This window comes from Paenibacillus sp. sgz302190 (assembly GCF_059820445.1).
In genome coordinates this window covers 1-57,671 of sequence record NZ_JBZYAO010000009.1, presented here as the reverse complement: position 1 = coordinate 57,671, position 57,671 = coordinate 1, and the positions used below count along the sequence as shown (strand labels likewise).

At 54.1% G+C, this 57,671-nt stretch carries 43 protein-coding genes (1 of these 43 running past the window's edge); 34 read left to right on the top strand and 9 right to left on the bottom strand.

The features are described 5' to 3' along the window. The 9 genes from AC6RNO_RS12705 to AC6RNO_RS12665 form a co-directional block, all read left to right on the top strand. On the top strand, positions 1-3,238 hold the 3' portion of the coding sequence (locus tag AC6RNO_RS12705; protein WP_497105647.1) for an amino acid adenylation domain-containing protein. It extends 527 nt beyond the left edge of the window; 3,238 of the gene's 3,765 nt are visible here — the last part of the coding sequence; the start codon falls outside the window, past its left edge; its stop codon occupies positions 3,236-3,238. Continuing rightward, the gene (locus AC6RNO_RS12700; protein WP_474681171.1) at positions 3,235-4,281 is read left to right on the top strand and encodes a MupA/Atu3671 family FMN-dependent luciferase-like monooxygenase; all 1,047 of its coding nucleotides are present in this window, start codon (positions 3,235-3,237) and stop codon (positions 4,279-4,281) included. Before AC6RNO_RS12705 ends, AC6RNO_RS12700 begins: the two co-directional genes overlap by 4 nt. Before the next feature lie 114 nt (positions 4,282-4,395). Beyond that, positions 4,396-5,661, top strand: coding sequence for an ACP S-malonyltransferase (gene fabD, locus AC6RNO_RS12695; RefSeq protein WP_497105646.1), 1,266 nt, complete (start codon positions 4,396-4,398; stop codon positions 5,659-5,661). A gap of 26 nt (positions 5,662-5,687) precedes the next feature. Continuing rightward, a complete protein-coding gene (locus AC6RNO_RS12690) occupies positions 5,688-12,749 on the top strand; it encodes an SDR family NAD(P)-dependent oxidoreductase (protein ID WP_497105645.1) in 7,062 nt (2,353 codons plus the stop codon). 13 nt (positions 12,750-12,762) lie between these two features. Then, on the top strand, positions 12,763-13,023 hold the full coding sequence (locus AC6RNO_RS12685; RefSeq protein ID WP_497105644.1) for a phosphopantetheine-binding protein: 261 nt from the start codon (positions 12,763-12,765) through the stop codon (positions 13,021-13,023). Between the two features lie 53 nt (positions 13,024-13,076). Beyond that, positions 13,077-14,219: a radical SAM protein gene (locus AC6RNO_RS12680; protein ID WP_488436390.1), complete on the top strand. Its 1,143-nt coding sequence runs from the start codon at positions 13,077-13,079 to the stop codon at positions 14,217-14,219. Between the two features lie 56 nt (positions 14,220-14,275). Beyond that, positions 14,276-15,520, top strand: a complete 1,245-nt coding sequence (locus AC6RNO_RS12675) for an LL-diaminopimelate aminotransferase (protein WP_488436391.1) — start codon at positions 14,276-14,278, stop codon at positions 15,518-15,520. Positions 15,521-15,728: 208 nt separating this feature from the next. Then, positions 15,729-16,580, top strand: coding sequence for a TIM barrel protein (locus AC6RNO_RS12670; RefSeq protein ID WP_497105643.1), 852 nt, complete (start codon positions 15,729-15,731; stop codon positions 16,578-16,580). Between the two features lie 78 nt (positions 16,581-16,658). Beyond that, a complete protein-coding gene (locus AC6RNO_RS12665) occupies positions 16,659-17,159 on the top strand; it encodes a hypothetical protein (RefSeq protein WP_497105642.1) in 501 nt (166 codons plus the stop codon). A 47-nt stretch (positions 17,160-17,206) separates the two neighbouring features. Here AC6RNO_RS12665 and AC6RNO_RS12660 read toward each other — a convergent pair whose 3' ends face one another. From AC6RNO_RS12660 to AC6RNO_RS12645, 4 genes are all read right to left on the bottom strand, one after another. Continuing rightward, the gene (locus tag AC6RNO_RS12660) at positions 17,207-17,800 is read right to left on the bottom strand and encodes an NAD(P)H-dependent oxidoreductase (protein WP_474681163.1); all 594 of its coding nucleotides are present in this window, start codon (positions 17,798-17,800) and stop codon (positions 17,207-17,209) included. Then, on the bottom strand, positions 17,797-18,216 hold the full coding sequence (locus AC6RNO_RS12655) for an SRPBCC family protein (RefSeq protein ID WP_488436395.1): 420 nt from the start codon (positions 18,214-18,216) through the stop codon (positions 17,797-17,799). The genes AC6RNO_RS12660 and AC6RNO_RS12655 overlap by 4 nt, the downstream gene beginning before the upstream one ends. Positions 18,217-18,283: 67 nt before the next feature. Next, positions 18,284-18,937 (bottom strand): TetR/AcrR family transcriptional regulator, encoded by a 654-nt coding sequence (locus AC6RNO_RS12650; protein WP_488436396.1) that lies wholly within the window; start codon positions 18,935-18,937, stop codon positions 18,284-18,286. Between the two features lie 144 nt (positions 18,938-19,081). Continuing rightward, positions 19,082-19,831, bottom strand: a complete 750-nt coding sequence (locus tag AC6RNO_RS12645; RefSeq protein WP_474681160.1) for a DeoR/GlpR family DNA-binding transcription regulator — start codon at positions 19,829-19,831, stop codon at positions 19,082-19,084. 353 nt (positions 19,832-20,184) lie between these two features. On the opposite strand from AC6RNO_RS12645, the gene AC6RNO_RS12640 reads away from it, so the two are divergent. The 6 genes from AC6RNO_RS12640 (at position 20,185) to AC6RNO_RS12615 (ending at position 26,032) form a co-directional block, all read left to right on the top strand. Further along, on the top strand, positions 20,185-21,048 hold the full coding sequence (locus AC6RNO_RS12640) for a ketose-bisphosphate aldolase (RefSeq protein WP_488436397.1): 864 nt from the start codon (positions 20,185-20,187) through the stop codon (positions 21,046-21,048). Positions 21,049-21,066: 18 nt separating this feature from the next. Beyond that, entirely contained in the window at positions 21,067-21,603 is a 537-nt protein-coding gene (locus tag AC6RNO_RS12635; RefSeq protein WP_474681158.1) for a D-lyxose/D-mannose family sugar isomerase, read from the top strand. A gap of 94 nt (positions 21,604-21,697) precedes the next feature. After that, on the top strand, positions 21,698-23,053 hold the full coding sequence (locus AC6RNO_RS12630; protein WP_497105641.1) for an extracellular solute-binding protein: 1,356 nt from the start codon (positions 21,698-21,700) through the stop codon (positions 23,051-23,053). 54 nt (positions 23,054-23,107) lie between these two features. Then, positions 23,108-24,016, top strand: coding sequence for a carbohydrate ABC transporter permease (locus AC6RNO_RS12625; RefSeq protein ID WP_474681156.1), 909 nt, complete (start codon positions 23,108-23,110; stop codon positions 24,014-24,016). Between the two features lies 1 nt (position 24,017). Then, positions 24,018-24,842 carry an ABC transporter permease subunit gene (locus tag AC6RNO_RS12620; RefSeq protein WP_497105640.1) on the top strand — a complete coding sequence of 275 codons (825 nt, stop codon included), beginning with the start codon at positions 24,018-24,020 and terminating at the stop codon, positions 24,840-24,842. Continuing rightward, a complete protein-coding gene (locus tag AC6RNO_RS12615) occupies positions 24,839-26,032 on the top strand; it encodes an ADP-dependent glucokinase/phosphofructokinase (RefSeq protein WP_497105639.1) in 1,194 nt (397 codons plus the stop codon). Before AC6RNO_RS12620 ends, AC6RNO_RS12615 begins: the two co-directional genes overlap by 4 nt. 64 nt (positions 26,033-26,096) lie before the next feature. On the opposite strand, the gene AC6RNO_RS12610 is transcribed toward AC6RNO_RS12615, so the two are convergent. Then, complete coding sequence (locus AC6RNO_RS12610; protein WP_497105638.1) at positions 26,097-26,996, bottom strand: helix-turn-helix domain-containing protein; 900 nt, start codon at positions 26,994-26,996, stop codon at positions 26,097-26,099. Positions 26,997-27,160: 164 nt separating this feature from the next. Here AC6RNO_RS12610 and AC6RNO_RS12605 point away from each other — a divergent pair, with 164 nt between their 5' ends. The 17 genes from AC6RNO_RS12605 (at position 27,161) to AC6RNO_RS12525 (ending at position 47,777) form a co-directional block, all read left to right on the top strand. Beyond that, positions 27,161-29,110 (top strand): beta-L-arabinofuranosidase domain-containing protein, encoded by a 1,950-nt coding sequence (locus tag AC6RNO_RS12605; protein ID WP_497105637.1) that lies wholly within the window; start codon positions 27,161-27,163, stop codon positions 29,108-29,110. A 93-nt stretch (positions 29,111-29,203) separates the two neighbouring features. After that, on the top strand, positions 29,204-31,057 hold the full coding sequence (locus AC6RNO_RS12600; protein WP_497105636.1) for a histidine kinase: 1,854 nt from the start codon (positions 29,204-29,206) through the stop codon (positions 31,055-31,057). Continuing rightward, positions 31,054-32,643 (top strand): response regulator, encoded by a 1,590-nt coding sequence (locus AC6RNO_RS12595; protein ID WP_497105635.1) that lies wholly within the window; start codon positions 31,054-31,056, stop codon positions 32,641-32,643. The genes AC6RNO_RS12600 and AC6RNO_RS12595 overlap by 4 nt, the downstream gene beginning before the upstream one ends. A 135-nt stretch (positions 32,644-32,778) precedes the next feature. After that, positions 32,779-34,158 carry an ABC transporter substrate-binding protein gene (locus AC6RNO_RS12590; protein WP_474681149.1) on the top strand — a complete coding sequence of 460 codons (1,380 nt, stop codon included), beginning with the start codon at positions 32,779-32,781 and terminating at the stop codon, positions 34,156-34,158. Between the two features lie 52 nt (positions 34,159-34,210). Further along, positions 34,211-35,086 (top strand): carbohydrate ABC transporter permease, encoded by an 876-nt coding sequence (locus AC6RNO_RS12585; protein WP_474681336.1) that lies wholly within the window; start codon positions 34,211-34,213, stop codon positions 35,084-35,086. Further along, positions 35,083-35,961: a carbohydrate ABC transporter permease gene (locus AC6RNO_RS12580; protein ID WP_474681148.1), complete on the top strand. Its 879-nt coding sequence runs from the start codon at positions 35,083-35,085 to the stop codon at positions 35,959-35,961. The genes AC6RNO_RS12585 and AC6RNO_RS12580 overlap by 4 nt, the downstream gene beginning before the upstream one ends. Before the next feature lie 47 nt (positions 35,962-36,008). Further along, entirely contained in the window at positions 36,009-37,079 is a 1,071-nt protein-coding gene (locus tag AC6RNO_RS12575; protein ID WP_497105634.1) for a M24 family metallopeptidase, read from the top strand. A gap of 44 nt (positions 37,080-37,123) precedes the next feature. Next, on the top strand, positions 37,124-38,317 hold the full coding sequence (locus AC6RNO_RS12570) for an NAD(P)/FAD-dependent oxidoreductase (protein ID WP_474681146.1): 1,194 nt from the start codon (positions 37,124-37,126) through the stop codon (positions 38,315-38,317). Further along, positions 38,314-39,315: a proline racemase family protein gene (locus tag AC6RNO_RS12565; RefSeq protein ID WP_497105633.1), complete on the top strand. Its 1,002-nt coding sequence runs from the start codon at positions 38,314-38,316 to the stop codon at positions 39,313-39,315. The genes AC6RNO_RS12570 and AC6RNO_RS12565 overlap by 4 nt, the downstream gene beginning before the upstream one ends. A 30-nt stretch (positions 39,316-39,345) precedes the next feature. Further along, positions 39,346-40,377 carry a proline racemase family protein gene (locus AC6RNO_RS12560; protein ID WP_497105632.1) on the top strand — a complete coding sequence of 344 codons (1,032 nt, stop codon included), beginning with the start codon at positions 39,346-39,348 and terminating at the stop codon, positions 40,375-40,377. A gap of 50 nt (positions 40,378-40,427) precedes the next feature. Further along, positions 40,428-41,303: a dihydrodipicolinate synthase family protein gene (locus AC6RNO_RS12555; protein ID WP_497105631.1), complete on the top strand. Its 876-nt coding sequence runs from the start codon at positions 40,428-40,430 to the stop codon at positions 41,301-41,303. Positions 41,304-41,328: 25 nt separating this feature from the next. Continuing rightward, the gene (locus tag AC6RNO_RS12550) at positions 41,329-42,765 is read left to right on the top strand and encodes an aldehyde dehydrogenase family protein (protein WP_488436405.1); all 1,437 of its coding nucleotides are present in this window, start codon (positions 41,329-41,331) and stop codon (positions 42,763-42,765) included. 27 nt (positions 42,766-42,792) lie between these two features. Continuing rightward, positions 42,793-43,062 carry a (2Fe-2S)-binding protein gene (locus AC6RNO_RS12545; protein WP_474681141.1) on the top strand — a complete coding sequence of 90 codons (270 nt, stop codon included), beginning with the start codon at positions 42,793-42,795 and terminating at the stop codon, positions 43,060-43,062. Between the two features lies 1 nt (position 43,063). Next, complete coding sequence (locus AC6RNO_RS12540) at positions 43,064-43,399, top strand: 2Fe-2S iron-sulfur cluster-binding protein (RefSeq protein WP_497105630.1); 336 nt, start codon at positions 43,064-43,066, stop codon at positions 43,397-43,399. Beyond that, positions 43,396-44,640 (top strand): NAD(P)/FAD-dependent oxidoreductase, encoded by a 1,245-nt coding sequence (locus AC6RNO_RS12535; protein ID WP_474681139.1) that lies wholly within the window; start codon positions 43,396-43,398, stop codon positions 44,638-44,640. Before AC6RNO_RS12540 ends, AC6RNO_RS12535 begins: the two co-directional genes overlap by 4 nt. Before the next feature lie 30 nt (positions 44,641-44,670). Further along, positions 44,671-46,647: a glycoside hydrolase family 127 protein gene (locus AC6RNO_RS12530; protein ID WP_488436415.1), complete on the top strand. Its 1,977-nt coding sequence runs from the start codon at positions 44,671-44,673 to the stop codon at positions 46,645-46,647. A 38-nt stretch (positions 46,648-46,685) separates the two neighbouring features. Then, positions 46,686-47,777 carry a M24 family metallopeptidase gene (locus tag AC6RNO_RS12525; protein ID WP_497105629.1) on the top strand — a complete coding sequence of 364 codons (1,092 nt, stop codon included), beginning with the start codon at positions 46,686-46,688 and terminating at the stop codon, positions 47,775-47,777. Positions 47,778-49,126: 1,349 nt separating this feature from the next. Here the strand turns inward: AC6RNO_RS12525 and AC6RNO_RS12520 are convergent. Together AC6RNO_RS12520 and AC6RNO_RS12515 are read right to left on the bottom strand one after the other, a co-directional pair. Further along, positions 49,127-51,745: a LamG-like jellyroll fold domain-containing protein gene (locus tag AC6RNO_RS12520; protein ID WP_497105628.1), complete on the bottom strand. Its 2,619-nt coding sequence runs from the start codon at positions 51,743-51,745 to the stop codon at positions 49,127-49,129. A gap of 25 nt (positions 51,746-51,770) precedes the next feature. Next, entirely contained in the window at positions 51,771-52,115 is a 345-nt protein-coding gene (locus AC6RNO_RS12515; RefSeq protein ID WP_497105627.1) for a hypothetical protein, read from the bottom strand. A gap of 276 nt (positions 52,116-52,391) precedes the next feature. Here AC6RNO_RS12515 and AC6RNO_RS12510 point away from each other — a divergent pair, with 276 nt between their 5' ends. Then, positions 52,392-53,732: an NtaA/DmoA family FMN-dependent monooxygenase gene (locus AC6RNO_RS12510; RefSeq protein WP_497105626.1), complete on the top strand. Its 1,341-nt coding sequence runs from the start codon at positions 52,392-52,394 to the stop codon at positions 53,730-53,732. Positions 53,733-53,830: 98 nt separating this feature from the next. Here AC6RNO_RS12510 and AC6RNO_RS12505 read toward each other — a convergent pair whose 3' ends face one another. After that, on the bottom strand, positions 53,831-54,751 hold the full coding sequence (locus tag AC6RNO_RS12505; protein WP_497105625.1) for a DUF4180 domain-containing protein: 921 nt from the start codon (positions 54,749-54,751) through the stop codon (positions 53,831-53,833). A 480-nt stretch (positions 54,752-55,231) separates the two neighbouring features. On the opposite strand from AC6RNO_RS12505, the gene AC6RNO_RS12500 reads away from it, so the two are divergent. Then, a complete protein-coding gene (locus AC6RNO_RS12500; protein ID WP_474681132.1) occupies positions 55,232-57,010 on the top strand; it encodes a methyl-accepting chemotaxis protein in 1,779 nt (592 codons plus the stop codon). Between the two features lie 460 nt (positions 57,011-57,470). Here AC6RNO_RS12500 and AC6RNO_RS12495 read toward each other — a convergent pair. Continuing rightward, a partial coding sequence (locus AC6RNO_RS12495) for a hypothetical protein (RefSeq protein ID WP_497105624.1) occupies positions 57,471-57,671 on the bottom strand: 201 nt, incomplete at its 5' end.

Here is a 57,671-nt window from a genome sequence, read left to right as displayed (position 1 = left end):
AGAGCCTGTAAAACCCCGGAAAACGAAATTCAAGGAGTTTATCAAATGGCATCAGGGCCAGGACAAGCGCGAGCAGCAAGTGTTTTGGAGCGAGTGCCTGAAGGATGCTGCGGACCGCACTTCCTTGCCGCACGTTCTGGAGGACCGTTCGGAAACGGAGTCCGGCAAGGCCGCGAGCCATACGGCGGCGTTCACGGCTTCGGAAGTAAGCGCCATGACCGAATTTGCGGCGAGCCGCCAAATTACGCCGGCTGCGTTGCTGTACAGCGCTTGGGCTGTCCTACTGCACAAATACAACCGGTCCGGCGATATCGTTTTCGGAACGACCGTGTCGGGCCGGGTGCCGGATGTCGATCGGGTGGACGAGATGGTGGGGCTTTTTATCAATACGATCCCTTTGAGGGTTCATTTCCCCGATGGCGGACGTGCGGAGGAACTGATCCGATCCGTCGACGGCATGCTGAAAAAGAGAGAACGGTTCGAAAACACCCCTTTGCCGGATATCGGGCGGTACAGCGGGATGACGGGGAAGGACGATTATTTCGATTCGATCGTCGTGATCGAAAACTATCCGCTGGACAGCAGCGCGAAGCAAGGCCGTTACCTTAAGGTTGACGGCTACAGCATGCATGAAACGACGCATTACGCTTTGACGCTTGGCATCCAAACTTTCGGCGAGTGGGAGATCGAGTTCGCCTATCATACGAAGGGCTTTTCCAAGGATGCGATGGAACGGATCGCCGGGCATTTCAAGGAAGTGATGCGGCAAATGATCCGCCGCCCGGACGTGCAGGTCAGCGACATCGGGATCGTCACGGAGCGGGAGCGGCATCAACTGCTCAGCGATTTTAACCGCCCAATCCGGAAGCATGGCCCTGAGCTTATTCATCAAATGTTTGAACAGCAAGCCCGCCAAACGCCGGACCATATTGCGGTTATTTGCGAGGGGAACAAATACAGCTACAGGGAAATTAACGAAATGGCCAACAGGCTGGCCAGGCGGCTTAGGGAAGCGGGCATGGCGCCCGACGGTCTCGTCGCCCTGCTGATGGAACGGTCGGCTTATTTCATCGTCGCCATGCTCGGCGTGCTGAAGGCGGGAGGCGCGTATATTCCGATCGATCATACGTTTGCGGCCGAAAGAATTGCTTATATTTTGCGCGACAGCGCTGCGGGTATTGTTTTGACGCGCAAGGGGGCGGCGGATGGGCTCGCTTTTGCAGGAACGGTCATCCATGCGGACGACGATCTTTTGCGCACCGGCGATAGCGCCGATTTGGAGAATGTCAACGTTTCGGAGCATCTCGCTTACGTCATCTACACGTCCGGCTCGACCGGCAATCCGAAGGGCGTCATGGCGGAGCATCGGAATTTGCTGAGTTACGTGCAAGCGTTTCAGGACGAATTTGGCCTGACGGCGGGGGATGTCGTCCTCCAGCAAGCTTCATGCTCCTTCGATCATTTTGTGGAGGAAGCGTATCCCGCATTGTTAAGCGGGGGAACGATCGTCATCGCCAACCGGATGGACGTTATCGATATCGATCGGCTGACAGCGCTTATCGAGGAGCACACCATTAGCGTCGTGACGGTTCAGCCGCTGCTTTTGAACGAATTGAACAAGCGGGAGCGGCTGGCGAGCGTTCATACTTTCATCAGCGGAGGGGACGTATTTAAATTTGAGCATTTTTCCAATCTCGTGAAGTATGCGAATGTATACAATTCTTACGGGCCTACGGAATCTACGGTTTGCGCAACCTATTACAAATGCGGTACCCAAATGGTGAAAAACATTCCCATCGGCTCGCCGATTACGGGTTATAACGTATACGTTTTGGATGAAGGAAACCGGTTAATGCCCATCGGCATACCGGGGGAAATTTGCATTGCCGGCAGCGGCGTAAGCAGAGGGTATTTGAACAACCCGGATTTGACGGAGCGGGCCTTCGTCGCGAACCCTTTCGATTCCGGAACCCGCATGTACCGGACAGGCGATATCGGGGTTTGGCAGCCGGACGGCCGTATCCGGTTTGTCGGCAGAAACGACGAACAGGTCAAAATACGGGGCTACCGGATCGATCCGCGGGAAATCGAGCATGCGCTGCTGGGGCATAAAGCCGTCGGCGAGGCGGTCGTTTTGCCGATTGACGACGCGAGCGGAACGAAGTGCATCGCCGCTTACATCAAGCCGGCGGACGAGATCGAAAGCTATGCGTTGAGGGAGTATTTGAGCGGGCGTCTTCCTCATTATATGCTCCCTTCCTATTACTATAAGATCGATGAAGTTCCGCGGACGGGCAATGACAAAATCGACAAAAAAGCGCTCATGCGGTCCAAGGAAAGGTTGAACGCCGGCGTTTTGGAAGAGCAGTTCGCCAGCGAAACCGAACATAAAATTATGGCGGTATGGAAAGAAATTTTGCAGTCGGACAGCGTGGGCCTTCATGACAATTTCTTCGATATCGGGGGGAATTCGATTTTGCTGATGCACATGCACGCCAAGCTGGAAAAAGAGTACGCCTGGGGGACGAACATTGCGGATTTATTTTCGCAGTCCACTATTTCCAAGCTGGCCGGTTGGGTGGATGCGAAGGACAGGGCTCCGCTGTCCGAACGGCCGGCCGTCGCGGGCTATCAGCCGCTGCCTGCCGCTTATTTCGCGCATCAGCCGCACGCAAGCGGGGTCGGGGTCGTCCGGTTTCATCTGCAAAACGGACTGCCGGAATCGCTCCGGCAATTGGCCGCCGAGAGCAATGTCGAATTGGTTGACGTGCTGGTGTCCATGTACGGCTATCTTTTTACCGAAATCAGCGGAAGCAAGACCGCAACGCTGCATTGTTTGTCGGAGGACGGCGGGGACGTGCTGCCGGTGCGGATTGATTTGGCGGAACTGCAAGGCTTTCAGGAGCTGTTCCGGTTCGTAAACGGCGCGAGGAGCGGTTCCGGGAGCCTGGAAGCGTACCGGTTTAACGGAAGGGACGGATTCGCTTTGGACGTGACGAGCAAACCCAAAGATGCGGTGCTGCCGTTCGTTTACAAAGACGCCGGGCCAGGGGAGGTTGACCGGTTGCTGGAAGTGTACGATATTGCGCTCGGCATCGAAGGGGACGGCGACGGGAAGCGGATCTCTTTTGTGGGCAAGTTTAACGGCAAAAGGCTCGATAAAGAAAAGATGAACACCCTTTTCCGTTCCTATGGCCGATTGCTCACACAATTGTCTCAGAGCAGGGTCTATTCATGACGGCGTTCAGCATCTTCTTCTTTTCGTCGGACAGCGAGGAAAATGCCGGGCACAAATACGGCTCTCTTTTGGAAATCGCCCAATTTGCCGATGAGCGCGGGTTTGCAGCCATCTGGACTCCGGAGCGGCATTTCCATCGTTTCGGCGGCCTGTTTCCGAATCCGTCCGTCCTCAGCGCCGCCATCGCCGTCAAAACCGAGCGGATCCGAATCCGGGCCGGGAGCATCTCGCTTCCTTTTCACCACCCGATTCGCGTCGCCGAAGATTGGTCTGTCGTTGACAATTTGTCGAACGGCAGGGTCGACATTTCCGTGACTTACGGGTGGCATCCCAAAGAATACGTGCTGGCGCCCGATCATTTCGAAATCCGCAAAGAGATTATGTTCGAGCGGATCGATATTTTGCAGCGGCTTTGGCGGGGGGAGCCCGTGACGTTCCCTTCCGGCGATACCGAGCATGTCATTGATCAAATTTATCCCGAGCCCAAACAGCGCAAGCTCGACATCTGGGTGACGACGGCAAGAACGAAAGAAACTTGGAGAAAAGCGGGCGAGATCGGGGCCAACATTTTAACCGCACTGTATGCTATCGACATCGCCACGCTTCAGGAGAATATCGCCATTTACCGCAGCGAGCGGAGGAAATTCGGACATGCCTCGGACGGTGTCGTCACGCTTATGCTGCACACATTTATGGGCGAGGATGTCCAGAGGGTCAGGGAGACGGTACGCGAGCCGATGATTCAATATTTGATGCGGCATACCGAGATGTACGATGCGGAAATGATCCGGAAAGCGCTGGGCATAAGCCCCGAGCAAATTACCGATGCGCACCGCCGGTTGCTGGCTTCCATGGCGTTCGAGCGATATTGGAAAGAATGCGCGCTCTTCGGCAGCCCGGAGTCATGCGCCCGCACGGTGGACGCCATGGCTTCCATCGGCGTTAACGAAATTGCCTGTCTCGTTGATTTTGGGCTGCGGCACGCCGATATTCTCGAAAGTTTGGAGCAGGTGGACCGCTTAAGGCGGCGTTACGGTTCGTGAAGCAAGGACAGACTCCCAGGAGTCAGTCCGATGAATCACGTAGAAGGTATGCACAAAAGTAACTCCGTCGGACTGACTCATGGATGACGGATTGGGTGGAAAGGAATGGTATTCATGCGAAAATTGGCTTTCCTGTTTCCCGGGCAAGGCTCGCAATATGCAGGTATGGGCAAAGAGCTTTACGACGGATACGCGTCGGCGAGGCAAGTTTTTCAAGAGGCTGACGATACGTTGAACGAAAGTTTGAGCAAGCTGTGCTTTGAGGGCAGCCTCGAGCAATTGTCGCGGACGGAGTATACGCAGCCTGCTCTGCTGACGGTCAGTGTGGCGGCGTACAAGGTATTTATGGAGGAAATTGGTATATCTCCCGTTTATGCCGCAGGGCATAGTCTGGGCGAATTTTCGGCGCTCGCGTGCGCTGGCGCTATCCGCTTCGCGGATGCCGTGACCCTTGTCCGGGCGAGAGGACGGTTTATGCAGGAAGCGGCGGCGGAAGGGATCGGGGCGATGTGCGCCGTGATGAGAATCGGCAAAGAGACGATTCATGCGGAGTGCGAGCGCGCATCCGGTCACGGCGGGGAGGTTGTCGTTTCGAATTACAACGCGCCGGACCAAATCGTTATTTCCGGGCATGCGGAGGCGGTGCGGACGGCCGCACAAAGATTGGAGTCGCAAGGCGCAAGGCTTTCTTACTTGAACGTCAGCGCGCCTTTTCACAGCCCGCTTATGGCGCCTGCGGCGGCAAAACTGGAAAAAGAGCTGAACCGCTGCGCCTTCGGCCCGTTCCGCTGGCCTGTTTTGTCCAATGTGACAGGGGAGCCTTATTCGGAGCCGGATGAGATCGTGCGGAATTTGGTCGCGCAAATGATATCGCCGGTCAGATGGGACGCGACGATGCGGTATCTCAGCCGCAATGGCGTTGAGAAGGCGATTGAGCTCGGACCGAAAAGAGTGCTGGCCAACCTGGCGAAGACGAATGATCCGCAAATGATAGGCTACCCTTTTGAGAAATTGGAAAATCTGGAAGAAGTCCGCAAAGGGCTGGCGCCGGAATTGCGGGAGCAAGCGCAAAGAAACACCGTCAACAACGTAGTCACAAAATGCCTGACGGCAGCGGTGAGCACGCGCAATACGAATTGGGACGACGATGCATACCGCCGGGGGGTTGTTGAGCCTTACCGGAACATTCAATCGATGCAGGAGCAGCTGGACAAGAACGGAAGTAGCCCCGATTTTGGGCAAATGAATGAAGCGCTGCGAATGCTGAAGCTGATTATGGATACGAAAGGGGTTTCCGAAGCCGAACAAAGGGAACGGTTCCGCGAAATTGTGGAAGATACGGGTACGCGAGAGCAGTTTGCGCACTTCTACAGCGCTTAGCCTACACAATCAGGAGGTGAAGAAGAGTGGAATTCCACGCCATTAAATTGGACGGATTGGCTTTGGAAGAAGACGACGATGTGTACATGGACGAAGTGGCGGAAAGCGATATCGCGATCATTGGAATCGCCGTGAAGTTTCCTTTGGCGGAGACGTTGGAAGATTTCCACGACATTTTGCGGACGGGCGTCGATTGTGTGCGGGAGCTTCCGCCTTCCAGAAAAACGGCGGCAGACCGGTTTTATCGTTATACCGGAACCGATCCGGCCCGGGTTCGCTACGGCGAGGCGGCTTATTTGGAGGAGATCGACAAATTCGATTACCCGTTTTTTAAATTGTCGCCGAAGGAAGCGGGCTTGCTCGATCCGAATCAAAGATTGTTTCTGGAAACCGCCTGGAACTCCATCGAAGATGCCGGTTATGGCGGAAACAAGCTGCAGGGAAGCCGGACAGGCGTTTACCTCGGATACGGGTCCGATTCGGAGTACAAAAAAATGATCGAGCAAGCCGAGCCCGAATCCGCCTCCATGTCGATGGCCGGAAACATCCGCCCGATCATCGCGAGCCGGCTGTCCTACATTTTGGATCTCAAGGGGCCGAGCCTGATCGTGGATACGACCTGCTCCTCCTCGCTCGTCGCGGTTCACTTGGCCTGCCAGGCCATCCGCAACGGGGAGTGCGATGTGGCTGTTGCAGGCGGCATCCAGATTCACCTTCTGCCGGTCAGACCGTTTGAAGTCGGCATCGAATCTTCGACCTCCAGAACGCGGGCGTTCGACGATGCTTCCGACGGCACCGGTACAGGCGAGGGCGTCGTGGCGATCGTGCTGAAGCCTTTGTACAAAGCTCAGGAAGACCGCGATTCGATCTATGCGGTCATCAAATCCAGCGCTGTCAACCAGGACGGCAGCTCGGCCGGAATAACGGCGCCCAATTCGGATGCGCAGGCGGAAGTTATCGCAGAAGCGTGGAAAAGAGCCGGCATCGATCCCGAATCGATAGCTTATATCGAAACGCACGGAACGGGGACGAAGCTCGGCGATCCGATCGAAGTCGAGGGCATACAAAAAGCGTTTCGCATGTTTACGGACAAAAAGCAGTTTTGCGCCATCGGTTCCGTCAAAAGCAATGTCGGCCATCTCGACAATTCGGCGGGAATAGCCGGACTCGTCAAAGCCGTACTATCTTTGAAGCATCGGGAGCTGTTCCCGACGCTGCATGTGAGCCGGCCGAACCGGAAAATCGATTTCGCGGAATCGCCGGTTTACTTGAACGGCAGGCTGGCCAAGTGGGACTCGCAAGCAAGCGTTAGGCGCTGCGGCGTAAGCTCGTTCGGCATTAGCGGGACGAACTGCCATATCGTGCTGGAAGAGGCTCCCGATGCGTTCGGTGGAAGCGATGAGCCCGGGAACAGGCCGCGCCTGTTCGTGCTTTCGGCGAAATCGGAAACGGCTTTGCGGAATTTGGCGCGGAACTATGCCGAATTTTTGGCGGCTCACCCGTCTGCGGATATGGGCGATTTGTGCTGCACGCTCAGCACGGGCAGGGGGCATTATCCTTTCCGCCTCGCTCTTGTCTCCGGCAATGCCGCGGAACTGGCGAGGGCGCTGTCCTCCTTTGAGCGCGACGGGACGACGAGCGGGCGGAGCGCCTATTCGCAACAAGCAAGCCGGGCGGCTGCGGACATTTTGGACCGATATGCGGCGAAGGGCGAGCAGGAGGACGCCCTTTTGCATGAGCTTCGCCTCTTATACGAGAATGGGGCGGATATCGAATGGCACCGGCTCTACAGGCAGGAAAAACGGCGGCGGCTCCATCTTCCGGCGTATCCTTTCGACAAAAAGAGCTGCTGGCTGGATATTCCCGATCTCTCTCCGGAGACGGATGCCCTTGCAGCGGAGCCAGGCGCCGGAGCGGAAAGTCTTATCCATCAAGCGGTTTGGGAAAAAAGCGAAATCGCCCCCGATTTGCAGGGCCGGAAAGCGGCCCGCCATCGTTATTTGCTGTTTAAAGACGGCGATGGGGGCATGGGGGAGCGGCTTGCCGCAAAGCTGAAAGCGGACGGCAGCCGGGTTATCGAGGTGGGGTTCGGCGGCAAGTTTGAAGCCGTGGGTGAGGACGCCTACTCGATTGCGGGCTCGGCGGATGACTACAGGCGGCTGCTGCGGGAAATCGGCGAAGAGAACGTGACCCGAATCGTTCACCTGTCTTCTGTAAGCGATCAAGCGGAGTGTCATACTCCGGACGATCTTGAGGGCAGCTTGAAGCGTGGCGCATACAGTATCGTTCACCTTCTGCAAGCGATGAGCGAGAGCGGCAATACTAACGCGATGGAACTATTTATCGTTTCCGATCACGTTCATGAGGTGAAGGGCAGCCAAGCCCGCGTCAATCCCGAGCATTCGATTTTATTTGGACTGGGCAAAGCGCTCGGCTGGGAGCACAAACATATTCGCGTGCGGTGCATCGATATCGAAGCCGCGTCAGACCTTGACTGCGTGCTGGCGGAGCTGGGTGCGGAAACGAGCGAATACAAGGTCGCTTACCGCAGCGGCGAGCGGTACGTCGAACGAATCGGTCCGATCGACGTGCAGAGCGGGAACGAAAGCCCGATCGAGCTGAAATCCGATGGCGTCTATATCGTAACGGGCGGCTTGGGAGGCATCGGACTGCATGTCGCCAAATGGCTTGCTTCCAGGCATCGCATCCATCTGGCGTTGATCAACCGTTCCGTTTTCCCGGAGCCGCCCACGTGGGATCGCTTGCTAAGCGGCGGTGCGGATCCCAAAATGTGCAGCCGGATTGCCGCTATCCGGGAAATGGAGCAAAACGGCTCCTCCGTGCAGTGTATCAGCGCGGATATCGCCGACGAAAAGCAAGTAAAAGAAACGATCGGCATGTTGAAGATGCGCTACGGCAAAATAAACGGTATCGTGCATGCGGCCGGGATTGGCGATGGCGACTATATAAGCCGTTTGTCGGAAGAGCGATTCGGCGCCATATTGGCCGCCAAGGTGCAGGGAACCTGGCTTTTGGATCGCTGGACGCGCCGGGAGCCGCTTGACTTTTTTGCGCTGTTCTCCTCCGCAATTACGCTCATCGGGGGCGTCGGATCAGGCCCGTACACGGCGGCAAACAGCTATCTCGACGCGTTTGCAGCATACCGGAGCCGCCAAGGCCGGCGGACGTTCGTCATCAATTGGCCCGCCTGGGACAATACCGGTCTTTCCGAAGGCACGTCCGTCGACGAGCAGAAAGAGCTGTTTCACGTTTTGCCTGTCGCGCAGGGCGTTCACGCTTTCGATTTTGCCTTGAACCGCGATTTCCGGCAGCTGTTTGTCGGCAAATGGAACCTTGACTGCCGTCTGTTTGAGCTGGGCGACAGGCTGCCTTTCCGGCTGACCGGGACGCTGCAGCGTCAAATCGGCCTCCGGAAAGCGGAGCAAGCGCCGCTTGCACAAGCGCCGGCTCAGGCGCCTGCGGCTGCGAAGCGCATGCAGCTGAAAGGCAAAGCGGATAGCGAGTACACGGAGATCGAGCAAAAAGTGGCGCAGGCGTGGGTCCAGGTGCTCGGATATGAGGAACTGGACGTTCACGACAACTTTTTTGAAATCGGCGGCGATTCGATTTTGCTGACCAAAGTGCATGCGATCATCGAAGCGCAGTTTCCCGGAAAAACGGCGATTGCCGATTTTTTCACCCATACGACGATCGCTCAAATATCGGCGTTTCTGCAAGGGCCGGAGGAAACGGAAGCAGAAGCGGCGGTTTCATCCGCCGGAGCAAGCGGCGCCGGGCGGGATGTGAACGATATCGCCGTCATCGGGCTTTCGCTCAACATGCCGGATGCCGATCATCTCGCGCAATTTTGGGCAAATATCAGCAATAAGCGGGAGTCGATCAGGAAATATCCGCCGAGCAGACAGAAGGACTGCCAAGGTTTCATTTTGAACTACACCAGCTTGCGCAAACAGGATATCGAGTACAGCTACGGAGGCTTTTTGGACGAAGTCGACGGGTTCGATTACGGCTTTTTCAATTTGTCGCCCAAAGAAGCCATGCTGATGGACCCTAACCAACGGCTGTTTCTGGAAGCTTGCTGGCAATCGATCGAAGATGCGGGTTATGGCGGCGGCAAGCTTGCGGGCAGCCGGACAGGCGTTTATTTGGGCTTTGCGGATTGGCCGGTGTACGGGCAGTACATTACCAAAAAGCATCCATCTCTCGTTCAAATGGCCGGTGCCGGCAATACCCCTTCCCTGATCGCCAGCCGGATTTCTTACCTGCTCGATCTGAAAGGCCCTGCCTTCCTGGTCGATACGGCCTGCTCCTCGTCGCTTGTCGCCGTGCATTTGGCGTGCATGGCTTTGAAAAACGACGAATGCGATATGGCTATTGCCGGCGGCGTCAAAGTATGCCTCATGCCTGTCGACGGCGTTTCCGACATCGGCATCGAATCGTCCAGCAGGCAAACGTGCGCTTTCGACGATCAATCGGACGGCACGGTGTGGGGGGAAGGGACGGTTGCTCTGCTGCTGAAGCCACTAAACCGGGCCGTCGCGGACCGGGACCGCATTTACGCGGTCATTAAAGGCAGCGCGATCAATCAGGACGGCGCATCCATCGGAATTACCGCTCCGAACGCTCCGGCTCAAGAGCAAGTGCTGGTCAAAGCCTGGGAGCAGGCGGGTATCGATCCTGAAACGATAGCCTACATCGAGGCGCACGGGACGGGCACAAAGCTCGGCGACCCGATTGAAATCGAGGGCATCCAGAGGGCGTTCAGGCGGTTTACGGACAAAAAGCAATTTTGCGCGGTCAGCTCGGTCAAAAGCAATGTCGGCCATTTGGACAGCGCCTCCGGCGTGGCTGGTCTTGTTAAAGCGATTGCGGCGCTCGTCTACAAGGAACTGCCGCCTGCGCTGCATGTTTCGAGGCCGAACCGCAAAATTCCTTTTGAGCTCTCGCCCGTCTATGTCAATGACAGAGCGGCGGCATGGGAAGCGGAAGTGGGAATCCCGAGAAGATGCGGGGTCAGCTCGTTCGGTTTCAGCGGCACGAATTGCCACGTCATCCTGGAAGAAGCTCCGGCGGCAGGCTCCCGTACCGGGGGCGGACGGCAAGCCGCACCGGGCGGCCGCCATCTGCTGGCGCTGTCGGGCAAAAGCCGGCCGGCCCTGGAAGCGCTGCTCCGCAGCTACCGGGAATTCGCCGGGTCAGAGTCGGCCGAAGCCGATTTAAGCGATATTTGCTATACGGCAAATACGGGAAGGGGGCATTACGCCCACAGGCTGGCGATTGTCGCCGAGGATCAAGCCGGCTTGCTCGCGAAGCTTCAGCAGCTGTGCGCTGAGGGGCTGGACGGGCCTCTGCCCGAAGGGACGTTTTACGGCGAACACCGCATCATCACCGTTCACAAGGAAAAGCTGCAGCGCGGAGAACTCGCAGCGGGCGAGCGGAGGCGGCTGAGCGCGGAAGCGTCCGCCCTGCTGGATGCGATGCGGCGGAGCGGGCGGCATCAGGCGGATATGAACGAGCTGGGCCGCTTGTACGTATCAGGCGCGGATATTCATTGGGAAAGCTTGTACGGCGATGAAGCGCGGACCAAAGTTCAAGTTCCGCTGTACCCGTTCCAGCGGACGAGGTGCTGGATCGAACCGGAACCGGATGAGCCCGGTATCGAGCAAGAGAACCGGGAACCGCGTTCGGAGGAATCCGCCGTTCCCGTCCGTCTGCAAGGAAGGGAGGATCGCCGCTACACGTCGTTGGAAATAGCGCTGGGCCAAGCATGGGGGAACTTGCTGGGCATTCAGGACATCGACATTTACGACGATTTCTTTGAATTGGGCGGCAACTCCTTGTCGGCGATCCGGCTGGAAGCCGAATGGAGCGATAGCCGGATTTCCGTTTCCGCGGACGATTTGTACCGATTCAGGTGCATCAAGGAATTGGCTGAACATTTGGCCGGCGGCAGCCGGGAGCCGGCGGCGGAAACGAATCCGGCCAAGCCGAACGATAGAGCAGAGCGTCAGTCGAACGACAAAGCCGATCGTCCGCCGAGCGAGCAAGCGGATGACAGCGATGCCGTCATTCTCCCGCGGTTCGAGCCGTTCAACGAAATTTTTTACCAAAATTGCTTTTTCAACTCGATGTTTCCGATTGCGGGCCATTTCGGGCAAAGCATTTTGCCGTTTTTGGTCAACGATCTGATCGTTTACGAATATGCGGGAGAGCAGTTCAGCGCCGGTTACGCGCCGTCGCTTCCGCTGGAGCAGCTGTTCGGACAAGCAGGCCTGCGCGTGGAGACGCGTTATGACAATGCAAACATTGTCGAGGAGATCACGGCAAGCTTGTCCGAGGGAAATCCGGCCGTCGTCTGGGTCGATTCCTTCTATGAATCGATTCGCCGCGACGCCTATCTCAAACAGCATATCGACCATACGCTGCTGGTGTACGGCTATAACCGCAAAGAGCGGATGTTTCACATCATCGAGCACGACAGACGGGAAAACTTGTCCTACAAAAAACGCGTCATTCCCTTTGAGGATGTAAGACGGGCCTGCGCGGGTTTTACCGAGCATTTTGTGAACGAGGGCCTGCATCTGGCCACCCATTTTGTATTCCGCCATGCCCCGGTGCCATCGGACAAAGCATCCGCTGTTCAAACGTTTGCCAAAAATATGGCGGCGGGCAAGGATAAAATCGCCGCCAGCATGAACGTTCTTAACCGGTTCATCGGCACTTACCGCAGCCTGACTGCGTCCGGGGAGGTGTTAAAGGAACATTCCGCTCATTTGGTCGCGTTCATGAATGAGGCGATTACGGTGAAACAGGTGGAAAAGTACCGGTTGACCCAGCTTTTCGGACAAGAAGAAGTGCTGCTCGAAGCGCTGGACGACGTGATCGGCAAATGGGAATACGTCAGAAAAGGAATGGCCAGATTCATGTATCAGCCGGATTTCAATCCGCAGGTTTTTGCGGCGGGCAATGAAAAGCTGGTTCTGCTCGCCGCGGCCGAAAACAAATTCAACGCCCTTCTTTCGTCGCAATTGGAAGCTTGCCTGGAGAAAAGTTCATCACCTAACTAAAGGAGGAATTAAGGTGAAAGACGATATCAAAGATAGAGTCATGCTCATGCTGAAAGATATTTTGGAGGATAGCGAAGGCCGGTTGGAACAAATGGGGCCAGAGGACGATTTGTCCGAATTCGGCGTCAATTCGATGACCTTCATCCGGCTCGTGTTGGCGCTGGAGATGGAGTTCGGGGTTTCGTGGGACGATGATGATTTGCAGTTCCAAAACTTTTTGACCGTGAACAATATAATCAAGTACGTATCGAGCTCTATGCCTTCCAGCGCCTGACCGAACCGATCTCAGCCGGATGTTTACTAATCGATAGAAAGAAGGGACATTTGATGTGGACGAATGCCGGGGCTTTGAGCGGTGACAAGCTCGTCAAGCATGTGGAAAACTTGGTTCCTCATTTGAAGCAATTGACTATTTTTCCTTCGGAAATATGCAATTACCGGTGTTCCTTTTGCCATATATGGGGAGAGACCGGGTGGGCGCTCAAAGAACCGCAAAGAATCATCAAAGAACAGCTCGATATCGATGTGCTCAAACGGTTTATCGATGAAACGGCGGCCGTGAACAGCAAAATCGGCGTCATTTTGACGGGCGGCGAAATTATGCTTTACAAGCATTTCGAAGAGCTGGTGCGCCATCTGCGCAGCAAAAAGATGAACGTGTACGTGAACACCAACGGTTCCCTGATCAAGAAAAGCATTCCCTTCCTGATCGAGAACGTCGTCGTCGTCAATATTTCGATCGACGGCCCTGAGCCGTATCACGACGCTATCCGGGGCAAAAACAGCTTTCAAACGATTTGCGACAATATCGAGGCGCTGCTGCTGGAAAAGAAACGCCGGAGAAAAATGTTTCCGTTCATCAGCATCAACATGGTGCTGTCCCCGTCCAATTACAAAAGCGCCAAACATTTTATACCTTCCCTCCGGGAACGGTTCAAGGACGCTGCGATCATTCTGCACGACACCAAAAGCCCGTGGTCCAAAAGCCGGGACATCTCGGTCAACTTCGCCCCCCTGCTCTACACGACGCATGAAAGAGGACAGGCATACGCCGCTCAAATGAAAGAGCATCTGGACTGCGACGTATCCCCCGCCTGGCAAGGATTCGTCGATGAGTCGATCGATATCGATACCGAATATTTGAAAAGCGATCTTCAAGAAATATGGCGCGCCGAAGGCGTCGACTATTCGGACTACGTCGATATTCACGATTATTACACGGATATCGACAACGTCTTCGGCCGGTCCAAGTGCGTAGCTCCCTGGCATGAACTGATCATCCGCAGAACGGGCGACGTCTATCCTTGCGTCGATCTTCCCGACTATAAATTCGGCAATATTTATGAGCATTCGTTCCAGCATATATGGGAGGGCGAGAGGGCGGACACGTTCCGCAATTATTTGAAAACCGACAATTTGATGATGTGCAACCGGTGCACGCGGCTGTTCGCCGACCCGGAAACGTTTTAACGAGGCGCATTCCGAACCGTCATTCGAAAATGTCATTATCATGGAGGGATGATTGCATGCTGACTGTCGAAAGCTACATTCAAAACATGTTCGCCGAACGAATCGGCGGAGAGCGGTTTGGCAAAGACACCACCGTTTACAAATTCGAGAAAATCAAAAGGGCCCGCGCGCGTGCCCGGGAAGAAAAGCCGGGCATCGCGATTATCGATATGGGGCTCGGCGAACCGGACTGGATGGCCGACGAGCAGGTTGTGGCGGTACTAGCGGCTGAAGCCGCGAAGAAAGAAAACCGCTTTTACTCGGACAACGGTTCGGAGGAGCTGAAAGAGGCGGCGGCCCGATATATGGAGCGCATTTACGGGATAACGGGGTTGAACCCGCAGACCGAGATCAATCACTGCATCGGATCGAAGAGCGCCCTGGCGCAGCTGCCAGCCGCTTTTATCAACCCCGGCGATGTTACGCTGATGACGGCACCGGGATATCCGATCATCGGTACGCATACGAATTGGTTCGGCGGCGAGACGGTCAAGCTCCCTCTGGTCAAGGAACGCGGGTATTTCCCGGATTTGAACGCGCTTCCCGAAGAAACGGTCCGCCGGGCGAAGCTGCTGTATTTGAATTACCCGAACAATCCGACCGGCGCGACGGCAACGAGAGCGTTTTACGAAGAAGTGGTGGCGTTTTGCCGCAAACACGAAATTATCGTCATTTCCGATGAAGCTTACGCCGCCCTTACATTTGACGGCAATCCGCCGCTGTCCTTTTTGAATGTTCCGGGTGCGAAGGAAATCGGCGTTGCGGTGCATTCTTTGTCCAAGGCGTACAATATGACGGGCTGGCGGATCGGCTTCGTTGCGGGCAGCGAGCTGATTGTAAAAGCTTTTGCCCATGTCAAGGAAAACCATGACTCGGGCCAATTTTTGGCTATTCAGAAGGCGGCCGTTTACTGTTTGAACCACCCTGAAATTACGGCTCTCACCGTTGAAAAGTATTCCCGCAGGCATGACAAGCTCGTTGAAGTGCTGCGGTCGGCAGGTTTTGACGTGCAAAAGCCGAAAGCCTCCTTCTTCCTGTACGTGCCGATTCCGCGGGGGATCGAGAACGGAAGGCAGTTCGCCTCGGCGGAGGAGTTTTCCGAATACTTGATCATGGAAAAGCTCATCTCGACGGTGCCGTGGGACGACGCGGGAGCCCATGTGCGGTTTTCCGTTACGTTCGAGGCCGAGGATGAGCAGGCTGAAGACGCGTTGATGCAGGAACTGAGCGAGAGATTGCACGATATCCGCTTTGTGTGGTAGGAAATTACTCACTATAGGTTTGCCGTATGCGCGGTTCCCGGTATGGATTGTACCGGGTTTTTCTTTGTTATAGCCATGCCGGCCGGAAAAAAGTCGTTATAACGTTAATTGAAGTCGGTTTTCGGGTAGAGGGGAACGAACGGCTTGTTCTACAATTGTAATTGTACGCTAGCAACGAAATGATTATAGGGTAGCGGAGGTAGTTGACATGAGTTTATCGATGGGTTTGCAGCTGTTTTCAGTAAAAAATGCGCTAAAACAAGACTTTGTCGGCACTTTGGAAAAGGTCGCGGCAATCGGTTACAAAAATTTGGAGATGGTCATTCGCAAGACGGATGAGGGATTAAGCTTGGGAGGCGACGTTACACCCGCTCAGGTAAGGGAACATCTTGACCGCCTCGGCATGCAAGCCGTCGGCTGCCATACCCAGGTGAATGAGGAGACCGAGTGGGAAGGCATTATCGAGGCCAACCACATCATCGGCAGCAAGGGGATCGGGTGCTCGATCGCGTTTTTTTCCAACCGGGACGACGTGCTGAGATTCAGCGAATCGTTTAACCGGTACGGAGAATTGTGCAAAAAGAACGACCTGGGCTTGTACTATCACAATCATTTTCATGAGTTTCAGGTGTTTGATGGACAGACGGTCATGGACATCATGCTGGAGCATATGGAGAAAGAATTGGTCAAATTCGAGTTCGATACGTATTGGGCGGCCAGAGGCGGCGCAGACCCGGTTCACTGGCTGAACAAGCTGGGGGACCGCTGCGAAATGCTGCATCAAAAAGATTTGCCGGCCGCGGCCAAGCCCGTGAACTGGTTCGACGTCTTCGGAGCGGACAGTCCTATTACGATCGATGAGCTGTATAAGACGCAGGATCCCGGTCATTTTTCGGAAGTGGGCGAAGGCGTTCTGGACATCCGCTCATTTATCCGAGCCGCGCGCAGCATCGGGGCCGCCAAATATATGTTCGTCGAGCAGGACGTGACTGCCAAAGACGAGCTGGAAGGCATTGCGATCAGCTATCGCAACTTGGAGCGATTGTTGAAAGAAGCCTGATAAGAGGGGGGCCGGGTGCACCTCTTTTTTCTTGTCTGCGGCAGCCGTAGGGGGGCACGGTCGGGGACGGTCAAGGCAATGAAGATTGCCTCGAACCGACTCGCAGCTCTGACGCTCTTCGATGCGCTGGGGCTGCGAACTATTTTGCAAATCTTAGGCTGCCCAGAAACCCCCGCGTTAGAGGAGATAGCCTCAATTTGCCTGGCTGCACGAAGAAAACCTGCAAAAATACATGAATTTGCGTCCTTAATCGCTCGCCGCGAACAATTCCTGCAATTGTGCAGGCTTTTCGCCGCGAACATGGGCTCAGGTTCATTTTCATCGAAAATTCCTGCACAATCGCAGGCTTTTCTCGGAAATGAACCATTTTTATGGAAAAAGCCTGCACTTTTGCAGGCTTTCTACCACGCGCGACGACTGGCTGGCGGATTTGCGGTTTCTTTGGCGGCGAAGTGCCGCGCATATGACGTTAAAAACGGTGAAACGGGTAGTTTGCGAGCAAGTTTGGCCTTAGCCTCGGCCTCATGCTCTACGATAACGGTAAAACCAATCAGGTGTATTACGAATCCCCCCGACTGAGCTGTTCCGGGACCAAGACAATTTAGTAGGTCTTTTTACATTTTTCCTTATACTTGCGTTGAGTTGACCTTGCTCATTTCAGCGAGCATACGTTTGCGAACGATGAGGGGATTGAGATCGGGAGATAAGATGTACTTCGCGTAGTCTGAGGCACTATTTTCGATTTGGTCATCTGCCGCTTTGACCGCGCCATAAAATTTGTAATGCGGCAGGAAAGTCATGCCGATTTGATTGGCAAACGCTTGAATGGGGCGGATCAGTTCGCTGATTGTATAGCCGATTAAGCCGCCCGACTGATAGGAGGATTCATCGCCTCCGATCGACATGGCCAGGACGAGTTCTTTCCCCGCAACGGTTTTGCCGCCAGCTCCGAACAGCCAGGATGTCGTAAACACGTCATCGAGCCATTGCTTGAGCAAAGCCGGTGTGCTATACCACTGGATTGGAAATTGCAGCACGATGCGGTCATGCTGTGCAACGAGGTCTTGTTCATGTTCCGCGTTGATTACAAAATCGGAGTATGCCTGATATAGTTCATGAACCGTTATTTGATCGGGGTATCCACGCAATTCCGCCAACCAGCGTTTATTTACGCGAGACTGTTCGATCCTCGGATGAGCTGCAATGACTAGAATTTTCATCGATAGCCTCCCTTCGTTTCGGCCTCGATGGTTTCTTTCATAACCTCTGCTCCGCGATTTACACGTGCTTGAATTTCGGCAGCAAGATGTTCCGGGAGGAAATCGGTTATCCATACGAGCTTGGTGCCGTTGTCGCCATGTGGGAAGACTTGGAAGGATGCATGATGATGCAATAGCGGCATACGTCCTTCTTTTACCGCGTACGCCATTCTCCGTTCCTTTTCATCAACGGAAACGATGAGCTCGCGAACCATGCCGCCTTTTGGCAGAATGAGCGTTCTTTCGTTACCGTTCATAAGGGTGTTCTCGGTATAGCCGGGGACCAGACGATGATGGACAGCACCTACGTCGCTGACCGCATCCCATACTTGCTCAGGCGAGGCATCAATCAAAATCTCTTTGTAAATCGTTGGCAAATGATCACGCTCCTTGAGTTCATTATATTTTTGGTTGAGAACTCAGTCAACCATAAATCGAAAAAAATTAATCCGGCTTGAAAAACGAAACTGCCGATGCGGCTATTTGTTGGACTTTTTCGCTCATTTCGTTGTTTATTTCCGTTTCCGTCAAATTTTGGGCGGCCAGATCTTGAAGAAACTGATCCATGTAACTCATTCCCTGAGAGACCGCTCCCCAAAATTGCATGGCCATAAGGTTTGCGTCTCCCTGACGGATGACTCCTTGATGAATTCCTTTGTCAATCGCTTGCGCCATCGGCTTGATAAAGCTCTTCATCCATTCAAAGGGCGACAATTCCCCGGGCTGATACAGATGATGCAGATCCAGACTGATTCGCATATAAAAACGTTGGGTCACGGGATCTTTAATGATACGTTCGCAGACGAGCAGGGCATAGCTTTTGAATTGCTCGAGCACTGGCGTATCCTGTTCAAAATGCTCAGTTGTGTAGTTAAGGGAGCGGTCCATCATGCTTTCGTAAAGTTCCCGAAACAGGCTTTTTTTATTTTTGAAGTAGTAATACACCAGTCCATGTGCAAGGCCCGCCTGATTTGCAATGTCACTCAATGTCGCGGCCGAAAAGCCCTTTGACACATAGACGTGAACGGCTGCCTGCAAAATCTCTTGCTTACGCTGCGCTCGAATAGACTCGTTCTGTTCCTTTGTACGGGGAGACATGTCTTCACACCTTGCTTACATTTTTTATTACCAGTATACGTGAAAGCGATCAAGATGGAAATCCGCACCCTGCCTTTCGCCCAAACGTCAATAAAGGGTTGTCCCATAAGTCATCAAAACGACGAAGGGACAGCCCTTTGTTTTTTAAACTTTGACCAATTCAATCCCGCATTTCTCAATCGTTTGCACCCATTCGTCCGTTACGTTGTTATCCGTAACAATCATATTCGCGCTTTCCAGCGGGGCGAACAAATGCAAGGAGCGTTGATTGAATTTGGAGGAATCGGCGAGGATGTAAGTCATTTCGCTTGCCTGCGTCATGCAATGTTTGATTTCCGCCTCCGCGTAGTCATGGGTCGTGAACCCCTTAATGGTAATGCCGCCGGTCGATATAAAAGCTTTGTTGACGTTAATGTTTGTAAAAAACTCTCTGGAGGTGCTGCCGATGAATGATTTGGAAGGTTTCCTCATCTCGCCGCCGCACATCATCAATGTAATATGTTCCATATTTCTCAGTTGATACGCGGCATTCAGGGAGTTCGTGACTACCGTAATGTCCCGAAGCTGGGATTCAGCCATAGCAACGGCAATTTGATACGTTGTCGTACTCGAATCCAAAATGATCGTGTCATAGGGTTGAATTAATGTCAAACAATAGTCGGCAATTCGCCGTTTCTCCGATTCATGCTGACTTTCTCTCAAGTCCAGGGGCGCTTCGTCGATATAGCGCACGCCTCCGTGAAATCTGCGAAATTCTCCGGTTTTCTCAAGCTTCAACAGATCTCTGCGAACGGTCATATCGGAAACATCGAAATGTTCCATGAGATCCTGCACGGAGACGCTCTTCTTTAACTTAATCAACTCGGAGGCTTGTTTTAATCGTCTTTCTGACATTGGAGTTCCTCCAGCTTGCAAAATGTTTATATAAACATACTAAGTTAAAAAGCCTCTTTTTGTCAAATAATTCGCTGGGTATATAAACAAAATCAAAACAATATGGATGAGAAATAAATCATTGCAGTAAATCAGGGCACAAAAACGCGTATTTGGTTAGATTTTTCCAACGTGAATATAAACAATTTGAGTGATTTTGATCTATTTTTAAGTAAAAATGTTGGAATTATAGCAATGAAACTTGCTGTAAGCGCATATAAAAGTTTTAATTGTTTGTTTTATGTTGACTATCAAACAAAATGTTGTTAATATGATCATGGAAATACAACCCAATTAAAGGAGACGGATGATCTATGTTAATGACGATGAGCGAGTTGTTGTCGGTTGCCTACAAAAATAAATTTGCTGTGGGTGCTTTTAACGTCGGCAACGGGGAATTTTTACGGGCAATTCTGGAAACGGCGGAAGCGCACGAATCTCCGGTTATTTTGGCAATCCATCCTTCCGAGCTTGAATTTTTGACGGACAGCTTTGTGGCGTTTTGCCGGGAAGCGGCGAACAAGGTTAAAGTGCCGGTCGTTATTCATCTGGACCACGGCGCCGCGAACGGGCAGATCATCCGGGCGATTCGCTGCGGCTTTACGTCAGTCATGATAGATGCGTCTACATACAGCTTTGAAGAAAATGTAAGAAGAACCCGCGAGGCTGTGGCCATCGCCAAGTCGGTGGGGGTTTCCGTCGAAGCCGAGCTCGGTACGGTAGGCCAAGCGGAAGGAAGCATGGAAGGGGGAGAGGAGGAGATCATGTATACAGACCCTCAAGAAGCGGCGGAATTCGTATCTCTGACCGGAATCGATACGCTGGCTGTAGCTATCGGCACCGCTCACGGCATGTATCCGAAATCCAGAAAGCCAAAGCTGCAGCTGGAACGTTTAAAGCAAATTGCATCTGTAGTGCCCATTCCTTTAGTGCTGCACGGCGGTTCCGATAACGCTCCCGAAGAAGTAGCCGAATCGATCCGGCTCGGTATTAGCAAAGTGAACATTTCGACGGAAATGAAAAAAGCATTTTTCACGCAAATGCGCGCGGAATTCGCAGCCCGCGAAAAAGAATGCGAGCCGACGGTTTTATTTCCGGCCCCTATCGAAGCCGCCAAAGCTTTGATATTGAAAAAAATGGAGCTATTCGGTTCAACCGGGAAAAGCGCCCTATACTAATTTCGGGGAGTTGGGTATATGCTGACTCATTTGGAAAGGGAAGAAGCCAGGAAAAAAACGATGGACTATTTCAAAAGCGCGGGAATTGTCCTTACTCCCGGCGAACAATCGCAAATTGAGATTACGGATTTTGGTCTGGGAAATTTGCAGCGAACCGGATTGCAATTATTTACTTATGTCAACATGCCTCGTTATTGTGCAAAAGAGCTTGTACTGTTCCCGGGGCAAACTTGTGCGGAACATGCCCATCCTCCGATCGATGCCGGGAATCCGGGCAAACAGGAAACTTTTCGCTGCCGTTCGGGTCTTGTGTATCTTTATGTGGAAGGGGAGGCGGCGCCTCATATCAAGAGCTGCGTGCCACGTGGCGATGAAGCGTTTTATACGGCTATGCACGAAATTATGTTGCGCCCGGGGGAGCAGTATACGATTCGGCCTAATGTCAAGCATTGGTTTCAAGCCGGAGCCGACGGAGCCATTATAAGCGAGTTTTCCTCCATAAGCTTGGATGAGTATGACGTGTTTACCGATCCGCGGGTCGTAAGAACGGTTTAAACATACAGCCGTATGTTTACGCCGATTTGAACACGCTTACATATCGTGCGGCGATGTGGATCGACTTTCAAAAATGAATGGGGAGGCGTTGATTTTGCAAAAAAAACGTTGGTTTGCTTTAACCGTTCCCGCATGTATGGTTGTGGCCGCAATCAGTGGATGCGGAGGGCAAGCGCAAGTAACCGGCGGGGATCGTGCAGCCCAGTCGCCAAGTGCGGCAGCATCGGCATCGGCATCCGCTCAAAGTTCAGATGCAAAGCCGGCTCCGAAAGTAACCATCAATTTTGCCGGGATGAAAACTTTTGGCGAAGATTCCTGGACGGAATTGGTCAAACAATTCGAAAAGGAAAATCCTGATATTGCCGTCAAAGTGAATCAACTCCCCGCTCCTTCGGAAAGCACGGCTATACATCAATATTTGGTCACCGCCTTATCCTCCGGACAAAACGATGTTGACGTATTTACCGGCGATGTCATTTGGGTGCCCGAATTTGCCGCCGCCGGATGGACGGAACCGACGGATGCGTACATTACGGATAAAGATAAATATTATCCCGGAGTCATCGGCGCGCTAACCTATAAGAAGCAATTGATGGCCGTGCCCTGGTATGTCGACGGAGGTATGCTGTTTTACCGCAAAGATTTGCTGGACAAATACAATCAGCCCGTGCCCAAAACGTGGGACGAATTGGCGAAAACCGCCAAGCTTATACAGGAAAAAGAGAACAACTCCAAATTGCAAGGCTTCATGTGGCAAGCGAAGCAGGCTGAGGTTCTCGTTTGCGATTTTGTGGAATTTTTGACAAGCGCCAATGGAGCGGTTTTGGATGAGAGCGAAAAACCGGTCATCCACAGCCCGGAAGCCGCCAAGGCGCTGCAATTTATGAAAGACTCGATCGCGAGCGGCTTGAGTCCGAACTCTGTGCTGTCGTCCGACGAAGAACCGAGCAGAACCGTATTCACGGACGGAAATGCGATTTTCCTGCGCAATTGGTCGTATACCTGGAACGTATCGCAAGACGAGAAAAGCTCGAAGGTAGCGGGAAAGGTCGGCGTCGCTCCGCTGCCGTCTTTTGACGGAGGCAAAAGCGCTTCCGCCATGGGCGGATATCAATTTATGGTTGCGAAAAATTCCAAAAATAAAGAAGCGGCCGTTAAATTCGCTAAATTTTTGTCCAGCGAAAAATCGCAGCTGTACTTTGCCAAAAAAATGGCGTTCAGTCCGACGCGTCCGGCGGTTTTGGCCGATGAAGAGCTCAAGAAAAGCGTGCCGCTTCTTTCCAATCTCGACAATGTGTTCAGGGGCACTATCGCCCGCCCGGTTAGCCCTAAATATCCGCAAATCTCGCTGAAGCTGCAGGCCGGCATTTCCGCGGTGCTGGCAGATAAAATGCCGATCGATAAAGCGCTGGCCGACCTAGACAAGCAAATGAACGACCTGTTGAAATAACTGCGCCCAAGTCCATGAGCTGCGTTGTCCGCGCAGCTCAAAAGGTGGTCATAGATGATGCCAAGAATGAAAAGACAGCATAAATCGATGCTGGCCGGATATTTGTTCATAGCTCCCGCACTGCTGATTCTAATGGTGATCGGATTTTATCCTTTGATGCGGACGTTCATCTTGAGCTTTTACGACACGACATTTATTAATCCGGTATCCGCGTTCGTCGGAATAAGGAATTATGTCGACTTAGCGGGCGATGTATGGTTTAAGGTTGCATATAAGAATACGTGGCTGTTTACGATGATTTCAGTTATTTTGGAAGCCGTATTGGGACTCGGCATCGCTCTGCTGCTCGACAAAAAGCTGCCAGGCCGAAAATGGGTCAGAGTGAGCGTCCTTATTCCATGGGCGATTCCAACGGTCATTTCCGCCAGGATGTGGCAGTGGCTGTACAACGGCGATTTTGGCTTGATCAACTATCTGCTTGCCAAAGCGGGAATCATCGGGTCTTACCAAAATTGGCTGGGCGACAGTTCGTCCGCTTTGTGGGCGGTCATCATTGCGGATGTGTGGAAAACGACGCCTTTCATGGCCCTCATCCTGCTTGCAGGCCTGCAAACGATTTCGGAAGAAATATACGAAGCTGCGGATATTGACGGCGTGCGCCGCTGGCAGCGGTTCCGGCTCATTACATTCCCGCTGCTCTTGCCAACCTTATTGACTGCTTTTTTATTGCGGGCATTGGACGCTTATCGGGTGTTTGATTTGATCTACGTCTTGACTGGCGGGGGACCGGCCAACTCGACGGAAGTGTTGTCGAGCTACGCGTATAAAACGACGTTTTCCGCGACACAGGTCGGGTATGGCGCTTCCATGGCGGCGGTGATGGCCGTATCCGTGCTTATCTTTGCTGTGATCATCCAATATTTGCTGCGCCGCACCTATGTTTGGATAGAAGGTGAAAACTGATATGCAGCGCAAACAAATAGTGAAAGCGTTTCTTTTGCTGCTGTACGCCGCAGTTATAATTTTTAATGTCGGACCGTTTCTGTGGCAAATCATTACGTCATTTAAGCTTGATCGCGATTTAAATTCTTTGCCTCCTATTTTACCGCCCGAATTTACGCTATCCCATTATAAAAATGTGCTGGAATCGAATTTTATCCGATTCATTGCCAACAGCTCTATCGTAGCGGTCAGCGTTACTTTCATCTGTCTTCTTTTAGGAAGCTTGGCTTCCTATTCGATCGCAAGATTGCCGATTAAGGGAAAAGGGCTTGCCCTCGGATTATTTTTGGCAACCTCGATGTTTCCGCAAATTGCCGTGGTCATTCCGCTGTATTCGTTTGTGAAACAAATCGGTTTTTACAACAGCTATACCGGACTCATTATTTCTTACATGCTGTTTTGCCTGCCTTTATCCGTTTGGCTTTTGTACGGATTTTTTCGGGATTTGCCTCGCGATCTTGAGGAAGCTGCGGCGGTGGACGGCTGCGGGATTGTCCGAACGTACTGGCAAATTGCGCTGCCTTTAATCATGCCGGGTATTGTTTCTGCGGGACTGCTCGTTTTCATCGCCTCATGGAACGAATTTTTGTTGGCGCTTACGCTGACGAATAACATTCAATCGCAGACAATTCCGGTAGGCATCGCTTTATTTCCCCAAATGTTTTATGTCCCGTGGGGCGATATGTCCGTCGCTTCCATCGTCGTTACTTTGCCGCTAATTCTCATCGTTATACTTTTTGAAAATAAATTAACTAAAGGTTTGATAGGTGGTGCGGTAAAAGGATGATACGAATCGCCTGCGGTTTTACGGCCAACGCCGATGCGACGGGAACATTAAATGAAGCCCTGCTAGACCGGATTCAACAACGATGTACATTACCAAATATGTCTGCCGCCCCTCCGGTATCTTATATTTCCTCTTGGGATGAGTTGTACAAAGCGATTGTTTGGAGCGTTCAAAGGGGAAGCGGCGCGGAATATATCATTACAAATGAAAGCGTTTTAGCGGAGATGGACAGCCTGACGGATTGGAGTTGGGCCGTAGGCGGAACAGGCCTGCAGGCGGCAAGCGCTGTTTGCGCAGCGGGGTATGGCGCCGTCGTTAATTTTCCCGTTTGGTCGAAAGATTTCGATTTTCTCGTTTCCCAAAGCGGTCTTGAAATGGAATTGAAGGAACACGGACGCCCTGCTGTTCATTATATTTTGGAGTACAATCGGGAGGACGTCTCCAACCGGATCATTCTGCGGGGCTTGAAAGAGTTTGGCAAACGTTTGATTGCCCCCGGTTTTGCGGAGCGTTTGCGAAATAAGCCGGACAAATGCCGTTGGCTGCTTATATCGGGATACAACGCTGCCGATGCCGCTGAGGATATGGTTGAATTGTTGGCGGAAACCAAACAATTTTTGCAGACGCTGGGCGAATGCCGCCTGCCTGTTCATCTGGAATTGGCGGCGATATTTTCGAGGGACGATCAGTATCGCATCATTCATGAGCTTGGGCCGCTGGTGCAAAGCATCGGATTAAACGAAGATGAACTGGGCGAGCTGTTTCCAACGGAGCGGCCGCTGCTGGAGCTGAACGATGACCGGCTGATCGGCATGTTGCTGGAAGCGCACAACCTGTTTAAAGCGCCGAACTTAATTGTCCATACGCATCAGTTCGCTGCGTGCGTAACGAGCGGGAGCCGTTCCGGGTGGAAAGAGGCGCTGAGCAACGGCGTTCGATTTGCGGCATCCAAAGCTGCCGAAGGGCGTTTTTGCACGCTTTCCGAAATCGAAACGTGGGAATCGGCGCTGCAGCCGCATCCGCGGGGAGCAAGACTGGCGCAAGCGGCGGAAAAAACAGACAGCGTGATTATCGTTCCCGCATTGAAAGCCCGGGCGGTATGCACGGTAGGACTAGGCGATACCTTTACAGGCGGTTTGCTATTGACTGCGCCAATTTCGGCGGCCCCGGGGGAGAATGAGGGGGCTTGATCCCGATCCGATCAGGCCGCTTCTTCCTCCCCGGTGCATCGGGAACACGATGACATGGCCTTGCCTACTCCTTATTCATATGCGTCATATAGTACGCCTTGCGGAAATCCGTGGGCGTTATTTTTTCGTATTTTTTGAACAGTTTCATGAAATATTTTTCATCGCGGATGCCTACCGAATAAGAAATTTCCTTGATGCTTTGCGTTGTCCGAAAAAGCAAATCCTTGGCCTTCGAAATGCGCAGGACATGGATGTATTCCAGCAAATTCATGCCTGTCTTTCTTTTAAAGCAGCGGGACAAATAGTCCTTGTTGTAGCTGAATTTATCGGCAATTTCAGTGACGGAAATCGGTTCCGAGGCATGAATGCGGACCCATTCGGCGATCCGTGCCATCGTATTGTCCTCATCGCGGCGGGGACGGGCGGTCGCAGGATGAAAGCCGGCAATCGCCTGTTCCGACAATTCGATCAGGAGCGAGGTCAGGAAGTAATGGACGCCGAACCGGGTGGAATAATTCGAGTTATTGAGATGCTGCAATTGCTGAAAGATGATGTTGATGCGCTCGATGGTCGGGGATTTGAAATATAGCGGGATGTACACGGACGTGTTGAAGCGGTGCGCTTCCGGGTCTGTTTGCAGCAGACGGATTTCATCGGCGACGGTTTGAACGTCGGCGATATGGTGCTCGCCGGGGCATATAAAGTGGAACCAGTAGAAGGAAAGCCCTTTGCGGCTGGGCGCGCAGCCCTGATGGATGCGGTTCGGCAGCAGCAGCAGCATGTCCCCGGGTTTTACCGCGTATTGAACATTTTCCTGCTCGATATAAAGCGTTTCTTTGACGCCGATAATCATCTCGAAGCTGTCGATCGTTCGCCGCGAATGTATCCAGGGCGCGCCGGATTCGAATTGTCCTCCAGATATGAATTCAATTGGGGCGGTTATGTTCGCTTTCAGAAGCTTCATTGGAGCGGCCACATCCTTTCCGGCTGATTACCTCCCTATGTTATCCAAAAAGGTAAGTTTTGTACACCTATTGTTGGTTTGAGACTGCCGACAGAATGAGGGCCGCGGTGCTATCATTAAGCCATTGGTACAAAATGTAGCCGGACGGCTAAGGGAGGAAACCTATGAAGCCAATGCGCGCCATTCCTTTGAAGCAGGTCAAGATTGACGATTTTTTCTGGTCGAAGCGTCAGCAATTGATTCGGGAGACCGCCATTCCTTACCAGTGGGATGCGTTGAACGATACGATTCCGGACACCGAACCGAGCCATACGGTGGACAATTTCCGGATTGCCGCCGGAGAGTTGAAGGCGGATTTTTACGGGCAGGTGTTCCAGGACAGCGACCTGGCCAAATGGCTGGAGGCCGCCGCCTACGCCGTCTCCCTGAAGCGGGATGACAAGCTGGAGCGCATAGCCGACGAAGTGATCGAGCTGCTGGAACGTGCTCAACAGGAGGACGGTTATTTAAACACCTACTTCACGGTGGCAAAGCCCGGGCGGAAATGGACCAATTTGCGCGACGATCACGAGCTGTATTGCGCGGGCCATCTGATCGAGGCGGCAGTCGCTTACTACGAGGCAACGGGGAAAAAGAAAGCGCTTGACATCATGACCCGTTATGCCGACCATATCGCCGCCGTCTTCGGCCCGGAACCCGGACAAATTCGCGGATATGACGGACACCCGGAAATCGAGCTCGCGCTGGTGAGGCTGTATCGTGCGACCGGCAACGGCAAATATTTGGAGCTGAGCAAATATTTCGTCGAGGAACGCGGCCGGGAGCCCTATTTTTTTGATGATGAGGAGAAGAAGCGTACCGAGCACCGGGTGGCGAAGCGCAGGGCGGACTATTTTCAGGCGCATCTGCCTGTGCGCGAGCAGACAACCGCCGAAGGCCATGCGGTCCGGGCGCTGTATTTGTTCAGCGGTGCAGCCGATATTGCGGCCGAATATAACGATACAGGCTTGCTCGAAGCTGCCAAGACATTGTGGCGCAACGTGACGCAGAAGCGGATGTACATTACGGGGGGCATCGGTTCCAATGAATATTGGGAATCGTTCACCGTGGATTACGATCTGCCCAACGACCGGGCTTACACGGAAACTTGCGCAGCGATCAGCCTGATGTTCTGGGCGAACCGCCTGCTGCAAATCGAAGCGGACCGGGAATACGCCGATGTCATGGAGCGCGTGCTGTACAACGGCATTCTCAGCGGCATCTCGCTCGACGGCAAACGGTATTTTTACGTCAACCCGCTTGAAGTTTGGCCGGCCGCCTGCGACCTGCGCGAAGATTTGCGGTCGGTACAGCGGGAGCGGATGCCGTGGTTCGGCTGCGCTTGCTGTCCGCCGAACATCGCCAGGCTGATCGCTTCGCTCGGACAGTACATCTACTCCTACGATGAAGGGCAGCAGGAATTGTTCGTGCATTTGTACATAGGCGGCAGCGTGCGGCAAACGATTCACGGAAACGGCGTGGAAATTCGCCAGCAAACGAATTATCCGTGGGATGAGCGCGTAACGCTGACCGTTGCGGGGGAGGCGGAGCAGATGGGCGAGTTCACAATAGCGCTCCGTTTGCCCGCTTGGTGCAAAGATGTTCGCATTGCCGTCAACGGAGCCCCGCTCGATCTTGCCGATTGCACGCACAAAGGCTATGCAAAAATAAAGCGGGAATGGCGGAGCGGCGACAGCATCGAAATGACGCTTCCGATGCCGGTTGAAAAAGTGCGCGCTCATCCGAAAGTGCGGGAAAATGCCGGGAAGCTTGCTTTGCAGCGCGGTCCGATCGTATTTTGCCTGGAGGAGGCGGACAACGGCGGCAACTTGCGGGACCTCTGGGTAACGGCGGGCTCGCGTTTCTCGGCAGCATTCCAGCCGGACTTGCTGGATGGGGTGACCGTTCTCGACGGCGAAGCGTGGCGGTCGGCCGGCGGCTCCGATTCGGACAGCTTATATGCGACCGCCGAATACGAAAGAACGCCGGTTCCGATCCGCGCGATCCCTTATTACGCATGGGCGAACCGGGAACCGGGCGAGCTCGCCGTGTGGCTCCATGAGTACCGCAAATAAGCGAATAGACGATTTTTCCCTGGCGGGTTCATGAAGCCGGGGAATTTTTGTATCGTTAGGCAGCGATGATTGACAGATCGGGAGGTGCTTGGTTTGTTCCGCAATTTGAAAGAATCGCTCAGTGTGCGCACGATCCGCGGCAAGTTTTTTTTATTCGCGACGTATTTGATCCTGATTCCGATGGTTCTGCTCAGCATTACGTTTTACCAGATCGCCGCCAAAAAACTCGGCTCCAATGCGATGGACCACGCGACCGCTTCGCTGCGGATGGAGGAGCTTTATATGGACCGGGTCATCAAGGAATTGAGCGACCTAACCAATGTCATATTGGGCGACGCGGAAATACAGCGGATTTTGTCCAACAAGTCCGTGGACGATTTTGAGTACATTCTCAATGTCGACAAAGTGACGAAGCTGATGAACGTTTACACGCAAACGAAGCCGTTCATAACGTCTTATTTGATTTATGCCAAGCATGGCAGCGAAAAAAAGCAGTTTTACCGGGGGAGCATCGCCGATTCCGTCTTTTTCGGCTCGCGGCACCTGCTGGACCCGGACATGGCGAACCGCTATTACAAGCAGCTGCTGGAGCGCAATTTGCTGCTCTGGATCAATGAGGACCCTTTTGCCGGCAATAATGCGAGCGCGAATTCGAACCGGATGATCGTCGGCAAGCTGCTGAAAAAAACGGAAGGGGATTACGAGAATCTCGGTTTCGTGATGCTGGAGATCGATAAAGCGGTATTTTTTCAGGGGCTGCAATTTTTAAACCAGTCGGAGAAATCGCAAATTTTCGTGCTGAACGAGCAGGGCGAGCTGCTGTATCATATGCCGCAATTAGCCGGGGAGCAGGAGAGCGGGGCCGCTCAAGTGCTGCGCAAGTTCCATCTGACCGAATCGGTCACGAGGCAGAAGCTGGGCTGGAACGGGAAGACGTATATCGGCGCCGCCATGACGAACGAAAGAACCGGCTGGAAAATTGTTAACATGATCGAATACAACAAGCTGTTTGAGGATGCGAACGAAATCGGCACGATTACGATCAAAACGTTTTTGTTTGTTTTGCTGATCGGCTGGCTGATTGCGCTGCGGCTCAGCAATTCCGTCAGCCGCCCGCTCCACAGGCTGCGCTCGATGATGGCCGTCAACCACTTGACGTCCGCTGACAGCTACAAGTTCAATACGGCCGATGAAGTCGGCCAGATCGGCGCCAAATTCGTGCGGATGACCGAGGAAAACCAGCGGCTGAACCAGCAGGTGTACGACGCTCTGCTCAAGAGCAAGGAGGCGGAAATCCAGGTGCTGCAGGCCCAGATCAATCCGCATTTTTTGTACAATACGCTGGAGGCGCTCAACGGTTTTGCCGTTGCCAACAACCAGCCGGTCATGAGCGATGTCATCGGGGCGTTCGGCAAATTTTTTCGCATCACGCTGAGCAAAGGGAACGATTTGATCACCGCAGCCGATGAGCTTGAGCATGTTTCCGCCTACGTGAAAGTGCAGCAGTTCCGCTTCAAAGACAAGTTCGAATGGATTTCCGAAGTGGACGAGGGCATGATGGCGTATTTTGTGCCGAAATTGATTTTGCAGCCCCTTGTGGAAAATGCGATTTATCACGGCATGAAGGACAAGACGGGCACAGGCATGATTATGCTGACCGGCGAATGGGCGGATGGCGTGCTGAAATTTCATATTACCGACGACGGGCAAGGGATTACGGAGGAAAGGTTGAAGGAAATCAGGGATTCGCTGAGAGACGCCCAACCGGGCAAAATTTACGGCTTGAAAAATGTCCACGACCGGCTGCGGCTCCGGTTCGGCGAGCAGTTCGGGGTGCAAATTTCCGGCGAGGCAGGGGCTTATACGACCGTATCGGTAACGATGCCTGCGATTTCGCAGCATAGCTTGCAGCAAGCAAAGTATGTGACTGGAGGCGATGGAAATTGATCAAGGTCATGATCGTGGATGATGAGTTCTATATACGCGAAGGACTCAAAAAGGCGGATTTGTGGGACGAGTTGGCGCTCGAGTGCGCGTGCGAAGCGGAAGACGGCGAACAGGCGTGGGACGTCTACCGCATCGTAAAGCCGGATATTGTGCTGCTGGACATCAACATCCCCAAAATGAACGGTATGGAGCTGGCCCAGCGCATTCGCGCAGACAACGAGGACATCCCGATTATTTTTCTCACCGGATACGACGAATTCGAGCTGATGAAAGAAGCGATCTCCCTGCAAGCGTCCGATTATTTGCTCAAACCGGTGATCCGCGACGAACTGCATGACGCGCTGCGCAAAGCGAAGCACCGGGCGCTAAAGCGGGCGGGCCAGCATCAGAACCTGGACCGTTTGCGGCAGCAGGTCGATTCCTACAGCAAGGCGGCCTACGAGCAGTGGATGATCGAGCTGCTGCAGCAGCGGCGCCCATTGGGCGAATGCTTGGCTTTGCTCGCTCCTTTGGGCATACATTTCGATGATGACAGCTGTTACGCCGTAATTTGCAGTGAGTTGGATGATTGCCAGCCGCAAACGGACGGTCATCAGGGCCAGGATTCCCAGCCCAGCCGGTATGCGTTCCGCAAGCTCGTTGAGCAAGCGCTGGAGTCGTTTGAGCGTGTACATATTTTGAATGACAACTCTTGCAGAGTCATTGTTTGGGTCGTTTGTCCGGAAGCCGGCAGCGACAGCTTGAGCGGAATTGCCAGACGATTGCGCAGCGTCTTCGGCGAATGTTTGAAAGCGGAGGTCAGCATCGGGATCAGCGGCCAGGTCAAGGGGGTGGGGCAAGTTCATACCGCCTATATCGAAGCGCTGCGCGCGGTCGAGTACAAGGCGATCGTCGGGTGCGGGCAAACGATTCCGTATTCGTCCATTCGCCTAACGGTGTCGCCTCCTAACCGGCTGCTCAACAAAGAGCTGTATTTGCTGAGCGAGATGCGGGCGGGCAATGACGGGAACGTTTTAAACGTTTTGCGGGAATGGTCCGAGGAATTGCGGGGAATGTCCTGGAGCGAGGTGAAGCTGGTCGCTTCGCACCTTATTTTGTTCGTCATGCGGCTGTTCAAGGAAGCCGGGCTGCGAAGCGAGGCCGTTTCTTACGCCAGCCCTTTGATGGATTTGGACAACTGCCGGACGCTCGGCGAATTGCTTGACTTTATGACCGCTTATATGGCCGAGGTCAGCCGGATGATCCGCCAGTCCCGGGAAGTGCCGGCGCACAAGATGATCGAACAGGCGAAGGCGTGGATTCGCTGCCATTTGTCCGAAGACCTCAGCTTGGTCAATCTGGCCCAACACCTGAATATTAGTCCGAAATATCTCAGCATGCGGTTCAAACAGGCGACGGGCGAAACATTCGGCGAATTCTCGACGCGGATCCGGTTCGAACGGGCCAAGGAGCTGCTGATGGACCCTTCGCTGAAAATTTTGGATACGGCCGTACAGGTAGGCTTTACGGATACGAACTATTTCAGCATGGCGTTCAAGAAGCATATCGGAGTGACGCCAACGGAATACCGGAAGCGGTTTTTATAAAGTTTGTATGAAGTTTTATGAAATCATCTTACCAAAACAAAGAGCATGAGGACATATTCGATTGTCCGCGCGGACGCTCCTTCCCATAATAAAGAGGTAAGCCAAAATCAGTCTTATGAAGAGGGGAGCCATCTTATGAAAAGTAAAAAATGGTTCATCACGGCTGTGCTACTGGCGTTGTCCGCTGCCCTGACGGCGTGCACCAGTGCCCCGGATTCCAAGGGCGCCTCGGGACCTGCGGGGACGGCTGCGGTGAACCCCAAAGAGGTTGTGAAGCTGAAGTTTATGTTCTGGGGCAGCAACGAAGAGAAGAAAGCCGTCGAAGTGATGGTCAAAGCGTTCAATGACAGCCATCCGAACATCCAGGTGGCGGCGGAGCACGTGCCCGGCGATTACACCACGAAAATCAACACGCTGATGGCTTCCAACGAGCTGCCCGATATCGCCTACTTGCCGGACTCCTTCGCTTCCAAATGGGGAGAAGAAGGCAAACTGCTCGATTTCACTCCGTATTTAAAAGATTCGACTGAGCTGCAAAACCGGCTGCCGGCATCGTTTTACTACAGTGCACCGGGCAAGGTCGTAGGCAATGCGACGGCCGCCGAGGTGATGGTGCTTTATTACAACAAGGATTTGTTCAAGGAAGCGGGACTTGAGCTGCCTCCGGCCGAAGCCGGCAAGGCGTGGACATGGAACGAATTTGTCGAGGTCGCCAAAAAATTAACGAAGGACAAGAACGGCAAGACCGCGGCCGATCCCGCTTTCGATCCGAAAAATATCGTGCAGTACGGCTTTTCCTTCGGCGCCGACCGGGCGAGCTGGGGCCCGCTCATGGCGAGCAACGGCGCGGGCATCACGGATCAGACGGGTATGAAATATACGATGAACAGTCCCGAATCCGTAGAGGTGTTCCAGGCGCTGCAAGATTTGCTGTTCAAGTATCACGTCTCGCCGGATTTGGTCCAGCAGCAAAATATGCCGGATAACTATGTGCGGCTGCAGACGCGCAAAGTGGCGATGGTACTGGACGGCACCTGGGCCCAGCTTGATATTTCCAGAGCGAAAATCAACTACGGCATAGGCGTGCTGCCGAAATTCAAAGAGCCCAGAACGACTTACATCGCAGGCGCGAGCGTCGTTTTTGCGAATACGAAGCACCCGAAGGAAGCGATGGAGTTTTACAAATTCCACAACAACCCGGAACAGGTCGACCTCTACAAAATTGGCTTGTGGATGCCCGTAGAAACGAAATATTATACCGACCAGGCGGCGATTGATTTGTGGACGAAAAACGATGTTCATCCCCCTGAATGGAAAACGGCGGCCATAGATTACGCTTTGAAATATTCGGTGAAATCGCCCACTTCCGATTTGAAAAATTGGTCGGAGATGAGCACCAAAATTACGCCTGCCCTCGATATGATCTGGACGAACAAAAAGCCGGCCAAAGAGGTGCTGGACGGGCTGGAAAAAGACGTGCAGCCGCTCCTGAAAGGGAAGTATGCGGATAAATAACGGGACATAAGGAGGTGGAAACGTGCGGGGCAAAGTATCGGGCATTTCGCGAATGGAAAGAAACTGGGGCCTATTATTTGCGCTTCCGCCGATATTGGGACTCATCTGCTTTACGCTGTATCCTGTGGCTGCTTCGTTTTTTTACAGCTTGACGGATTGGAGCATCGGAAGCGATTGGCATTTTGTCGGCCTGGACAATTATAAGACGATTTTTACGGCCGATCCGCTGTTCAGTCAATCTTTGTTCGTAACGAGCTACTACGCTCTGGGCAGCGTGCCTGTCATGCTGCTCGCCGCCTTTGCCGTAGCTTTTCTATTGAACCAGAAAGTCAGGGGATTGGCGATTTTCCGCACGATATTTTATTTGCCGACGATCGTTCCCGCCATTGCCAATACGATGCTCTGGATCTGGATTTTCAACCCGGACTTCGGCCTTGTGAACGCCATGCTCAAATTAGTCGGGCTGCCCACATCGCAATGGATTTACAGCGAAACGACGGCCATTCCGTCGCTGATCCTGATGAGCTCGTGGGGCGTAGGCAACTCGGTGCTTATATTTCTGGCCGGCTTGCAGGCCGTGCCCGCTCATTTGTATGAGGCCGTCGAGGTCGATGGCGGCAGCCGATGGCACAAATTCCGGCACATTACGATCCCCTGCATGACGCCGACGATTTTTTTCAACCTGGTCATGTCGCTGATCGGTACGTTCCAGGCTTTCAACCAAGCTTACATCATGACGCAGGGAGGCCCGAACAACGCAACTTTGTTCTACGTGTTCTACTTGTTCCGCAAAGCGTTCACGGAATCCCGGATCGGCTACGCATCGGCGCTGGCGTGGATTTTGTTCATCATCATCATGGTATTGACGCTGATCGTGTTTAAAACTTCGAACAAATGGGTTCATTACGAGGAAGGGGGGAGACCGTGAGCCATACGACCGCAGGTGCAGCCGCAGGAACGGCTATCCGTTACGGGAAACGGTTTTCCCTGATCAGGCTTTGGATCTATGTCATTCTGATCGTCGGCAGCGCCGGCATGATGTTCCCGTTTTTTTGGCTGCTGCGCAGCTCCTTGATGGATAACAGCCAAATTTTCGTTTTTCCGCCGCAGTGGATTCCCGATCCGTTCAAATGGAGCAATTATTCGGAATCGCTGACCGCCGTCCCTTTTTTTCAATATTTGAAAAACACGTTGACGATCGAGCTTTTTACGATCTCCGGCGTGATGATTACGAGCATTATGGCGGCTTACAGCTTCGCCCGCTTGAGATGGCCGGGAAGAGATTTTATTTTCGCCCTGCTTTTGTCAACGATGATGCTGCCGTATGCCGTCACATTAATTCCGACGTTCATGGTGTGGAAAAGCGTCGGGGGGCTCAACACATTCCTGCCTTTAACCGTTCCGGCCTGGTTCGGCGGCGGCGCCTTCAACATATTTTTGCTGCGCCAGTTTTTTATGAGCATTCCGAAAGAGCTGGACGAAGCCGCATATATGGACGGGGCCAAACCGTTCACGGTGCTGTGCAAAATTATTGTGCCGCTGGCCAAACCGGCGATGATCGTCGTGGGCATCTTCACGTTCATCGACGTTTGGAACGATTTTCTCGGGCCGATCATTTATTTGAGCGGCAATGAAAAGTTTACGCTGGCCCTCGGCCTGGCTACGTTCAAAGGGCTGTATAACGCGCAATGGGGTTATCTCATGGCTGCTTCCGCAGCGATCGTAGCTCCGGTACTGGTGCTGTTTTTCGTGGCGCAGCGTTATTTTATCGAAGGCATTACGTTAACCGGAATTAAAGGCTAGCCGCCGGAAGACGCTTTGCGACTACAAGGGAAAGAGAGTTGATTGCGATGGAAGCCTACAGGCTGCAGCGGGTTCGGGAGCAATTGCAGGCGCAGAACCTTGACGCGCTTCTCGTGACGCATGCGATGAACCGCAAATATGTAACCGGTTTTACGGGTTCGGCCGGTTTTGCCGTCATCACGCAGGACAGGGCGGTGTTGTTTACCGATTTTCGCTATACCCGCCAAGCGAACGAGCAGGCTGGGCTGTACGAGGTGATCCAGCATGGAGTGAAAGCGATCGATTCGATCCATGAACTGCTGGTGTCGGAGCAAGTGGGCAGACTCGGATTCGAGCAAAACGACGTTTCGTTCGGCGCGTACACCGCCTACCGGGAGAAGTTCGCAGACATCGAAATGGTGCCTGTCAAAGAGATCGTGGAACAGATCCGCGCCTATAAAGACGAGGGCGAACTGGAAGCGATCCGTAAGGCGGTGAGCATTACCGACCAGGCTTTTGCGGATATTTTGAACATTATGAAGCCCGGCATGACCGAGCTTGACGTTTCCGCCGAGCTGGAATATTCGATCCGCAAGAGCGGCGCGCCGTCCACCGCCTACAACACGATCGTAGCCTCCGGCGAACGCTCCGCCCTGCCGCACGGCCTCGCAAGCGCCAAGAAGCTGGGTACGGGCGAATTCGTCACCATGGATTTCGGGGCGCTATACGGCGGGTATTGTTCCGATTTGACGCGAACCGTCTTCATCGGCAAGCCTGACAGGAAGCACATGGACATTTATGACATCGTGCTTGAGGCGAACAGGACGGTGCTGGCCGGGATCAAGCCGGGCATGTCCGGGAAGGAAGCGGATTCGCTCGGCAGGGATGTCATCGCCAAATACGGCTATGCGGACCAATTCGGACACGGGCTCGGACACGGATTCGGCCTGGAAATCCACGAGCCGCTGCGGCTTTCGCAGACAAGCGAAGATATTTTGCAGCCGGGGATGGTGCTTACGGTCGAACCCGGCATCTATATTCCGGGTTTCGGCGGGGTGCGCATCGAAGACGACATTTTGATTACGGAGACGGGCATTGAAGTGCTGACGAAGTCCGACAAAGCGCTCATTGTTCTGTAACCGCCGCATGGCGGGCCGCTAAGCAAAGAGGTGACGGAAAGACGATGAACCATCATACGGCAGACGTTGTAATCATTGGCGGCGGGATTATCGGGATGGCAATAGCCTACTATGCGGCACAGCGCGGCATGGACGTAATCGTTGTGGAGCGCGGTGAAATATCCGGGGGCACATCGTCGCGCTGCGACGGCAACATTTTGGCGATTGACAAAGACCCCGGATTCGACAGCCGGATGTCGCTCAAATCCCAGGAGTTGGTCGCCGGGCTGGCGCGCGAGCTGGACGAGGAATTCGAATACCGGGCTCCCGGCAGCATTCTCGTCTGCGAAACCGACGAAGAGATGGCCGCCGCAGAGCGGTGGGTCGCCCGGCAGCAAGCTGCGGGGCTGCCGTTCCGCATGCTGGACCGGCACGATTTGCGCGACGAGTGGCCGCATTTGGCCGACGATTTGCCGGGCGGATTGGAGTGCGCGACCGACTCTACGGTCAATCCCGTGCTGCTGACCTACTCGCTCGCAACGACGGCGCAGCGGCTTGGTGCGCGGATGCTCGCGCATACGCCGGTGACGGCGATTCTGCTCGATGCCGGCCGCAAAGTCCGCGGCGTGGAAACCGCGAACGGCGTTATCCTGGCGCCGACGGTGATCAATGCGGCCGGCATATGGGCGAAGCAGATCGGCGCCATGGTCGGCCTCGACATTCCGATCGAGCCGCGGAAAGGGCACATTTTGGTATCCATGCGCTCGCCGAGCATCGGCCGCCGCAAGGTGATGGAGTTCGGCTATTTGATCAGCAAGTTCGGGGGAACGCGCAAAGTCGACCCGGACGTCGAAAAATACGGTGTCGCCCTCGTGTTCGAGCCGACGGCGTCGCAAAACTTTCTGATCGGCAGCAGCCGCCAGTTTGTCGGCATGCATACGGGCATCGACCCGTATGTGATCCGGCTGATCGCCGAGCGGGCGATCCGCTTTTTCCCGGCCATCCGGGATATCCCGATGCTGCGCGCCTATGCGGGGCTGCGGCCGTGGACGCCGGATCATCTCCCGATCGTATCCCGGGTCGACGACATCCCGGGATTGTACATTGCCGCCGGGCATGAGGGCGACGGCATCAGCCTCGCCGCCGTAACCGGCAAGCTGATCAGCGAAATGCTGTGCGGAGAGCCGACCTGCATTCCGGCCGAGCCGCTGCATTACAGCCGTTTTCAAAATAAAAGCGAACATCAGGTGATTTTATGAAGCTGTCCAAACTCGTAACGACGATCGATACGCATACAGGGGGCAATCCGACCCGGACGGTGACGAGCGGCGGGCCCAAGCTGTACGGAAATACGATGAAAGACAAAATGGTATACATGTCCGAGGCACACGACGATTTCAGGCGCGCGCTCATGTTCGAGCCCCGCGGGCATGAAGTGATGTCCGGCTGCATATTGACCGAGCCCTGCGATCCTTCGGCGGATATCGGCGTCGTCTTCATCGAAACCGGCGGCTACTTGCCGATGTGCGGCCACGATACGATCGGCGTCTGCACCGCCTTGATCGAAGGCGGCATATTCCCGCCGGATAAACGGGTGATTCGGCTCGATACGCCGGCCGGTCTCGTCGTGGCCGATCTGGATATCGAGAACGGCAAAGTAAAGCAGGTCGCGTTCACGAACGTTCCTTCTTTTTTATACATGAAAGAGGTGCCCGTTACCGTGAAGGGGTTCGGCGATATTGCCGTCGACATAGCTTATGGCGGCAATTTTTACGGAATCGTCGATGCGAGGCCGCTAGGTTTGCCGCTTGTGCCGAATAACGCTTCCGCCATTATTCGATTGGGCATTCAAATCCGGGATGCCGTGAACGCCGGCTGGGAAGTCGCCCACCCGGAAATACCGGAGATACGCGGTTTGACTCATATCGAGTTCTATAGCGACCCGGCTTCGCCGTCGGCCCGCTGCCGCAATGCCGTTGTCATTCCGCCCGGCGGCATCGACAGATCCCCGTGCGGCACCGGCACTTCGGCGAAAGCGGCGGTCTTATATGCCAGGGGCGAGCTCGGCTTGAACGAGACATTCCTGCACGAAAGCATCGTTGGGTCGATGTTCGCCGCAACATGCCTGCAAGAAACGAGCGTAGGCGGTTTCCCGGCGATCGTTCCGCACATTTCCGGTTCGGCCTGGGTTACCGGGCTGCACCAGTTTGTTTTTCATGACAAAGACCCGCTGAAAAACGGATTTTTCCTGCTGTAATTGCCGGAACCGACTTTGGGAGGCTGGACGATGGAATTCAATAAGCTGTTTACAACGATCGATACGCATGCCGGCGGGGAGCCTCTGCGCATCGTAACCGGGGGCATCCCTTACCTGCAAGGGAGCGCTCAATGGGAGCGGGCCGACTGCTTCCGGCGGAATTTCGATTCGATCCGTTCGTTTTTAATGGCGGAACCGCGGGGGCACCACGGCATGACCGGGTGCGTCATTACGCCCCCGGCTTCCGCAGACGGCCATTTCGGCGCGCTGTTCATGCATAACGCAGGCTTCAGCGCGATGAGCGGGCACGGCATTATCGCCGCCGTCACGGCGCTGCTGGAGACAGGCCGGCTTCATCCGGGCGAAGCGGAGGTGGCGGATAAGGCGGATACGGGCATCCGCATCGACACCCCGGCTGGCCGGATAACGGCTTACGCGGTGTGCGAAGGCAGCGAAGTCGCATCGGTATCCTTCGATAACGTGCCTTCTTTCGTCTATGCGGCAGACGTCCCCGTCGCCCTGAACGGTATGGATTTCAGCGTGGATATTGCGTTCGGCGGCGCTTTTTACGCGATTGTCGAAGCCGGTGCGCTGGGCGGGCTCCGGTTGCAGGAAAGCGAGCTGCCCGAATTGCAGCGGTGGGGATGGCAGCTGAAGCGGGAGATCGAAGCCCGCTTGCACATTGCGCACCCGCTCGAGCGGCATTTGACGGGGCTTGAGGGCGTCGTGTTCACGGATTCGGACAACGTGCGCCAGCCCGGTTCGAATTACCGCAGCGTGACCGTGTTCGCAGGCGATCAGTTCGACCGCTCGCCCGGCGGGACGGGAGTTTGCGCCCATATGGCGGCGTCGGTTCATCGCGGCAAGCTGAAGCTTGGCGAAGCATGCGTGTACGAAGGAATCGCAGGCTCGCAGATCACCGGCGAGGCCGTCATGGAAACGAGCATAGGAACGCGCCCCGCGATTATTCCGCGAATCACCGGCAATGCGTTTATTACAGGCTTGCTGCAATTTGTCGCAGACCCGGCCGATCCGCTGGCCGAAGGTTTTTTATTGCGCTAACCTTTGCGCTTTAAAAATAAACAAATGATCCATGGAGAGGAGCAACTGGAATGACCCGTTTTGAAGGCGTCTATGTCGCCATTGTCACACCGTTTACGAAGGAATATGAGGTGGATTTCGGAAGGCTGCATGAATTGTGCAAATGGCTGATCGATCAAGGAGTTCATGGCCTGGTACCGACAGGCTCGCTGGGCGAATATGCGACGCTTTCGGGCGACGAGCGCGCCCGCGTTGTCGAAACCGTCGTCAAGGCCGCAGCAGGCCGGGTACCGGTGGTACCCGGTTCCGCTGCTCCATCGACGGCGCAAGCCGTCAGTTGGGTGCGCCACGCGAAAGAAGCGGGGGCCGCGGGCGTGATGGCTTTGCCGCCGATCAATTACAAGCCTTTGAAGCACGAAGTGTTCGCCCATTATGAAGCGCTGTCGAGCGTAGGGCTGCCAATAATCGCCTACAACAACCCTCACGATTACAAAGTCGATATGACGCCGGATTTTCTCGCCGAGCTGTCCACAATCGAAAACGTCGTTGCCGTCAAAGAGTTTTCGGGCGACATTCGCCGCGTTCACGATATTTTGGCCAAAACGGACCTGGAAGTGATGATCGGCGTCGACGATCTGGCGATGGAAGGCCCGCTTTTCGGCGCTACGGGCTGGATATCCGGCGTTCCCAACGCGCTGCCCAAAGAAGGAGTCGAGCTGTTTCAATTGGCGCGAGCGGGGAAAGCGAAGGAAGCCCAGGAGCTGTACCGCTATTTGCTCCCTTTGTTCCACTTTGACGCAAGCCCGCAGCTCGTTCAATCGATCAAATACATGATGGAGCTGTCCGGATTCCCCGTAGGTCCGACCCGCCCGCCGAGACTGCCGCTGCCGGAAGCCGACTATGCGCAAATCAAGCAGGCATACGAGTATGCTGTCAACCGGAAGTAACATATGAACGAGGAGGGAATTACAGGTGCACAGTAAAAACTGGATCGGAGGGGAATGGATCACGCCCGGTGCGGGCGAGCTGACCGTCCAAAACCCTTCCAACCTGCGGGAAAGTGTCGGCGTACTTCATCTTTCGGATGCGCCGCAGGTCATGCAGGCTGAACAGGCGGCCCGCATTGCGCTTAGCTCGTGGTCTCGACTAACCGGAGCGGCGCGCGGGGAATATTTGTACAAAATGGCGTCGGCCTTGGCGGAAAGCGCCTCTGAGGTCGCCGCGCTGGCCAGCGCGGAAATGGGCAAGCCGATCACGGAGATGCGCGGAGAAGTGATGCGCGGAGTCAACCTGCTGCGCTACTACGCAGCCGAAGGCGTCCGCTCGAACGGCGACGTCATCCCTTCGAACGAAGCGAACGTGCTGCAATATACGAAGCGTGTGCCTCTCGGGGTCGTCGGCATCGTGACGCCGTGGAATTTTCCCGTTGCCATTCCGATTTGGAAAATTGCTCCCGCGCTCATTTGCGGAAATACGGTCGTGTGGAAACCTGCCGAGTCGGCTTCCTTGACGGCTGCGCGGCTTGCGGAAGTTTTTGCGGCCGCACAGCTTCCTGCGGGGGTGCTGAACCTGGTCATCGGCAAAGGCAGCCAAATCGGCGACGCGCTGCTTGAGCAGACGGCGCTGGATGCCGTGAGCTTCACGGGCTCTACCGCGACCGGAATGCGGGTGGCGGCCATATGCGCGCGCAGAAACATCAAGTACCAGACCGAAATGGGCGGGAAAAACGCCGCTATCGTCCTGCGCGATGCCGATTTGGAAAAGACGATTCCGATGATTCTCAGCGGCGCCTTCCGTTCCGCAGGGCAAAAATGCACGGCAACGAGCCGGATAATCGTCGAAAAGTCCGTTTACGAGCCGTTCGTAAGCGGGCTGAAACAAGCGCTTGCCGCGATTAAGCTTGCGCCAGCGCACGACCCATCGGCTTATCTCGGCCCGGTCGCATCCGCGAGCCAATACAAGACGGTCATGTCGTATGTGGCGATGGCTCATGAGCAAGCGGAAATCGTTGCGGAAGGGCTGGGCTCGGCGGAAGCGTTCGGCGGACATTACATTCGTCCGTTGGTCACCGCCGGCGTCGATGCGGACCATCCGCTCATTCAGGAGGAAATTTTCGGGCCTGTGGCCGCGCTTCTGCCTGCCCGCGATTTTGACGAGTCGATCGCTTTATGCAACCGGACCGTATTCGGTTTAAGCGCTTCCTTGTTTACGCAGAACTTATCCGCAGCCCACCGCTTTTTGGAAGAAGCGCAGGCCGGGATGGTGCGGGTGAACCAGGAAACCGCAGGAGTCGAGTACCAGGCGCCGTTCGGCGGCATGAAGCTGTCGAGCTCCCACACCCGCGAGCAGGGCCAGACGGCTCTTGATTTTTACAGCGAAATCAAAACGTGCGCAATCCAATTCTTTTAAATCCAAACAGGGACGGGGGGCAGGAGGATGAAGCCGTCAACGCTGATCATCTGCCGTTGTGAAGAAGTGACAATGGAGCAATTGGAGGAAGCCTATGCAGCAGGATGCCGCACTTCGCGCCAGTTGAAAATGAAAACACGGGCGTCGATGGGCGCTTGCCAGGGGCGGATTTGCAGACAACTGGTCGAAGCGTGGGTTCAAGAAAAAGCGCCCGGAACGCCGAGAGACGCGGAGCTGCTGTCGTACCGGCCGCCCATCCGTCCCATTACTTTCGGCCAGTTGGCAAAGGGTGAATAATATGGACACGCTTCGCATAACGGACCATCCGATACTGGGCCGAAAAGAACAGCGCAACCCTGTCGGCTTTACTTTTGACGGCAGGCCGATGACGGGCTTCGGCGGCGAAACCGTTGCCGCAGCTTTGCTGGCCGGCGGTGTCCGCACGCTCAGGAAGCATGAAGAGTCCGGGAACCCGCGCGGACTGTACTGCGCCATCGGGCACTGCATGGAATGCCGAGTGCAGCTTCAGGGCACGGGCATGGTTCGGGCGTGCCTGACGCCTCTTGAAGACGGGATGGTCCTGTTCTCGGGGCCGCAGCTGCCGAACGAAATCACGGGGAGGAAACTGCCATGAAACCAAAGCGGCGGCAGTGCGACCTTATTATTGTCGGAGCCGGTCCGGCAGGCCTGTCGGCGGCGGAGGTTGCAGCCGACAACGGCCTCAGCGTGACGGTCGTCGACGAATTTCCGGCGCCCGGCGGGCGCATGCCGGGCCAGTTCCATAACGAGCCCGGCAAAGGCTGGTGGATCGGCAAGCAGATCGCAGCGGAGCTGGTCGAGCAACTCGGCGAGCTCGGCGTGCAAATCCGCTGCGGCGTTTCCGTTTACGGCCTGCACAGAACGGATGGCGGCGATTGGGAAGTTGCGACGACCGAAGGCATCCTGTCATCGCCGTATGTTTTGCTGGCGACGGGCGCTGCGGAAATTCCGCTGCCGACGAAGGGCTGGACGCTCCCCGGCGTCATGTCCGTCGGCGCCGCCCAAGTGATGACGAACGTCCATTACGTGAAGCCGGGCAAGCGCGGGCTTATGATCGGCGTCAACGTGCTCGCCATGGCGATTGCCGGCGAGCTTGCCGCCGGCGGCGTCGATCTGGCCGGAATCGTACTGCCTTCCGGCCAGGCGGTCGCGGGGCAAGCCGCCGATCCGAAGAAGTGCCTGGAAGTGCTTATGGATGTATCGCACCTCGCTCCGTCGCCGTGGCTGCGCATGGGCGGGCGAATCGCCAAAGCGATGAACGTGTCCGGGAACGTCGTGAAATTGTTTCCCCGAAGCGGTGTGAAGATCGGCGGTATTCCGCTGATGCTGCGCACGGCCGCCCTGTCGATCAACGGAAATACGCAGGTGGAATCGGTCACGCTTGCCGATGTGAACGCGCAGGGAATCGCCATACCGGGCACCGAAAGGGAGTTGGCCGTCGACTTCGTCGCGCTTTCCGGCGGGCTCTATCCGTTAGCCGAGCTGGCCTCGGTCGCGGGCTGCCCGTTCATTTACATGCCGGAATTAGGCGGGCATATCCCGCTGCACGGCGAACGGATGCAAACCCCTGTGAAAGGGCTTTATGTGGCCGGAAATATTACCGGCGTGGAAAGCGCGCTCGTCGCCATGGCGCAGGGCAAGCTGGCCGCCGTATCGATATGCCATGACGCGGGTGTTTTTGGGGAGCAGGGGCTGGGCGAACAAATCATACTATCTGCGACCATGCATGTGGAGCAAGTCCGCGCTTCGGCCTTGATTCAATTCCATCCGGGAATTGCCGCTGCGCGGAGCAGGCTGTACCGGATGTGGCAGGATACGTTGAAAGTTGGTGGGTAAAATATGGAACCATATCAGGGGGGAACTGAAATGTGCGAAGGGCAGCAATCGGCAAACTTTTCATGGAAAGAAGTGACCGTGAACGACCCTTTTTGGACGAAATACAGGCAGTTGATCCGGGAGGAGGTGATTCCTTACCAGTGGGCGGCGCTGAACGACCGGATCGATGATGCGTCGCCAAGCCATTGCCTGGAAAACTTCCGCATTGCCGCAGGGGAAGCGGAAGGCGAATTTTACGGCTATGTGTTTCAGGACAGCGACGTAGCGAAGTGGCTGGAAGCCGTCGCCTACAGCCTGGCGACCGATCCCGATCCGGAGCTGGAGCGGCTTGCCGACGAGACGATCGATCTGCTCGGCAGAGCGCAGCAGGCGGACGGCTATTTGAATACGTATTTTACGATCAAACAGCCGGAGCGCCGTTGGCTCAATGAACGCGACAACCATGAGACGTACTGTGCCGGGCATATGATCGAAGCGGCGGTTGCTTACTATGAAACGACGGGCAAGCGCAAGTTTTTGGACATCGTCTGCAAGCTGGCCGATCATATCGACTCGGTTTTCGGTGATGAGGAGCATAAAAAACATGGCTATCCGGGCCACCAGGAAATCGAGCTTGCCCTGATGAGGCTGTACCGAGTAACAGGCAACGAGCGGTATTTGCAGCTGAGCCGGTATTTTATCGACGAGCGCGGGCAAACACCGCATTATTTCAAGCAGGAAGCGGAGAAGCGGGCGGAGCTGTTCGGCGCGGAATCGCTGTTAAGGGAAGGCTATTACCGTTTATACAAGCATAATTATGAGTATAACCAATCGCATCTGCCCGTGCGCGACCAGCACAAGGCGGTCGGCCACGCGGTCAGAGCGATGTACATGTACGCCGGGATGGCCGATGTCGCGCTGGCAGCGCAGGACCCGGCATTGACCGAGGCGTGCGTGAGGCTGTGGGACAACGTAACGCAGCAGCAGATGTATGTAACCGGCGGCATAGGCTCGCATCACGAAGGCGAAGCGTTCTCCTTCGATTACGATCTGCCGAACGATACGGCCTACACCGAAACGTGCGCATCGATCGGCCTCGTATTTTGGGCCCGGCGGATGCTGCTGCTTGATCCGGACGGCAAATACGCGGACGTGATGGAAAGGGCGCTGTACAACGGCACGATCAGCGGCATGTCGCTCGACGGAAAAAGCTTTTTCTATGTCAATCCGCTGGAAGTTTGGCCCGATGCCTGCAGCAGATCCGACAAAATGCACGCCCGGCCCATCCGTCAAAAATGGTTCGGCTGCGCCTGCTGCCCGCCCAATATCGCCAGGCTTGTCGCATCCATCGGACAATACATCTACTCGCAGAGCGGGGATAAGGTATACGTTCATCTGTTTGCGGGCAGCGAAACGCAATTTGCGGTTGCCGGCCGGCGGGTGAAGCTGACGCAGACGGCCGATTATCCGTGGGATGAGCGGATTGCGATTACCGTTTCCCCGGAGGCTGAAGCCGAATTCACGTTAGCGGTCCGCATCCCGGGATGGTGCGAAGGCGCATCGGTCAAGGTGAACGGGCAAGACGTGCAAGTTGAAAAACTCGTGAGCAAAGGCTATGCTGAGCTCAAGCGGATTTGGCGTGAAGGAGACCGGGTCGACATTTGCTTGCCGATGCCGGTGGAACGCATTCACGCCCATCCGAACGTGAGAGTGAACGCAGGCAAAGTTGCGCTGCAGCGCGGGCCTGTCGTATACTGCCTTGAAGAGGCGGACAACGGCGCCGTTTTGCAGGACATTCGACTGCCGCACGATGCCCGGCTTGACGTCCGTTTTGAGCGCGATCTTCTCGGCGGGGTCGCCGTCATTACCGGCGAAGGCGTGCGCGGCACCGATGCGGGATGGCAGGATGCGCTTTACAAAAAAGCGCGATACGATTCGGAGAAACGGGTTGCCCTCCGGGCTGTGCCGTATTTTGCCTGGGCGAACCGCGGACAGGGCGAGATGCTGGTCTGGATCCGCGAGTCATAACCGGCAGCCGTTTCCATGGAAATGAGGGATACGAAATAATGACAGCAAATCCGTTTGCAGCGCGCATTCGAAGAGCGAACGAACTGATGGAGCAGCACGGCTATAATTCGCTGCTTGTGGCGACGACCGCCAATTTTTATTATTTTACCGGGATATGGATCGATCCGCTCGAAAGATTGCTGGCGATTGTGTTCCGCAAAGGGAAAGACCCGGTCATCCTCGCGCCGGAAATGCACAGGGAGGACTTCGCTCACAGCTCCCTGGAATGCCACTTTGTGCGGGACGGGGAAGACGCGATCGCCCAAACGGCCGCTTTTATCGACGACTCGGGTGTTGTCGGCATTGACGATCTGTGGCGGAGCGCCAATTTGTTGAGCTTGATGAAGGCACAACCAAACGCCCGTTATGCGGCAGGCGGGGCGGTTTTACATACGCTTCGGCTGAGAAAAGACGCTCACGAGCAGGAGCTGATTCGCAAGTCGGGAGCCACCGCGAGCAGGGTGATGGAAAAGCTGTTCGCAAAAGTCGTTCCGGGTATGAGCGAAAATGACCTTGTTGAGGAACTGCAATCGCTGTGGAAACAGGAGGGCGTGCGCACGATGTCGTTCGAGCCGATTATCGCAACCGGCCCGAACGCGGCCAATCCGCATCATCATCCCGGGGATACCCGCATTCAGGAGGGCGAGCTGGTCGTGATCGACATGGGCGGGCTGATCGACCGTTACTGCTCCGATATGACCCGTACGGTCGGCGTACGGCACGTGTCCTCCAGGCAGCGGGAGGTATACGACATCGTCAAAGCCGCCCATATGGCGGGCATCGGCGCCGTGCGGCCGGGCATCCCGGTAGCGGAGATCGACAAAGCTACGCGCGCGGTGATCGAGGACAGCGGATACGGGCGCTTTTTCACCCACCGCACCGGGCACGGGCTGGGCATCGACATCCATGAGGAGCCGTCGCTTCACGGCGGCAACGAGCTGATCGTCGAGCCCGGCATGGTGTTCAGCGTGGAGCCCGGCATTTATTTGCCCAACGAGTTCGGCGTCAGGATCGAAGATATTGTCATCGTGACGGAGGATGGCTGCGAGTCCGTAAACCTCGGCGCGACGAAGGAGCTCGTCATCGTTTGAGCCGGCATGCAAGGGTGGCGGTGGCCGCTGGCGAGAGGCCGGTATGCGGCCGCTGGTGGGAACAGGCCTGATGCCGCTGGCGTGAAAACCAGCTTGCGGCCTGCTGGCGTGAAACTCGACCAGCGGCTGTCGGCGTGAAAGCCGGCTTGTGGCTATGGTCAACCGACCGCCGTCATGCAGCGCAACACCGCGCGTTGGGATCTGAGCGCGGTGTCGCTGGCGTGAAAGCCTGGCTGCCCAGAAGCCCACACGCCAGAGCCGATAGCATAATCTGCCTGTTTGCGCGAAGAAAACCTGCAAAAGTACAGTTTTTGCTCGTTCAATATGCTGGAAACGAAAAATTCCTGCAAATGTGCAGGCTTTTCACCGCGTACAAGGGCTCAGATTCATTTTCAGCGAAAATTCCTGCACTTTCGCAGGCTTTTCGCCAAAATGCAACATTTCCACGGAAAAAGCCTGCACTTTTGCAGGTTTTTTCCCTGTCGAGCCGCCTCACCTCATGCCCTCGCTCTAATAGGCGGTATGGCAGAGAGAGGGGTAGTGTACGATCGCAACCTGCGTGGGGGAGGCGCGTGTTTGGAAAGAGCGGTTGAGCCCCCAATCAGGCTCCCCTTCCGGTCAACCCGTCACTTTCTTAACATTCTAATTTTTACAGGTGTTCAATGGGCTAATGGGGGGGCGCTGCTCTAACGCACGGTTTTTCTCAACAGTCTCATTTCCGCAGGTTTTCTCCTTGTCAAGCTACCTCATGACCCCCACTGTACAGCACGAACAACTTACCGGGAAAGGCACACGTTGGTGCTGTTTCAAAAATTAGCTACTCTTTTCGCACCGCACAGCTTCCGGCGCGCGGTATTGCGCTGCATGACGGCGGTCGGTTGACCACATGTCTGGTTCCCCCTAACCCATCACTTCCTCAACAATTTGATTGCTGCATGTTTCCTGCGCGCTAACAAGGGTGTGCTGCTCCAAAACACGGGTTTACTCAACAGTCTCATTTTGCAGGATTTCTGCGTGCTTGGCCAGTGGTACGTAAGTGAGCGTGTCGGTCTGCAAAGCATTGCCGCAGCCGTGAAAACGAATGGTTCGGAGCGATCCCACTGGCGGTCGGATGACCGCGAAGGTCTCGAGAAACGACGCAAACCACCACTCGAGCCGCCCCGAGGGGCGGCGTTCCTCAGGCGCCCGCGGCCACCCCACCGCTCGCGCTAGCCCCCGACCGCATCTCCCTCGCGCGGCACAGGGTTCAGCGCCCGCGGCCGGCCGGGGGCCGCCGCCTACAAAAAAACGCCTCAATTCCACTTGTACAGTGGATTTGGAGGCGTCTTTTTTGCGGCATTGGGCGGCGCTTAAATGCCGTTAACTTTCCACGATTCGATTCCTGTCGAGGCGGTCGATTTTGCCGTTATGTTCAGACGGATCTTGTTTGTCGTAAACGGAGTGAACGTTGTGGTGTTGTATTGATTGCTGGCGACGCCGAGGCCTGACGTATTCGCTGCGTTGACCCATGACGTTCCATTCCAATATTGGATGGAATAGGATGCGGGCACATCGATGCCCTGGCCGTCTGCGAACCAGTAGACGTCGGTGCTGGATATCGTATGATTTTCGTTGAAATCATATTCGACCCACTGGGTTGTCCCCGGGTTATCCCAGTTTCCATAGACGGGGTGCCCCCGATCGCTGGAGCTGGTCGGCGTATAGCCGTCATTTAAACCGGTCAAGCTTTCCCATGAGGAGACGAAGGATGTGGTCGCCGTTGCCAGCGAAGCGATATTCGCGGGCGTTGTCGTACCGCCGCCTCCTCCGGCAAGGGTACTGACTTCCGATGCGCTCAGCGCCCGGTTGTAAATTTTGAAATCGTCGACCAACCCGTTCAAATAAGGATCGGAGGCGTATTGCGATTTTCCGATATAATTTTGCGTTGTGCTGCCCAGATTTGAAGGTTTGAGCGTCATGTTGGAGTTTCTGGCTACTTCTGTGCCGTCTACGTAAAGGATGCCGGTATTTCCGGACAGTGTTACGGCAACATGCTTCCACACCCCTGTCGGAAACGCGGCCGTCGAATTGATTTGCTGCTCCGATCCGTTGCCGTTATTGGTAATGGCAAACCGCAGACCTGCGCTTCCGGGCTGAGGCGTCAAAAACATATGGGAGCTCGTTCCCGTGCCGAAATCAAAAATGCGGATCCAGTTGCTTAACGAATTGGCTTTTACCCACGTCGAAACTGTAAAATCTCCGAGCGAGCTGACGATGCCCGAGGGAAGGCTCGCGTATGCCGAAGTACCGTTCAGGCTTAAGGCATTGCCATTTTTGCCCGCCGCCCAAGCTGCATTGCCGTTTAATGTCGCATTGTTGCCGCTGCCGGAAGCGTCTGCCGCCGTAGTTCCGCTCGTTTCATTAAATAAATAGTTGGCAACCGTATCCGGCGTCGGCGTTGTTCCCCCCAGACTGATCGTAAATACTTTCGTGACCGGGGCGCTCGTTTCGTCGTAATCCCTCAATTGCACCGTAAATGTATAGCTGTTTTGCGCCTGCGTGTTGGAAACTGTTCCGCTGATCGTTCCCGTGAACATGTCCAGACTTAATCCCGCCGGGAGCGAGCCGTTTACGATTCTCCAGTCATAGAACGGGACGCCGCCTTTGGCCGTCAGCTTTTGCGTGTAGGATTGGCCTTTCGTCGCATTCGGCAGCGAGGTGGAGACGATTTGCGGCGGGACGAACGGTGCCAGGTTTTTGTTCAGTTTCCAGCCTGCATTTTCGGCGATCAAAAGCGAAAGCTTGGTGATCATCCAGCGCCGCGAAGGGAACAATCCGCCCCAGCCGCCTGTTTGCCCGCTTTGCCGGTCATAGTATTTGGCATCGCCGGGGATATGGTAGCTCGAATCCAGCGGAACGGGGATGCCTTGATAGCCGACTACATCCGGGGTGTTTCCGCCGGAAGCTTTATAAGCAGCCATGCCAGGCCACGTGTCGCTGTAAGCAAAACCATGCCCGAACTCATGCATGATCAGCCCGTATACGTCCGTCAGGTTGCCGGAGTTGTCGCTCAAATACCACTGCTCGTCATCCATGGACGTAAACGGCGTTTTGCCGGAATAAAACTGCAGAGCCGCCCCCAGGGAACGGTACAGCTTATTCGGAACAGTGACGCCGTTTCGTTTGTGGTATTGGCCGTTGGCCGAGTTCCAGCCTGTCGAGTAAGGCTCATTGAGCCCCCGCAAAAAGATCCATTCGCCATTGTACGGCGCATTGTTCGTCACGGTCGTATTTCCCGCAAAATTGTCGTTCGGGACAAAGTTCGTTTCCGCGCCGGCCGGGACGGTGTCGAAAGGCGCTTCGTCGAAAAAGTAAAACCAGTCCTTGATCGCCTGTTCGGAGGCGTTTTTGATCGCCGGATCGTTGAAAACGTGGTTGACCGTGTCAAACCGGTAATCGAAGGTGAGAGGAAGCGACGGCTGGGCGTTGTCGTCCTGATTCAACACGCGGATCGGCATCGTTTGCGTATGCGAGTTCCCGTTGCTTTCGACAACGTTCATGGAGAATGTGTAATTTTCAATTTGACCTTGAGTGGCCGTCCGGTGCGGATGAATTTCCAGTAAAAAATTTTTTTGCTCCGACGCGCTGGAGAACGTCAGCGTTTTTGTGGCCCCGGTTGCGGACAGCTGGCTTGGCAAATCCATCATGAAGCGCGAGGTGCCGCTCGCCTTGAGGTTGATGGTAACGGGATATGAAGCGCTTGCAGGCGGCTTCACGGTTAATTTGATGTAGGGGTTAGCGATATACCCCTGCCAATCGACAAGATCGACGCCATAGCTGTTGACATTTCTGTTGAATATATCGTACACCTGTGCGTCTGTGGCTGCCGCAGAAGCTTGGGGAGTGGGGACGATACAGCTTTCCGAAACAAAAAGCGTTGTCGTAGCGAGCGTTACAATAAAGGCCTTTTTCGCAAATTTCATGTTCATCAGCAAACCTCCGTTCTTTTTTTGATCAAATGTTATACTGCCTCTTCATGCGATTTCGAAATTCAGCCTCCTTTCCCGGTTTGATGTGCAGGACGAGCCGCAAAACTTGGAAATATGGGCTCGATTCATATGTTACAGCTTCCGTTTGGAAAATGACAGGTTCATTTCCAACCGCTTTTTTAGAAATATCAACCAGTTTTTGTGTTATTTTGGGTTTAACTTTTGAACGCGTAATCCGGATCGCCGACACGCTCGAATAATTCGGATTGACAAGGGAATGAAAGCAAATATTTATTAGCTCAACCGCAATAGCAGCAAGCTGCTTGAGGTTTACCAGGCATCCCTGGCCGATGGAGGTACTGTCGATCAATGGGGAGACACCGGCTATAACGGCCAGCAATAGACGTTGGTCAAGGAAGGAATCAAGTAGCTTTCGAGCGGCCGCCTGCATCCGTTTTCATAGAAATTGTTTATTTGACTTGGGCGTATAGGCAATGTAAAATACTTTTAAATCCTATAAGAATAGATGGAAAAGGTTAGGCTGACCGGACGATCGGAGGCCAAGGTTATCTTTGTGCGCAGCACGGGGCGAACCTTGGCCTCCGTTTGTTTTTCGGAAATCAATGTGTTTAAAGGAGCGAGGACGATGGCTGGACAACGGAAATTGAGGCTCGGCGCCAACATTAGCGGGGTTGGCAACAGTATGTTCGTTTGGAGGCATCCGGACGTATCCGTCGATGCGAGCGTGAATGTGGAGTTTTACAAGCAGCAGGCGCAAATTGCGGAGCGGGGCAAATTCGATCTGCTTTTTATCGCGGACGGCCTGTACATTAACGAAAAATCGAACCCTCACTTTTTAAACCGTTTCGAGCCGCTCACGATTTTGTCGGCCCTGAGCGCCGTTACGACGAACATCGGCCTTGTCGCGACGCTGTCCACCTCGTACAGCGAACCGTTCACGGTCGCAAGGCAATTTGCGTCCCTCGACCAAATCAGCGGCGGCAGAGCCGGCTGGAACGTAGTCACATCGCCGCTCGAAGGCTCGGCGAAAAACTTCGGCAAAGACGAGCATCCTTCCCATGCGCAGCGCTACCAAATCGCCGAGGAGTTTCTTGAGGTCGTCAAAGGGCTGTGGGATTCCTGGGAAGATGACGCTTTCGTGAGAGACAAAGCGAGCGGCGTGTTTTTCGACCCGGCCAAAATGCACCGCCTGAACCATAAAGGGCCGTATTTCTCCGTGCAGGGCCCGCTGAATATCGCCCGTTCCAAACAAGGCCATGCCGTCGTGTTCCAGGCGGGTTCGTCGGAAGCCGGCAAAGATTTGGCGGCCAAATCCGCCGATGCCGTGTATACGGGGCATGAAACGATCGAGGAAGCGAAGCAATTTTACCGCGACGTAAAATCGAGAGCCGCATCCTACGGGCGGTCTTCCGGGGATATTCTTATTTTTCCGGGGATCGGGCCGATCGTCGGGCGTACGGAGGAAGAAGCCGAGCGCAAATATAAGGGAATTTCCGAGCTGGTCACGATTGAAAGCGCCTTGGACTATTTGGGCCGCTATTTCGAGCACTTCGATTTTTCCCAATTCCCGCTGGACGAACCGTTCCCGGATTTGGGCGATCTGGGTAATAACAGCTTCCGCAGCACGACGGAAAAAATTAAAAAAGAAGCGAAAGAGCACAATTTGACGCTGCGCGAAGCCGCTCTGCGCGCCTCGACGCCGAGAAGCACGTTTATCGGAACGCCGGAGAAAATAGCGGATCTGATTCAGCAGTGGTTCGAAGAAGAGGCGGCGGACGGATTCAATATCCGCAGCGTCGTACCGAACGGGCTGGAAGATTTTGTCGACCTCGTCGTGCCGATTTTGCAGCAACGCGGCATTTTTCGGACGGAGTATGAAGATGACACGCTGCGCGGAAATTTGGGGCTTTCCGTACCTGCGAACCGGTATGCGGCTGCGGCACCTTCGAAAGAAGCGATTGTTTAAATGCGGCGAGCGCCGCGGACAGAAGATTGCGTCAGGCAATAACTCTACTGATGGGTACAGGCTGGGTACAGACTCAGACCGATGTACCCGTCTTTTTCTTATTCATTCAAAAGCCAATTCTCTGCATCATCCCTGGTTTCAAATACTCTGAAATGGTTGCTTTTGTTGGATTCGAACGCCATCTCCTTGAATTTTCCTTGAAGAACCAGTTCTTTCGGAATGATAGCAGCCGTTTTTACGCGGTAATTGATCCATTTTTGAATCATTTGTCCTGCCACGCCGGTTCTCAGTTTGAAAAAGTGTTCCGAAAGAGCTTGACTATGCAGCAAAAGAAGATCCGAATCATTTTCTTTGCACAAAGCAACGATGTCCACAGCGTCCTGTTCAGTGCTAAGAGGGGGCCCGGCAGATATAACTTCTACATATTTTTTATTTCCGTTCTCCGCGATTTTATAGTTCATCGTCGTTCTCTCCTCCATTTGTTTTCTTTCATAAAGTTCCTTGCGAATTCCTTGCACCCACTTGAGTTCGTTGCGATAGAAGGACAGCAGGTTTTCGGATATTTTATCCCACAAAAACGTTTCGCGCTCATTTCTATGAGGGGAAGGAATTCCGCGTTTGATTTTTTCCTGCTGGAACATAAGCTGCATGTTGATTCTGCTTTCGTACTGTACCAACAGTTCGTTTAATTCCTCGTCGCTTAGTTGTTCCGCCCACGCCAATTGAATGAGGAAAGTGTTCTTCAACTCGGGAATTTCCGTTTCTGAAACAACCCATTCTTTCAATCTGGCAAGTCCTTCCTCCGTAATACTGTAAATTTTCTTTGATGGAGAGCTTTCCTGGTGTTGAATTACGTTGGTTACCAAACCTTCGTCCAACAGCTGTACAAGGGATTTGTAGATTTGATTGTTGTTACCGGACCAATACATGGTTGAAGATTCTTCAATAATTTTTTTTAATTCATAGCCTGTAGCAGACCTCCAACTGAGAAGCCCGAGTATAGCATATTGGATAGACATAGTAACACCCCAAAATTGTTATCGATATCATGTGTTAACAGTAACATATGATATCGATAATGTAAACAGGGAAGGGAAGTATCCAACCCGTAAAAGCGGATGAGGCGTCTTTTTTGCAGGAACGTACATAGGTACCGTCCAATATGATAATGGACAAAGACTCCGCTGCGTTTTCCGCTCATTGGCGGCTGCATTGCGATGGGAACGGGAACGGAGTTGTCGAAGTTCGCCCATAGCTGGCCGGAACGATGATTTTAACGATATAGGAGGAGGTCTTGATACGACGATCCTGTCCGATACGTTTTACATTTCGAAAGGAGGCAAGCCGAAAGACCTATAGAAAATGATTGGAACATATAACATTTTGCCGCATAGTTGTCGAAATAGTTAACGAGGACCAAATATCCAATGAAAGTAAATTGGGCATTTTCATCAAACTAGAGAAACCCCGCAACATATCGGGGCAGTCGGAGGCTGGAAATGAAATCGAGGTTAAAACTGAATTTTAAACTTAACATCCATTTAACACTGTTCAAAAAGCTGCTTTTCAGTTTTGTGATCGTTTTGCTGCTTTTATGCGCTATTAGTATAACGGCAATCACAAAGATGAGCTCCATGGGCGAGAAGTCGCGGCAGACGACGCAAACCGGGCTGCCGAACGTCATGATGCTGGGCAATTTGAACCATGACCTTAAAGAGATGGACGATCTGATGCTGCGCATTCAACTGGATATGAAAGATAAGAACAGCATGGACGATATTATGAGCGCAACGGGAAGAGGCGCGGATTCAACGTCCCAGCCGGAGCAAGCGCAAGCCCTTTTTGCATCCATTCAGGAAAAAGTGCAGAAAGTGGAAAATCTATCTTCTTCAGAAAATGATGAAAAGCTTATCAAAATGTTACAGGAACAATGGGGCTCTTATGCGAAAATGTTCCCGGACATTTTGGCTGCGGTTCAGCAGCACGGTCAGGACGGCATGTTTAAAATTCAGCAGGCCGACCAATACTTGGGCGGATGCAGTGTCGTCGTGGAGGTGCTCACCAGAAATATTCAGCAGCAGGCCGACGAATGGGCGAACGAGCTGGACGATTCGTATCGCTCGGGGATGGTATCGGTCATCGCGTTAAGCATTATCGCCATTTTGGCGGGACTCAGCATTTCGTTTATCATTGCCCGGAACGTTTCCAAGCCTCTCCGGCAAATGAGCGAAGCCGCCAAGGTGATTTCGGCAGGCGATCTGTCGGCGAAAAACAAAATATTGTCCCGTAAGGACGAGATCGGGGAACTGAGCGAAGCGTTCGCCCAAATGAGCGATAATATGCGGGAAATGATTGAAAAAATCAATGAGCACGCTCAGCTTGTTACCGTATCTGCCGGCCAGTTGAAAACAAGCTCCGGGGAAATGCAGCAAGCGTCCGAGCACATTGCTGTCACGGTCAAAGAAGTTGCGACCGGAGCCGACCAGCAAACCGTAACGATGGAAGAAACGTCACGCTCTATGGAAGAAGTAGGAGCAGGCATCAGCCGTATGGCGGAAAGCGCGTCTTCGATCGCCGAATCCGTGGAATCGACGAAGCAGCACGCAGAAACCGGAGAGACGTTCGTTCAAAATACAGTACAGCAAATGAATTCGATCCATGTTTCGGTGCACCAGACGGATGAAGTGATCGGGCTGCTTGAAGCCAAATCGCAGCAAATCGGCAATATTGTCCAAGCGATTCAGGAAATCGCCCAGCAAACGAATCTGCTGTCGCTCAACGCAGCGATTGAAGCTGCCCGTGCCGGCGAGCAGGGGCGGGGATTTGCCGTCGTTGCAGCGGAAGTGCGCAAGCTGGCTGAACAGTCCAGCAACTCTTCGGATGAAATCAGCAAGCTGCTGAACGAGATCCAATCGAGCATCCGCGATTCGGGAGAAGCGATGGGCAAGGTGAAATCGGAAGTGGGCACAGGCATTGAGCTCGTCAAGGAGACGGAGCAAAACTTCCATAACATTTTGAAGTCAACATCGCATATCGCTTCGCAAATTCAAGAGATGGCGGCGACTTCCGAGCAAATCTCGGCCAGCACCCAGCAAATTACCGCCGCCGTTCAGCAGGTTGCCTTCATTGCCAAAGAAACGGCCTCCTCGTCAAAGCAAGTATCCTCCTCGACGGAAGGACAGCTGCAAACGACCGGAGAAGTTCAGTCATCGGCAGAGTCGCTCTCGGACATGGCCGGAGAAATGCAGCGCTTGTTATCGCAGTTCAAAACCGCATAAGCAGTCATTACGCATAGAAGGGTTGTTCCGAGAGTATTTGGATCGTACGGGAACAGCCTGGAAATCGAGCAAAAGGACCTCAAATTCCACTGCCAAGTGGAGAATGAGGTCCTTTCTTTAGGTGAAATTTCGGTATAGAAAATCATCAATTGACTTTGGGAGTAGCCGCTTTTGTCGCAGGAGTATCAGCCTGATTAAAGTGTGCGGGTCCGGATCTACCGCCGATCCCTTGCTAATATTACCCAGGAAATTATATCGAGAATAACAGGTGCGAAGCAGCGGAAATGGGACGAAAATAACGCTGGAACGAGAATAACGCTTTTTGTAGCACTGGCAAAGCTCTTGAGAAGGCATTGAGCGGCATTATTGGCGTAGACGCCGACCTGCTGCCCGCCATTTTGCCGAGTCAGATGAGCGGTGGGGTAGAAAGCAGAATCGAGTGACATTGGTCGTTGCCGGATTATGCCAATGTCGTGCGTAAAAGTGGCTTGGCAATCCCAAAAGCCTGCAAAAGTGCAGGCTTTGTCGGTGGATTCGGCTCGTTTTGGAGAAAAGCCTCACTAGCTTTGCAACAAACCTGACATGAAAAATTTTGTTTCAAAATGTTCCTAAAATTGTATTTTATTGATACTTTTATCTGGTGGATCATTAAAAAATCTCC

Coding starts and splice junctions, on each gene's coding strand:
- AC6RNO_RS12570 (WP_474681146.1), top strand. CDS start 37,124: ATGAACCATCATACGGCAGACGTTGTAATCATTGGCGGCGGGATTATC.
- AC6RNO_RS12530 (WP_488436415.1), top strand. CDS start 44,671: ATGTGCGAAGGGCAGCAATCGGCAAACTTTTCATGGAAAGAAGTGACC.
- AC6RNO_RS12620 (WP_497105640.1), top strand. CDS start 24,018: ATGCAGCGCAAACAAATAGTGAAAGCGTTTCTTTTGCTGCTGTACGCC.
- AC6RNO_RS12645 (WP_474681160.1), bottom strand. CDS start 19,831: ATGTCAGAAAGACGATTAAAACAAGCCTCCGAGTTGATTAAGTTAAAG.
- AC6RNO_RS12615 (WP_497105639.1), top strand. CDS start 24,839: ATGATACGAATCGCCTGCGGTTTTACGGCCAACGCCGATGCGACGGGA.
- AC6RNO_RS12520 (WP_497105628.1), bottom strand. CDS start 51,745: ATGAACATGAAATTTGCGAAAAAGGCCTTTATTGTAACGCTCGCTACG.
- AC6RNO_RS12625 (WP_474681156.1), top strand. CDS start 23,108: ATGATGCCAAGAATGAAAAGACAGCATAAATCGATGCTGGCCGGATAT.
- AC6RNO_RS12605 (WP_497105637.1), top strand. CDS start 27,161: ATGAAGCCAATGCGCGCCATTCCTTTGAAGCAGGTCAAGATTGACGAT.
- AC6RNO_RS12575 (WP_497105634.1), top strand. CDS start 36,009: ATGGAAGCCTACAGGCTGCAGCGGGTTCGGGAGCAATTGCAGGCGCAG.
- AC6RNO_RS12610 (WP_497105638.1), bottom strand. CDS start 26,996: ATGAAGCTTCTGAAAGCGAACATAACCGCCCCAATTGAATTCATATCT.
- AC6RNO_RS12585 (WP_474681336.1), top strand. CDS start 34,211: ATGGAAAGAAACTGGGGCCTATTATTTGCGCTTCCGCCGATATTGGGA.
- AC6RNO_RS12565 (WP_497105633.1), top strand. CDS start 38,314: ATGAAGCTGTCCAAACTCGTAACGACGATCGATACGCATACAGGGGGC.
- AC6RNO_RS12505 (WP_497105625.1), bottom strand. CDS start 54,751: ATGTCTATCCAATATGCTATACTCGGGCTTCTCAGTTGGAGGTCTGCT.
- AC6RNO_RS12675 (WP_488436391.1), top strand. CDS start 14,276: ATGCTGACTGTCGAAAGCTACATTCAAAACATGTTCGCCGAACGAATC.
- AC6RNO_RS12555 (WP_497105631.1), top strand. CDS start 40,428: ATGACCCGTTTTGAAGGCGTCTATGTCGCCATTGTCACACCGTTTACG.
- AC6RNO_RS12640 (WP_488436397.1), top strand. CDS start 20,185: ATGTTAATGACGATGAGCGAGTTGTTGTCGGTTGCCTACAAAAATAAA.
- AC6RNO_RS12700 (WP_474681171.1), top strand. CDS start 3,235: ATGACGGCGTTCAGCATCTTCTTCTTTTCGTCGGACAGCGAGGAAAAT.
- AC6RNO_RS12665 (WP_497105642.1), top strand. CDS start 16,659: ATGAAGATTGCCTCGAACCGACTCGCAGCTCTGACGCTCTTCGATGCG.
- AC6RNO_RS12635 (WP_474681158.1), top strand. CDS start 21,067: ATGCTGACTCATTTGGAAAGGGAAGAAGCCAGGAAAAAAACGATGGAC.
- fabD (WP_497105646.1), top strand. CDS start 4,396: ATGCGAAAATTGGCTTTCCTGTTTCCCGGGCAAGGCTCGCAATATGCA.
- AC6RNO_RS12650 (WP_488436396.1), bottom strand. CDS start 18,937: ATGTCTCCCCGTACAAAGGAACAGAACGAGTCTATTCGAGCGCAGCGT.
- AC6RNO_RS12680 (WP_488436390.1), top strand. CDS start 13,077: ATGTGGACGAATGCCGGGGCTTTGAGCGGTGACAAGCTCGTCAAGCAT.
- AC6RNO_RS12525 (WP_497105629.1), top strand. CDS start 46,686: ATGACAGCAAATCCGTTTGCAGCGCGCATTCGAAGAGCGAACGAACTG.
- AC6RNO_RS12590 (WP_474681149.1), top strand. CDS start 32,779: ATGAAAAGTAAAAAATGGTTCATCACGGCTGTGCTACTGGCGTTGTCC.
- AC6RNO_RS12535 (WP_474681139.1), top strand. CDS start 43,396: ATGAAACCAAAGCGGCGGCAGTGCGACCTTATTATTGTCGGAGCCGGT.
- AC6RNO_RS12660 (WP_474681163.1), bottom strand. CDS start 17,800: ATGAAAATTCTAGTCATTGCAGCTCATCCGAGGATCGAACAGTCTCGC.
- AC6RNO_RS12545 (WP_474681141.1), top strand. CDS start 42,793: ATGAAGCCGTCAACGCTGATCATCTGCCGTTGTGAAGAAGTGACAATG.
- AC6RNO_RS12670 (WP_497105643.1), top strand. CDS start 15,729: ATGAGTTTATCGATGGGTTTGCAGCTGTTTTCAGTAAAAAATGCGCTA.
- AC6RNO_RS12500 (WP_474681132.1), top strand. CDS start 55,232: ATGAAATCGAGGTTAAAACTGAATTTTAAACTTAACATCCATTTAACA.
- AC6RNO_RS12560 (WP_497105632.1), top strand. CDS start 39,346: ATGGAATTCAATAAGCTGTTTACAACGATCGATACGCATGCCGGCGGG.
- AC6RNO_RS12540 (WP_497105630.1), top strand. CDS start 43,064: ATGGACACGCTTCGCATAACGGACCATCCGATACTGGGCCGAAAAGAA.
- AC6RNO_RS12510 (WP_497105626.1), top strand. CDS start 52,392: ATGGCTGGACAACGGAAATTGAGGCTCGGCGCCAACATTAGCGGGGTT.